We start from the raw sequence: 54,321 nt of genomic DNA, 5'->3' as shown, positions 1-54,321 counted from the left end.
GCAGTGACTGTATCTTGAACTGTGACTGTAATTACTGGAGAATATACTGTACCAAATATTCCGTAATTTATTACTGCTCTGAAATAAGTTGTAGTTGTAAGGCTTCCAATAGTAATTCCAGATAATGTAGTAGTTGCAGCCATAATATCAGTAATGCCACTAGCAAATGTTGGACTTTCTGATTTCTGCCATTTCTCTACACTTCCTCCAACTACACCAAAAACACTAATATCAGCAGGTAAGTCTCCATCACATATTATTTGATTAGAGCTTACACTTACTCCACATAAAAAATCTATCTGAACCTCTATAGGTGCAGATGTTACAGTTCCACAAAGTTGAGAATCTTGAACTTCAACTTTATAGAAACCTGGTTGCAAACCTGTATAACTTCCATCTGTATCTCCATCTGTTTGAGGCGAGTTAATATATGTTCCTCCAGCCGTAGTTGAATACAATAAATTATATGTATATGGAGCTACTCCTGCAGAAGCTACAGTTGTTAATGTTCCATTGTTAAGTCCAAAACAACTATTGGTCGTTATTAAAGGTGATAAAACAGTTGCTGTAGCTGCATTAACTTCTATATTCACCGTATCGGTAGCATTACATGTAGATGCTACTCCATTTATATCTGGAAAATTTAACACCCATTGCAGCGTTATTACATCATTATCTAAAACATTTGAACTAAAAGTTATATTTGATTTTGGGTTTTTATTATTAGAAAAAGTCACATCACTTGCGTTTAAAGCAGCATTAGTACTACTTACAAAACTCCAAGTTCCTGTTCCTGATGTAGGAGTTTCAGCATCTAAAGTTCCTCCTACAATACACATTGAAGTATCTGTACCAGCATTAGATTCTGGTCTTACAATAATCACCATATCATCAGATTTCCTACAAGTATTAGTACCATTATCTGTTTCCCATCTAAAGTAATAGGTTCCTGGCTGTGTTAATCCATTTACTTGTGTTGTTGCTAATTGGTTATTATCAAATGTTGGTGTAGGTACTCCAGACGTACTTAATGATGAAATGAAACGCCATCTACCTCTATTTGGAGAAGTAACTGACGTTGCTGCCATATTAGGAGTAGTTGTTAAATTACACACCTCAATATCAGAACCAGCAATAGCATCTGGAGCTTCAAAATTTCTTACAGTCACTGTATCGTCAACATCTAAACTAGGACAAGCTGGGTCTGAGGGTAATCTATATTCAAAAATATACTCATAATTTGGTTCTATTACAGCAGAAGCTATATTACCAGATGTACCTCCATTTGGATAAGTTATTGTTGGAGTTGTAGCTCCAGCAGGTGAAGAGCTAATGTAATGCCATGTTCCATTTGAACCTAAAGTTCCTTCCAGTAATACTTGTGTTACTCCACATAAGTTAATTACCCCACTATTATTACCTCCTGCGTTTGCGGGAGCAACTACAGTGATAGTTACCAAATCTGAATTCACCAAATTATTACAATTCGGTTTACTTGGATCTCTAGGTGGTTCATTAGGTGATGTTGTCCATTTAAAAACATAAGTACCCGTTACTAATCCTCTAATTTCTGTTGTAGGATCTGAAATGTCAGTTATTGATGGATTATTAGGTCCCGATTCAAAAGACCAAACTCCCATTCCTTGAACTACTGGAGTAGCCTCTAAATTTCCACTATTAGCACAAATCGTTTTATCTGCCCCTGCATTTGGAGCAGTAGGTTGATTAGCTATGGAAAAACTCATTTTGTCATTGGTAGCACAACTGGCTGTTGAAACCCTCCATTCAAACTCATAAATCCCATCACTTAAATTTTGTATTGTTGCATTAGGATTATTGACATCTGAAACCATAGCAAAATTCCATCCTCCTGAGCCATAAGTTTGCACCCATTCTCCTTGGCTAACCGGTGTAGCAGCAGATAACGTTATTGTATTTGACCCACAAATATCTTGATCAGCTCCAGCGTTATAAGGTGTATTTGGTACTATAGAAACAATTACAGTATCAGAAGTTGTGTTATTAGGACAAGCTGCTCCTCCATCTACCGACCATCTATATACATAATTTCCTTCTTGTAAACTAGTTATCGAAGTAGTTGGATCGTTAATATTAGTTATATTTCCTCCTATAGGACCACTAACTTTCACCCATTCTCCAGTACCGCCTGTAACTATAGTAGCTGCTAAATTTACAGTACTTGCAGTTGTACAGATATCATCTCCCGCATTTGCTGCTGAGGGACCATCATTATTATTAACAGTTAGCGTAACTGTATCTGTTAAATTAGTACATCCATTGGTTAATTCGTATTGAAAAGTGTATTGTATATTTTTTTGTAATCCATTTACAATTGCTTTAGGGTCTGTTTCTGAAGAGAAAGTCACTCCAGCTTCATTTCCTGCTGGATTGGTAGAAATTAATGACCATTTTCCTCTTTCATTTTCTAATAAATCTCTTCCATCTAACTGGTAAGCACCTGCACAAATAGTTACATCACTACCAGCTATATTAGTATATGTTAATGTTGAATTAGAAACAACTACTTTAACCTCATCTGAATTTGAAGAAAGCAACTCACCTTGAGGACCCGAAGAAATTGACCATCTGAAATAATAAACTCCATTAGATAAATTAGTAACTTTAGTAGAAGCACTATTAGGATTCTCTATAATTTCTGATGATCCAGTTGGACCACTAACTTTAGACCAAGTACCAACTCCTTGAATTACCGTATTACCAGCTAAACTTACTTCATTTGGTGGAAAAGAACTAGAACAAATAAATTGGTCTGTTCCTGCATTTGCACCCTCGGCAGTTCCTGAAATTTTAACCATAATATCATCAGACGCTGTGGTACAACCTATATCAGTTGATCCTCTAGGTTCTCTATATGCTCTTACAACATAGGTTCCTATTCTTGTAAATTTTCTCGTAAAACTATTTCTAGTTCCTAAATTTATAATACCAGTTGTAATTGGTCCTGAAACTATTTGATATCTTGTTGGGACATTAATTCTAGGATTTTCTTTGGTTATTCCAAAAGTCACATCTACTTCATTTTGAGCATTTAAAGTAGCAAAAATGCATTCAGATGGAGTTCCATCATCAGTTAACTCGACAGATAATGTATTTTTTACAAATCTAACTCTAACTATATCAGAATCTGTGCAAAGCCCGTTAGCACTTGTTACTGTATATCTAAACCTATATGTTGCATTATTTCCTCCTGCAGTATTACTTAACCCATAAACAGTTGGAGTAAACAATGTACTTGTAGTTACAGTAGAAGAACTACTAAAACTAGCTGTATTTCCTGGGTTATTTACTATTTCCCATTGCACTGTTTCACCTGGCTTTAGAGGAGGTTCACCATCTAAATTTAATTGAGTTACAGAAGGATCACATATTCTAATATTTCTATTTGGTAATAATGTAGTTGCATTAGTTACGCTTCCTGCTGGATCGGGTACTGTTATTGTTACTGTATCTTCTCCATTTACACAAGGACCACTAACTTTCCATTTAAATTCATACACTCCTTCTATTAAACCACTTACTGTTGCCTGATTATTATTAACATTATTAAACGTTGGTGTACTAGGCCCACTTACCAATTCCCATTGCCCTAACTGTCCTCCTATATTAATTCCTCCAAAAGATGCATTAAATGTATGAGATGTATTTACATCAAAACAAGAAGATTTAGTAACATCAGGACCCGCTTCTACAGGATCTACTCCTCCTATATTTGTAACTGTAATTCTTGAAACACCGTCACAAGTTGATGAATCACCATCACTAACTCTCCATTCTAAAGTTGTTTGCCCTGCATTTCCTTCTCCTAAATTTATCGTAGTAGAGGCAGAAGAAGGATCAGTGATTGACACTCCTGCATTATTGTTTCCTATAATACTCCAAGTACCTGTAAAAGTAGGAGGACCAGTAGGAATTGTTCCTGAAATTGGATAATTTCCTGGACAGCCTAAAATATCAACTCCAGCAGAAGCAGTAGGAGCATTTCTTACTGTTATAGAAACATCTTGAGAAGTTGGTAATCCATTATTACAAGTAACAGTTAGCCTAAAAACATACGTATTTCCTCCAGTAGCTCCAATTATTAAAGGTTTATATATAGTAGAGTCACTAAAATTGATGGGAGGCCCAGATACTTGAGTCCATTGAATTGTAGATTCATTAACTCTATTATTTCCAGATCCATTTAATTCAATTTCTTCACCTTCACAATAAGTTGTAGCTGCTCCAGCGTTTACACTACAATTTGGGCTCGTTTGCCCAAATAATTTGTTAGGAACACTATAGAGTATTAGTGCAATTAAAATTAACAGGTATTTTTTTTTCATGGGAGATTAGTTGGTTGATTTCATATTTAAATACACTTCAAAAAAGAAAATATCCTAAAAACCCTTTAGCTATATGCTAATCAGTGATAACTAGATATAGTTATCCACCTATTTAAGTTTATATATTTAGAAACAGTTCCTTTTAAAAAGTCACTTTTCTTTATTTTTTTCTCAAAAAAATTATCGATTCCTCAATAAACCTTAACTTCGAGATACTTTTCAATAAACTTAATTCAATAATAATTTTACGTTTCATAAATTTCGGGGGGGGTGCTTTTTTCTTTAAAAATATGTTTTTTTTTTGAAGTACCTTCTGATTTTCAGGAGTTTTTTTCCTAAAAATAGAAAAGACCTTAAACTTATGTCTAAGGCCTTTTCGTCTAACCAAACTTAGTATAAAAACTAACTACTACTATTTTTAAAAACTATTCTTTTATAAGAGGAGTTCTCCTTTGGGAAAAAATCTGTTCAGATTTAAGGGGTAAAACCTACTCAGAGAACTTTTAAGGGAAAATATTATAAGGGGTATAATATTTCTTTATTTACACAATGAACTTTTAAACTCAACTAATTACTTATTGTTTTGTTTACACTATTATGACACTCTCTTTTTTAAAAAGTCACTTCAAAACAAAAAAAAACTCAAAAAAAATATTTTTTTGAGTTTTCTAGTATAAATATTGCCTTAAAACTACTCTATGTTCGGGAATTGATTTATCGTACTCTTCTATCAACATCTCCAGTATTTCTGGGGGATTAACTCCTATTTCTTTTTTTGAATTAAATTTAGAAACATATAAATTATACGTTTCAGAATTACTGTTTATTTTTTTTTCAAAAATTAAAAAATGTTGCGAATTTAACTCTGAAAAACATATTTGGTTACCCGAAAAAGCTTCAGATTTATCTTCTATGAAATCTGAAAACTCATAATACTTAAAAACATTTTCCATTTTAAACGATTTCTGCTGAGAGTCCTAATTGTAGTAATTTAGAACAACGTGGTTCTAAATCTTTATACTCACCAGTTTTGACTGTACATTTTCCTTTATAATGTACCAAAATTGTGCATTGTTCTGCTTGCTCTAAAGTATGATCGCAAACACTTACTAAACTATCTATTACAAAATCGAATGTATTTACATCATCGTTATGTAATACAATTTCGTGTTTTTTTGTTTCTTGTATTAAGACGTCTAACTCTTCTTGTATCTTTTCTATCGTACTCATTGTCTTTATTTTTTATAACGTAAAGCTACCCAATTATTACGTTCGATAGTTTTTTGCAAAGATAATCCATATTTTTCAACCTCTTCGTTTATAATAGGGATATCTTCTGTGTAGAAACCACTTAGCAACAATACTCCATTTGAATTTAAACACGAAGTATACGTTTTCATATCATTCAATAAAATATTACGGTTTATATTGGCTATAATAATATCGTATTTTCTTCCTTCTAACAATGAAGCTTCTCCTTTATATGCTGTAATATGTTTACAGTTATTTCTTTCTACATTTTCTTTAGTATTCTCATAGCACCATTCATCTATATCAATAGCGTCTAAAGGTTGTGCTCCTTTCATCTCAGCAAAAATGGCTAAGATACCTGTACCGCAACCCATATCTAGAACTTTTTTCCCATCAACATCTAAATCTATTAAATGTTGTACCATCATGTGTGTAGTTTCATGATGTCCAGTTCCAAAGCTCATTTTTGGTTCTATAACAATATCGTATGGTAAGTTTGGATTTTCATGAAAAGGTGCTCTTATGCTTACCGTTTCATCTACTTGAATTGGATTAAAATTCTTTTCCCACTCTGCATTCCAATTGGTTTGTTCTATTTCAGAAAATTCGAATTTAATATCAAATTCTTCTGATTTTAAAATAAAAACATCATCTAGAATACTATCATTCCATTCATTTTTTTGAATATATGCTACTACTCCATTTTCATTTTCTACAAAACTTTCAAAACCAACACCACCTAACTCAGCAATTAAAATCTCAGTAGCAGGTTCTTTAGGTGCTACAGTAAAGTTATATTCAATATATATGTTATCCATTTTTGCTCTCTAACTAACTTAAATTGCTTTAATGATTTGGGTAAAATCGTCTACTTTTAATGAAGCTCCTCCTATTAAACCTCCATCTACATCTGGTTTAGAAAAAATTTCTTTGGCATTATTTGGTTTTACGCTTCCTCCATAAAGTATAGAAATAGAATTTGCTACATCTTCTCCATATTCTTTTACAAAAAGATTACGGATAAACGCATGCATTTCTTGAGCTTGCTCTGGACTTGCAGTTTCTCCTGTACCAATTGCCCATACTGGTTCATAAGCCAAAACTACATTAGTAAAACTTGTTTTATCTAAATGAAAAAGTGCTTTTTTAATTTGATCTTCAACAACTTTAAAATGACTATTACTTTTTCTATCTTCTAACAATTCACCAAAACAAAAGATAGCTTCTAATCCTTTACCTAAAACTGTGTTTACTTTTTCGGCTAGTAACTCATCAGTTTCTCCAAAATAGGTTCTTCTTTCTGAATGCCCTAAAATTGCAGTTTTTACTCCTACACTTTCTAACATATCTACAGAAACTTCTCCTGTAAAAGCACCTCTCTTTTCTTGATGTACATTTTGAGCAGCAACTTCTATTTTAGATTTTTTAGTTCGATTTACAGCTGCTCTTAAGTTGATAAAACTCGGAGCTATAATTACTCGAGTGTCGTCTTTTAACTTAAGCTTTTTTACTTCTTTTTTTAATCCTTTGATTAGCTCTTTAGCTTCATCAAGATTTTTATTCATCTTCCAGTTACCTGCAACTATCTTTTTTCTCACTAAATTTAAGTTTTAAGTTTTTATTTATCAAGGTTATAAACTCACTATTAACCTTCTTTTATTGAAAAGCTAAAATACGTTATTTTTCTAAGCTTTGTTTAATTAATTTATCGGTTGGTCTCGTAGCTTTAAAGAGTACTATTTTCCCTTTTTCATTTATTACCATGTATCTAGGAATCCATCCTAAATTTAAGAAATTTCCAAAAGCACCTTTCCACCCCGATTGTATTAAATAATGCTCGCCTTTTACCTCTAATCTTTTTATTCCTTTCAACCAAGAATCGAAACTTCTGTCTAAAGACAAATGAAGATAAATTACATCTTTAAATTCTTGTTGAAGTTTCTCTTCTTCAGGTAAAGCTTCTATACAATCTGGACACCAAGACGCCCAAACACTTATTAAGATTTTCTTCCCTTTATATTTTGATAAGATTTCTTTAAACTCAATATTCTTTTTTTGAGTAGTAATAAAAACATCGTGAAGTGCTTCTTTTGAAAACTGATTTGGCACTTCTCTTGAACACGCTAAAAAAAGAAATGGTAATAGTAAAAACAGAACTCGGTTCATTAATCTATTTTTTTCTGAATAGTTTCTGAAACCTTAGACGTTTTATATACCAAAATATTACCACTTTCATCAACTACTAAAAACCTAGGAATTGTCTTTAACTTTAAAAACTTCCCCAAAGCTCCTTTTCCTTTCTTAGGAATGTAGTAATGTTTTCCTTTCACTTTTAGGTCTTTCAAGCCTCTTTTCCAATCATGATAAGAATGATCTACCGACAAGAAAATATATTCTACATTTTTATTTTTTTGCTGAAATTTTATAACATCATCAAAACTATCTTGACTCACTGGACAGTAGCTAGCATAGACCTGAATAAACTTTTTCTGTTTTTTGTTTTGATTAATTACATCCTCAAATGAAATTTCTTTTCTATCTTCAGTTAACAAAATTTCATTATTCGCATTTACATCAAAATTTTTAGGTTGAAAAATTGCACAACTTGTAAATAACAAGAGGCTTGCTATAATTATAATTACTCTCATTTTATTCTAATCTTATTCTAGGGTCTAACCAACTATACAGAACATCAACAATAATATTTATCAAAATAAATAATGTTGCCACTACCAATACGCTTCCCATAATAACTGGTAAATCGAGTGTATTTAACGAGTTTACGATTTCTTTTCCTAATCCGTTCCAGTTAAAAATATACTCTACAAAAACTGCTCCTGCCAACATTGATGCAAACCAACCCGAAATTGCTGTTATTACAGGATTCAATGCATTTTTTAGCGCATGTATTTTTATTATTTGAAATGTAGACAGTCCTTTGGCTTTTGCTGTTCGTATATAATCTTGATTAAAAACTTCTAACAACGAGTTTCTCATTAATTGAATTACTACTGCCAACGGACGAATTCCCAACACCAATGCTGGTAAAATTAAATTCTTCCATTTTATATAGGTTCCTTTTCCAAAATCATCTACTTCATATAAGCTTCCTGTCATTTCTAACCCTGTATAGTTATGCAATACAAATCCGAAAAACCATGCGAATAGTATTGCTGAAAAAAACGATGGAACACTCATACCAAACGTACTGAGAACAGCGATAATCCTATCGAAAAAAGTGTCTTTAAAAACTGCTGAAATAATTCCCAAAACAATTCCTAATGCCAACGCAATACTAATAGCTGCTATCGCTAAAACTGCTGTGTTGGGTAAGGTTTCTTTAATTACTTCTGACACACTTTTTCCGTTCTTTTGAAAAGACTGTCTTAAATATGGATATTTAAACACCATATCATAATTACCCACTGTAAAAAGTTTAGTTCCGCTATATTTTTCTAACGAGAAAAAAGTGTAATTATTAGCATCAGTACTATGAAAAGATATTGGAGAGACATCATTTACATAATACGCATACTGGGTTAGTAAAGGTTTATCGAAACCATATTTCTTACGAATATTTTGAAGTTGCTCTGTATCTTCTCGTTGATCTAGCATCATTCGAGCAGGATCTCCTGGTAAAATATTGAACAATAAAAAAATTACGGTTACTACCCCGAACAAGGTTAAAAATCCGTAAAATATTTTGCTAAGTATATACTGAAACATATCTAACAAAGATAACAGAAAGTGTTAAAAAAGTGTACTTTTGTACAACTTTTACAACAACACATGACAACACAACAACTCGTTACTCAAATCAAAAAAAAGAAATCTTTTTTATGCATTGGTTTAGATGTAGATTTAGATAAAATTCCTCAACATTTATTACAAGAAGAAGATCCTATTTTTGCATTTAACAAAGCTATTATAGATGCCACACATCATTTATGTATTGCTTACAAACCCAACACTGCTTTTTACGAAGCCTACGGAATTAAAGGTTGGAAAGCTTTAGAAAAAACGATTAATTATTTAAACGAAAAGCATCCAGAAATTTTTACAATTGCTGATGCAAAACGTGGTGATATTGGGAACACCTCAACTATGTACGCCAAAGCTTTTTTTGAAGATTTAGCATTCGATTCGGTTACTGTAGCTCCTTATATGGGGAAAGATTCTGTAGAACCTTTTTTAGCTTTTGAAAACAAACATACTATTATGCTAGCTCTAACTTCTAATCAAGGAGCTTTCGATTTTCAAACACTAAGTGTAAATAATCAAGAATTGTATAAACAAGTTCTAGAAACTTCAAAAACTTGGAACAATGCTCAGAATTTAATGTATGTAGTAGGTGCTACTAAAGCAGAATACTTAGCAGATATAAGAAAAATTATTCCTGAAAGTTTTTTATTAGTTCCTGGTGTAGGTGCTCAAGGTGGAAACTTACAAGATGTTTGTAAATACGGAATGACAGACACTGTTGGTTTATTAATCAATTCATCTCGTGGAATTATTTACGCTTCAAAAGAGAATAATTTTGCTGAAGCTGCTGCTAAAAAAGCTAGCGAGCTTCAACAGCAAATGGAAGCAATTTTATCCGCTTAATGATATTTAAAGATCAAATAAATAGAGTTTTTGAACTTCATAAAACTCCCAAAAGAATCATCTCTCTAGTTCCAAGTCAAACAGAATTATTAGTTGACTTGGGATTGGAAGAACAACTTGTAGGAATTACGAAGTTTTGTGTTCATCCTATTCATTTACGAAAAACTAAAACCATTGTTGGAGGAACAAAAAACATTAAAATTGATACAATAAAAGAGCTTCAACCCGATATTATTCTTTGTAACAAAGAAGAAAACACCAAAGAAATTGTTGACGCTTGCGAACAAATAGCTCCTGTGCATGTTGCAGACATTTATACTTTAAATGATGCCAAAGAATTAATATCTCAATATGGAGAGTTATTTTCACGTAGAACAGAAGCTTCAAAAATCAACATAAAGCTAGATTTTAAACTCAACGATTTTAAAAACTTCATTAAAGATAAAGAAGAAAAAAAAGTGGCATACTTTATTTGGAGAAAACCATGGATGGTTGCTGCGAACAATACCTTTATCAATCATATTTTAGAATTGAACAAATTCAAAAATATTTACGCAAATAAAGAGCGTTACCCAGAAGTTGAGTTGAAAAAAATTAGTTTAGAAGGCGACCCAGATTTGGTATTCCTTTCTTCTGAACCTTATCCTTTTAAAGATGAACATGCTTTCGAAATAGACAGGCACAGTCACCACGCCAAAACAGTATATGTTGACGGGGAACTCTTTTCTTGGTACGGAAGTAGATTGTTAAAGTCTTTTGATTATTTTAAACAGCTACGCAATAGAATTTGATGTAATGTCTTTATCAAGATATTTTAATCTGTTCAGTTTTTCTAAAACTTTCATTGCTTTAAAAGCCGAACGATCGCTCTTGCATTCGTCTTCATACTTATAATCATTAGCTCTTTCAATCAATTTCCTGTATCTCTCTTCAAGATGCTTACGGTATTTAAATAATTGACTGACTCTTGACATTTTTACTTTGGTTAAACGACAACATAAATATACATAATTATTTGATTTTCAGTAAAATATTTAACTCATTATTTATAATTGGGGATTTTTCCTATAAAAAAAGCTTCCTACTAATAGAAAGCTCTTGTAATATTTTAAAATAAAAATAAATTATCTGTTATCCTGTAATGCAAATACTTTACGTAAAAGAGCTGTATTTCTTAGTCCTACTTTTTCACGTATTCCTTTTTCTTCAACAGCAATCATAGTAAACACTCCTTTTAAAGCTTCGGTAGTTACATAATCTGTTAAATCTGGATTCACTTTTTTTACAAATGGAATACTATTGTATTTTGTAATTAAATCTCCCCAAATCTTATCAGCTCCAACTTTAGCAAATGAATTCTTAATCACAGGATTAAACTGATTGTATAACGCTGTATTTGTTTTTCCTTCTAAATACATTGTAGCTGCATTTTGTTCTCCTAATAAAATGTTTTTAGCATCGTTAAAAGTAATTTCTTTTACTGCATTAACAAAAATAGGAGTTGCCGTCTTTACAGCATCCTCTGCAGTTCTGTTAATAGCTCTTAGCCCTTCATCTGCTAATGAACTTAAACCTATTTTACGTAATCCTTCATCTACAACACGTAACTCTTTTGGTAATAAAATTTTCACCAAATTGTTTTTATAAAATCCGTCTTTAGCTGTTAACTTAGATACTTGGTTTTGAATACCATTATCTAATGCTTGTCGTAAACCACTACCTATTTGTTCTTGGGTTAAAACTCCTCCTTGATTTGGTAATTGATTTACTACTTTTTGTAATTCTGCACAACCAATAAATTGTAATGCTACTATAAAAATTAATACTCTTTTTATCATTGTTGTTTTATTTACTTCTTTAGATACAATAACGTTATAATAGTCACTTATTTTTTAAAACTATCTGTTTTTTTATCATAACCATATGGACAGTGTTTACATCCACTCTTACAGCAATACCCTCTTCTTAAATGAAATTGTTCTGTAAACACTTTATAACCTTGCTCATTAAGATAATAATCTCCTTCTTCTAATTCTATACGTTGCCTATACATAACTGCAAAAGTAATAGTTTTTATACACAAAAAAAGACTGCCTTTACAGACAGTCTTTTAAAATCAAAATACTAAATAAACTAATTTATAACTTTCTTCTATTATCGTCGGATTGAGTATCTATTAATTTGTTGTAAGGATCTACACCAACTTCAATAGGTTTTTCATCAACAATAATTGAAATCTTGTTATGAATTTGAGTAATCTTATGTTTCTTTAAATACAGTTCTTTTTCTTTTTTCTTACCATCTACTTCGGTTTCTCCAAAAATTCCTATATCTATATAATCAGCTAATGGAACCGAAAGAATAGGTTTTTTCATTTTTTCAGTTTTATACGAAATTGTATCTCCTACTTTTTCTCCGTAAAAGCGTTTTCCTTTATCATCATTACGATATTTAGATACGTCGAACTCAATATCTACCTGATATTTTCCGTTGTCTAACTTTTTAGAATCTACCTTAGTGATACGGTTTCTGTACAATGTAATTGTTTCAAACATGTCTTTAATTACGTATTGTAAACTATCGGGAGTAACTTCACGTATTTTATCTACCATTTCGATAGAAGTTGTATACGGAGCGTTTTGAAACTTTACTTTTTCTACATACTCTTTTAAAGCATTATTCAATTTTTCTTCACCGATATAATCACTTAATGCATAAAAAACTAACGATCCTTTTTGGTAATGAATATATCCTTGTCCATCATTATACATTAATGGCTTTTCACGTTTACGCTCGAAAGTACGTTGTGTTAAATATCCATCTAAAGCTTTCTTTAAAAACTTACGCATTTCCGATTTTCCTTCTGCATGTTCTAAGACTTTTAAAGAAACGTATTCTGACATACTTTCAGACATCATTGTTGCTCCTAAAACATCAGCACCAATTACCTGATGTGCAAACCATTGATGCGCTAGTTCGTGTACAGTAATTGCAAACGGATAATCTACTCCTGTATCTTCTTTATTCACCTCAGCAATAAACCCAACACTTTCTGAATATGGAATAGTATTCGGGAACGATTGTGCAAAACTTCCTCCTGTTTTAGGGAACTCAATAATACGAACTTGTTTGTGCTGATATGGACTAAAGTTTTTAGAGTTATAATCTAAAGAAGCTTTAATTCCTTTCATCATTCGATCTAAGTTATATTCGTGTCCTTTTTGATAGTAGATTTCTAAATTTACATCATTCCACTTATCTTTCTTAACTTGGTACTTTGCTGAATTAAATGCATAGAAATTTAAGATCTTACTATCCATTTTATAATGGAAATAACGACGTCCATCTTTAATCCATTCCTTTTGCAAATACCCTGGAGCAATAGCTATTTGATCTTCTGAAGTAGATACTGTTGCTTCAAAATCTATCCAATCTGCATCTTTAGAAATATAGGTATTTCCTAAAGCTGTACTATCTGACGGATGTGGTTTTAAATCGTTCTTTGGTAATCCGTATTTCTTACGAGTTTTATTATCGGTAAGTTCGCTTCCGTCTTGATATCCAAATCTTGGAAATAATTGGAAGTTATTAATAAACGTACCATTGTAACGCACTGGTGAATTCTTTCTAAAGAAGGTATTCTCTTTGTTTTTAACCGTAAAATTTAGTTCTAAACTATCACCAGGTTGTAACGATTTTTCTAACTGATAAATATCAAAGTTTTGAATCGTATCTTCATGAACTAAGGTTACTGGTTTATTAAATTCAAAAGTACTTGGATATGAGTTATGATCTAAGAATAAACTATCAATAGCTTCATTCGTTTTATTAATCATTTTATACGTTCCTGAAGCATTAAAATCTAATTTCTTCGGAAAAATATTCACATCTACGTTTACAGCAACAATTCTTGGTTGTGCTTTTCCTTCGTACTTTTTATAATCCTTTTCCCATTGTACTCTTTGCTCTTCTCGTTCTTTTCTTGAAGTACGTTTGTTTTTAATATTATTTTCATAGTAAAGATTTCCTCCTATTCCTAAGAAACCAATTAATAAAACAGCTATTACCCCTCCTGTTTTTACATTAAAACGTTCCTTAAATATTGATAATCTTTCTTTGAATGAATGTGGAATTCCACGTACCCAAAACAAACTTGTAAATACTAATAATATTAATCCACCTAGTAACCAATATGTTTTATAGATTAAATAGCTTCTTAAAGAAGAACCATAACCATTCATGTCTGAATATCTGAAAGATGGTCCTTGGTTATATTTAAAAATAGATTGTTCTACTCCAGCTAAAGTTAACAATGGTAAACCAATGTTTAATACTAATAAGATGAACAATCCTAAATAAGCATTTCCTACTAAAGTTTGAATAAACAATGCCATTAACGCCCAAATAGCAAAATGTAAAAACTGTAGTACAAACAATTCGTACATATAGTGCGTAATTTCAAAATTATAAAACCCTTTATAAGTTTGATAAATTACCCCTGACAACATTACTACTGCTAATAAAATTAATTGTACTTTTAATAAAGCGATTAATTTAGATAACCATAAAACCCAGTTTGGTGTTGGTGTAACATCTACTAAATGATTCGCTTTTGCCATTTTTCCCCTATGCACCAACATACCTGCATATAAAAAAGTAATTAAGTTAATTGGTAACACAAATGCACCTGTTGCACTTTGTAATGTTTTCCAAGTTACAGGTAATGTTTTAGTTCCTAAAATATTACCTACTTCAGACAAGGTTATTAACGCTAAAATTAAACCTACTAAAACAATAGCTATAAACGGTAAAGCTTTAACTATATATTTAAAATCTACTTTTGCTAATTTCCAAGCAGCTTTTAAATTTTCAACAAAAGAAAAATTATAATTTACCTTTGGTAATTGAACTCTAGTAATTCCTCCAAAATTTTTCTTTGTTACTCTTTCTCCTTTTTCCTTTTTAAAGAATGATAATGAAATTGCACTTTGACTAAATGAAAAATACTTGTAAACTAAACCAAAAACTACACCTGCAACTCCCAACCAAAGTAATCTGTTGTAAATAATTAAGCCTTTAAATGGTAGTGATAAATCATTTTGTTCAGCCAGCGTCCAATATCTTGTATAATATTGAAGTGATGCATTTCCGTAAGGGTCAATTAAACCTGCTAAAAATCGGTTTTCTTCTTCTGACAATAGTCCTTGCGTTAATCCTTGAATAAACATTAATGCAATTACAGTAATAAATCCTGCTGCAATATTTCTTGTAAAAGTTACTACTGCAAAAACAATAGCTCCAAATAAGATTAAATTCGGAATTATATATACTAAATACGAGTGTAAATATGATCCGAAATTAAAAGCTCCAACAATTTCAGAATTGGTTCCTGGTAATCTAAAACCAATCATTACTGCTAACCCAATTACAAAAACAAGTAAGGTAACAATTATCAATCCGCTTAAAAATTTTGCGAATAAATAACTTGCTTTCGTAAATGGATAAGAATATAATATCGAGTGCATTTCACTCTTATAATCTCTAAAAATAGTTACCCCAATAATTGATGGTAATAAAAAGAAAATAAGCTGCGACATTCCGTTAAACATTCCATAAATTCCCATAGGTGAATTTACAATCTTGTTACCTCCAACAGAAACTGTAATACTATCAAAAATTCCTGCAGAAGCTGCAGAGAAAAATATAGAAATTATAAAAAGTATGGCTGCATAAATATAAAACGCTGGTTTCTTAAACCAGTATTTAAGTTCGTGTGTAAATATTGTAGAAAACATAATTTTATCTTTTTAAATTCAACGTTACCTTTTACTTACGCAGTAACAGGTTCATCTTGTTTTAAAGCAATAAAATACACATCATCTAACTGAGGTTTTGTAGCTATAAAATCTTCAGAAGGTTGTGTTTCAGAAAACACTCGAATGTTTAATGAATTATCTTCATTATAGTTTGAAGAAAGCACATTATACTCGGCTTCGTGTTTTTCTAAATCGTCTCGATCAATACTTTTTGTCCAGATTTGTCCTTCAATTTCTTTGGTTGATTCTAACGGAGTTGTATGTTTTAAAATTCTACCTCCGTTTAAAATTGCCATTTCATTACACAATTCCTTTACATCTTCTACTATATGTGTAGAAAATATTACTGTTGAATTGGTTCCTACTTCTCTAAGAACATTTAAGAACCGTCTTCTTTCTGCTGGGTCTAATCCTGCAGTTGGCTCATCTACAATAATTAATTTCGGATTATTTAATAATAACTGAGCAATTCCAAAACGTTGTTTCATTCCTCCAGAATAACCAGCTACATACTTTTTTCTTACTTCATATAAGTTAGTTATTTCTAAAACTTCTTTGATAATTTTTTGACGATCGGCTTTTGAAGAAATTCCTTTTAAAGTAGCAAAGTAGTCTAATAAATCTTCTGCTGACATTTTTGGGTACACTCCAAACGATTGTGGTAAATACCCTAATGTTTTTCTAAATTCCATCGGATTTTTTAATACGTTGATTCCATCAAAAGTAATAGATCCTCCATCTGGACTTTGTAAAGTTGCAATGGTACGCATTAAAGACGATTTACCTGCTCCATTAGGTCCTAATAACCCAAACATTCCTGTACCAATTTCTAAATTTAAATTATCAATAGCTTTTACACCATTTTTGTAAGTTTTAGTTAAATTCTCTATAACTAATCTCATAGTATTTTGGTTTTGTTGATTTTATTAATTTCCTATCAGAAGAAAAAAAAGTTGATTTGTTACATTTTCTTTAACATTTTTTTATAAAAAAACGTCAAGCTAAAATTTAGCTTGACGTTTTTAAAGTTTTAAAACTTCTTTATGTTTACTTCTTTTCGCTACCTGGAGGGTATTTTGCCATAATTTCTTTAACAAATTCTTTGATACGAGCTTCTCTTTTTTCCATATTACTCATTTTCAAAGCTCCACTACCAATTCCTTGCCATACCAATTCTTTCTTTTTAGCATCAATAATATCTAAAAATAAAGTACCCTCAGTATACTGATTTACATTGATACGGTTTGGACCTCCCCACATCCATGGATGCCAACCCCAGCCGTAACCGAAGTTATTTTCATTTATATTAATTCGTTCTCTTGATTTTGTAAATAAACTAACCAGCACATCTGGATTAGATGATTTTGTCATTCCTTTGGCTATTAATTCAGCCTCAACAGCACGCATAATTCTCTTTTTATCTAAATCAGAAATTGGTGCTTTATCAATACCTGTTTTGTAAAAAGCAAAGGTTTTATATTCATTGAAATTTACTTTGGTATCGTAATCAGTTGCTACTTTAACTGAACTACATGCAGTAAATAAACTAAGTGTAAGAAATAAGAGTAGTGGTTTTACTAATTTCATTTTAAAAGGCTTTAAATTAAACATTTAAAATGTACAACAACCACTACTCTTAAGGTATTTAAGGGTAAAGATTATTCTACATTATTTAACAAAGCATCATCTACTATATTAGGAAGTGTAACTTTTAAATTAGGTTCTACTTCCATAGCACGTTTTATTGCAAAAACAGCTTCTTCATTTCGTGCCCAACTTCTTCGTGCAATTCCGTTATTAACATCCCAGAAAAGCATTGATTTTAAGCGTCTTGATGCATCTAAAGAACCATCAAGAAGCATGCCAAATCCTCCGTTCATAACTTCACCCCATCCTACTCCACCTCCATTGTGGATTGAGACCCAAGTTGCACCTCTAAAACTATCTCCAATTACATTATGAATAGCCATATCTGCTGTAAAACGAGAACCGTCGTAAATATTCGAAGTTTCTCTATAAGGTGAATCAGTTCCAGATACATCATGATGATCACGACCTAATACTACTGGACCAATTTCTCCCCTTTCGATAGCTTCATTAAATGCTTGCGCTATTTTCATACGTCCTTCAGCATCTGCATATAAAATACGTGCTTGAGACCCTACTACTAATTTATTCTCTTGAGCTCCTTTAATCCACTGAATATTATCGGCCATTTGTTGCTGAATTTCTTCTGGTGAATTTTTCATGATTTCTTCTAAAACTTCGCAAGCAATTGCATCTGTTTTAGCTAAATCTTCTGGCTTACCTGAAGCACATACCCAACGGAATGGTCCAAAACCATAATCAAAACACATTGGTCCCATAATATCTTGTACGTAACTTGGGTATTTAAATTCTCTTCCTAAAGTTGGATTTGGATTCATTACATCTGCTCCTGCTCTACTTGCTTCTAATAAGAAGGCATTTCCATAATCGAAGAAGTAGGTTCCTTTTGCTGTATGCTTATTAATTGCTTTTGCATGACGACGTAAAGTTTCTTGCACTTTCTCCTTAAATAACTCAGGATTATTCGCCATCATTTCATTTGATTCTTCAAACGAAATATCCGCTGGATAATATCCTCCTGCCCAAGGATTGTGTAACGAAGTTTGATCTGACCCTAAATCAATATGAATATCTTCTTCTGCAAACTTCTCCCAAACGTCTACAACATTTCCTAAGTATGCTAAAGAAACAACTTCTTTGCTTTCTTTTGCCTTGCGAACACGCGCTACTAATTCATCTAAATCAGTAATCTTTTCATCGATCCATTTTTGATCTAAACGCACTTGTGTAATCTTCGGATTCACCTCAGCACAAACGGTAATACATCCTGCAATGTTTCCAGCTTTCGGTTGTGCTCCACTCATTCCTCCTAAACCAGCAGTCACAAATAAGTTTCCTTTTGGAGACTTCCCTATTTTTCTAAATCCGTTTAATACGGTAATAGTTGTTCCATGAACAATCCCTTGTGGACCAATATACATATAACTACCAGCTGTCATTTGACCGTACTGAGTTACTCCCAATGCATTGAATTTTTCCCAATCGTCTGGCTTAGAATAATTAGGAATCATCATTCCATTAGTTACAACTACTCTCGGTGCATCTTTATGTGAAGGGAATAATCCCATTGGGTGTCCTGAATACATTACCAAAGTTTGCTCATCTGTCATTTCAGATAAGTACTTCATGGTTAATAAATACTGTGCCCAGTTAGAAAATACAGCTCCATTACCTCCATACGTAATTAGTTCATGTGGGTGTTGTGCAACGGCATAGTCTAAGTTATTTTGAATCATTACCATGATAGATCTTGCTTGTAAAGAATTCCCAGGATATTCTTCAATTGGACGGGCATACATTCTGTAATCTGGTCTAAAACGATACATGTAAATACGTCCGTATTTTTCTAATTCCTCTTTAAACTCAGGTAATAATTCTGCATGATCCTTTTTATCAAAATAACGTAAAGCATTTCTTAATGCTAACTTCTTTTCTTCATCTGTTAGTATTTCTTTACGTTTTGGAGCATGATTTATAGTGGTATCATATTCCTTTTTTGGAGGTAATATATTCGGTATTCCTTGTTGAATTTGTTCTTTAAATGTCATACTACTTTCTTTTTAAAACTATAAATTATGCTACCTTAAAATCTTGATTTTTAACCATTGTTACCAATATGTTGATATCGTCTTTTAACACACGATCTTCTTCTAACTTAGCTACTTTACTTCTAACTATTGAGAAGTTTTCTTCAATAATTTCTGAAAATGTATTAGGTCTTCTAAATTCCATGGCTTGTGCAGCATACATCAACTCAATGGCAAAAATTTTGTCTAAGTTTCCTAAAATCTGATTGAATTTTCTTCCTGAAATACTTCCCATAGACACATGATCTTCTTGTCCTAATGAAGTTGGAACACTATCTGCTGATGGAGGAAAACATAATGATTTGTTTTCAGTAACCAAAGCTGCTGTGGTATACTGTGGAATCATAAACCCAGAGTTTAACCCTCCTGCAGTAGTTAACAATCTTGGTAATCCGTATTTTCCTTCTAATAATAAATAACAACGCCTGTCAGAAATATTTCCTAATTCGGCTGCTGCTATAGAAGCATAATCTAAAGCCATGGCTAAAGGTTGTCCGTGGAAATTCCCTCCTGAAATTGCTTCTGTTTCACTTAATACAATCGGGTTGTCTGTTACAGAGTTCATCTCTATCTCTGCCAATTCATTCAAATGATTAAAAGCATTTCTCGAAGCTCCATGAACTTGAGGCATACAACGAATTGAATATGGGTCTTGCACCCTTGGGAAACTCGTATCTTCTACATTTTGTGAACCTTTTAGTAATATACGCATACGTTCTGCTACTTTTAAATTTCCTTTAAACGGACGAATTTTATGCAATTCTTCTTTAAATGGTGAAACATTTCCTGAATACCCCTCTAAAGTCATCGCTCCTGCAACATCTGCTAGGTCTAATAAATACTCCATCTTTTTCAATCCTACGATTGCATGTGATAAAATAAACTGAGTACCATTAATTAAACCTAACCCTTCTTTTGCCATTAAAGTTAATGGTTCTAAACCATGGTTTGCCAATACTTCTTTTGCAGGTAATATCTCATCCTTTACCCAAAATTCACCTTCACCTAGCAACGGTAAAAATAAATGTGATAACGGAGCTAAATCACCTGAGGCACCGACCGAACCTTGCTCTGGAACTACTGGTAAAATATTGTTTTCAATAAAATAAACAATACGTTCTATCATTTCTAAACGAACTCCTGAAAATCCTTGACATAAAGCATGTACTTTACAAATCATCATAATTTTAGACAAGGTTTTATCAATTGGATTCCCAACTCCAACGGCATGGGTTATCAATAAGTTCTCTTGTAATTTACTCGTTTCTTCTGGAGTAATTTGTACATCACACAAAGGTCCAAACCCTGTATTAATTCCGTATACCGCAGCATCAGAATTTGCCATGGTTTCTACCTTTGCTCTACAAACATTTACTTTTTCTTTAACAGCTTCTGTAATAACTGCTTTTAACTCACCCTTAGCAATTGCAATTACTTTATCTACTGTTAAATGATCTATTCCGTATTTAAACATATTCTTTACTTCGTTTTTTACAAAATTACTTGTATTTTTGATGCTTAACAAGACTAATTTTGTCGTCAATTAATAATTATGAGTTATCAGATAGAATTAAGACATTTACGTTATTTTTTAGCAGTTGCTGAAGATTTGCATTTTAGAAAAGCTGCCGAACGTTTGTTTATTTCACAACCTGGTTTGAGTAGACAGATCAAGCAAATGGAAGATGATTTGGGTATTCAATTATTTGAAAGACACAATAGAAAAGTCTTATTAACAACTGCTGGAACTTTCTTAAAAAATGAATTAACTCAAAACTTAAAAAAACTTGACAACATCTTAGATTACGCAAAACTATTACATGAAGGAAAGCATGGTAAATTAGATTTTGGTTATGTGGGTTCTGCAATGCAAGAAATTATACCTAATCTACTGCTTCACTTTAAAAAAGAACATCCTGATGTACAATTTGGTTTTCAAGAAATGGATAATCAACAACAAATAGACAATTTATTATCTTATCATATTGACATAGGTTTTATTCGTTTAGATCGTATCCCCAGAGGACTTAGGTTACAACCTATTTTAGAAGAAACTTTTTGTCTTGTTCTTCCTAAAAATCATCCGATTGATGAACATAATTTTAAAAATTTACAACAGTTAAAAGATGAGTCTTTTATTCTATTCGACCCTTCTTATAGTCCTTCTTATTACGAAAAAGTAATGCAAATTTTTACTGATAGCGGGTTTACCCCCATTGTATCTCATAATACCATTCACGCTGCATCTATTTACAAATTAGTAGAAAATAATTTCGGACTATCAATCGTTCCAAAATCATTACAATATGGTTATAATATGAATGTAAAATTTATTGAACTCACAAAGATTAAACAACGTACTACTTTATCTGTTGTTTGGAACGAACAGAATCGAAATCCGATGGTAAAGTCTTTGATAGAAAAATTAGGATAATCAAAAGTATCCATTTAATTTAACTATCTTTACCACAACCAAATAGACTACTATTTAACTATGATATTAATCTCAAAACATATCATCCCTAAAGGTTTTGTTGGCTTAACTTTATATCCTTTCATTTTTTTAAAAAGAAAAGATTTAAAACTTAATTATGAACTTGTAAATCACGAAAAAATCCATTTAAAGCAGCAACAAGAGTTACTCATTATTTTCTTCTATCTGTTTTATGGCTTAGAATGGTTTATTAAGCTTTTAAAGTATAAAAACGGATTCTTAGCTTATAAAAATTTAAGTTTTGAACGTGAAGCCTATTTAAATGAATCTAATTTATATTATTTAGAGAAAAGAAAATTATTCTCTTTTTTAAAGTATCTATAAGTAGAATCGTTAAAAAAAGAGAATTTACTACTGTAAATTCTCTTTTTTAAATTCAAATAATCTTTAAAATTATTGCTTAGGTGAGAAACCATCTTTGTCATAAAATAATCTTCCAGTATTGTTATCAATATATACATTATCTGGATCTCCTTTATCATCTAACATAACTGAAATAGATATTAAGTTTTTTATCCCTGTATCTGTATACTCTCCTGATAAAGCTTCAACAGTAATAGCTTCTACTGAATTATTAATTCGAGTTTTAGTTTTTAAATAAATAGAAAATTTATTTCCTTCACCTGAAATAAATGAACCTTTTCCTTCTGATATTTGACTTCCTTGTTTCGATTTAAAATCTAAATTAACACCATTTTGGTTAGAAAAAGTATAAAGAATATTTGTGAATCTAAACCCTGGAATATAATCAGGAACTACAGTTGTTTTTTTCAAAATATTCTCACTCATGAGATAACTACCTTCAATATTAGGAGGTGTGTTACCTGTATTGAAAACAAACCCTAAATTTTTCATAGCGTTAACTGTTTCTGGTGATATAAAACTCTCAATTGATTCTATTGAACCATCAAACTCCTTTAAATCTTCTGAACTATCTGAACAACCGATAAAGGCTAAAAAAAATAAAATAAAACAAAAATGTAAAATTCTTTTCATCTGTAAAGTTTTTAATTTGTCAAATATCACTACATTCTACAGACTATAACATACCTAAAATTAGGTATTTTTGATTTTCAAAAACTACATATTCTTTATTATTTCCGTAAATTGCGTACCCGAAAATCAAGACAATTTACGAATGGAACAAATAGCTCCTTATAAACCAAAACATAAAGTAAGAATTGTTACTGCAGCCTCATTATTCGACGGGCATGATGCAGCAATCAATATTATGCGTAGAATTATTCAATCTACTGGGGTTGAAGTAATTCACTTAGGACACGACAGAAGTGTAGAAGAAGTTGTAAACTGTGCTATACAGGAAGATGCCAATGCTATTGCAATGACCTCTTACCAAGGAGGACACAATGAATATTTTAAATATATGTACGACCTTCTTCAAGAAAAAGGTGCTGGACATATTAAAATATTTGGTGGCGGTGGTGGAGTAATACTTCCTGAAGAAATTAAGGAATTAATGGATTATGGAATTACTCGTATTTATTCTCCAGATGATGGTCGTGAATTAGGGTTGCAAGGAATGATCAATGATTTAGTTGAAAAATCAGATTTTGCAATTGGTGATACCCTAAATGGTGAAGTAAATAATTTAGCAGACAAAGAAATTGGAAGTATTGCTCGTGTTATTTCTTCAGCAGAAAACTTCCCAGAAGTTGCTAAAGAAAGTTTAGATATTATCCATGAAAAAAATAAAGATTCTAAAACTCCTGTTTTAGGAATTACAGGTACTGGAGGTGCTGGTAAATCGAGTTTAGTTGACGAATTAGTACGTCGTTTTTTAATTGATTTCCCAAATAAAACTATCGGATTAATTTCTGTAGATCCCTCTAAAAGAAAAACGGGAGGAGCTTTATTAGGAGACCGTATTCGTATGAATGCAATTAACAATGAACGAGTATATATGCGTTCGTTGGCAACTCGTCAATCTAATTTAGCGTTATCAAAATATGTAAACGAAGCTGTTGAAGTATTAAAAGCTGCTGAATTTGATTTAATCATCTTAGAAACTTCTGGTATTGGACAATCAGATACCGAAATTATTGAACACTCAGATACGTCATTGTATGTAATGACTCCTGAATTTGGTGCTGCAACTCAGTTAGAAAAAATTGACATGCTAGATTTTGCCGATTTGGTAGCAATTAACAAATTTGATAAAAGAGGTGCATTAGATGCTTTACGTGATGTAAAAAAACAATACATGCGTAATAACAATTTATGGGATGTTCATATGGATGACATGCCTGTATTTGGTACGATTGCATCTCAATTTAACGATCCAGGAATGAACTCGCTTTACAAAGCGATTATGGACAAACTGGTTGAAAAAACTGGATCTGATTTACAGTCGACTTTTGAAATTACAAAAGAAATGTCTGAAAAGATATTTGTAATTCCACCAGCAAGAACTCGTTATTTATCTGAAATTTCAGAAAATAATAGAGCCTACGACAAAAAAGTAGATGCTCAGGAAAAAGTAGCTCAAAAATTATATGGGATTTATAAAACAATCGAAAGTGTTTCTGAAGCTACTATTAGTTTAGATAAATCAGGAATTGACGAAAATTCTATTAATACTACTGAAGAAAACAAAGACTTTTTAAAGCTATTAGTAGCCGAGTTTGACAGAGTTAAAATGGATTTAGACCCGCATAACTGGGAAATCATTTTAAACTGGGATACTAAAGTTAAGAAATATAAAGATCCTATTTATACGTTTAAAGTACGTGATAAGGAAATTAAAATTGAAACACATACAAAATCATTATCTCACTCAGATATTCCTAAAGTAGCTTTACCAAAGTATCAAGCTTGGGGTGATTTGCTACGTTGGAACTTACAGGAAAATGTTCCTGGAGAATTCCCGTATGCTTCAGGATTATACCCTTTCAAACGTACAGGTGAAGATCCTACAAGAATGTTTGCAGGTGAAGGAGGTCCAGAAAGAACCAACAGACGTTTTCACTATGTAAGTTTAGGAATGCCTGCAAAACGTTTATCTACGGCATTTGATTCGGTTACTTTATATGGTAATGACCCTGGACATAGACCAGATATTTATGGAAAAATTGGTAATGCTGGAGTTTCTATTTGTTGTTTAGATGATGCTAAGAAACTATACTCTGGTTTTGATTTAAGTCATGCCATGACTTCTGTTTCGATGACTATTAATGGTCCCGCCCCAATGTTACTTGGATTCTTTATGAATGCCGCAATTGATCAGAATTGTGAGAAGTACATCAAAGAACACGGTTTAGAAAGCAAAGTAGAAGCTAAGTTAAAAGAACTATATGATGATAAAGGAATTGATCGTCCAAAATATAATGGAGATTTACCTGAAGGAAACGATGGTTTAGGTTTATTACTATTAGGAGTTACTGGTGATCAAATTTTACCAGCTGATGTATACGCAGAAATTAAAGCAACTACTTTAGCACAGGTTCGTGGTACGGTTCAGGCAGATATTTTAAAGGAAGATCAAGCACAAAATACTTGTATTTTCTCTACAGAATTTGCTTTACGCTTAATGGGAGATGTTCAAGAATATTTTATTGAGAAAAATGTTAGAAACTTCTATTCGGTTTCTATCTCTGGATATCATATTGCTGAAGCAGGTGCAAATCCTATCACACAGTTAGCTTTAACATTGGCAAATGGTTTTACTTATGTGGAGTATTATTTATCTCGTGGAATGGATATTAATAAGTTTGGTCCAAACTTATCATTCTTCTTCTCTAATGGTATTGACCCTGAATATGCAGTTATTGGTCGTGTTGCTCGTAAAATTTGGGCTAAAGCATTAAAATATAAATATGCTGCAAACCCTAGAGCTCAAATGTTAAAGTATCATATTCAGACTTCAGGACGTTCATTACATGCTCAGGAGATTGATTTTAATGATATCCGCACAACCTTACAAGCGTTATATGCTATTTACGATAACTGTAATTCTTTACATACAAATGCTTATGATGAAGCTATTACGACTCCTACAGAAGAAAGTGTACGTAGAGCCATGGCAATTCAGTTAATCATTAATAAGGAATTAGGATTAGCGAAAAACGAAAACCCAATACAAGGTTCATTTATTATTGAAGAATTAACAGATTTAGTAGAAGAGGCAGTACTAACAGAATTTGATAGAATTACAGAGCGTGGTGGAGTTTTAGGAGCAATGGAAACAATGTATCAGCGTTCTAAAATTCAAGAAGAAAGTTTATACTATGAAACCTTAAAGCATACGGGTGAATTCCCAATTATTGGAGTTAACACCTTCTTAAGTTCTAAAGGGTCTCCAACGGTTACTCCACAGGAGGTAATTAGAGCAACTGAAGAAGAAAAACAATTCCAAATAAAAACTAAAGAAAACTTAAATCAAGCTAACGAAGCTAAAGTTGCTGAGGAATTAGCAAAAATTCAAACAGCAGCTATTCAGAATGAAAATATTTTTGAAAAGTTAATGGAAGCTTCTAAAGTATGTTCTTTAGGTCAAATTACGGCTGCTTTATTTGAAGTAGGTGGTCAGTACAGACGCAATATGTAAAAGGTTTAGCCTTTTGATAAATATTTATAAACCCTCACTCTTACGTGAGGGTTTTCTTATTTTATAATTGTTTTATTTTCTACACTAATTTCTGAACCTTCTAATAAAAATACTGAACTTGGTTTTAGAGTTTCTAAAAAAGAAAAAACGTTTCCGTAAGTACTTTTAAAGTCTATGTCAATCATAAAACTTCTAACGGGATAATAGTTCCAAGTAGGATGTTTTACCTCATACTCGGTTGTTCTATTTTTATTCTTTGCATATCCCCAATAATGTTCTGCAATAAACTCAATTTCAGTATTTTGTTGAATCGGTTTTATGTTTACTCCACTTTCAACAGAAATTGTATTCCATTTTTTATTTGTTTTCCATTGATATGAAGCTGAAAATGTATCATTTTCCTCTGTCCAACTATGCTTCATAGGAAATGTTTGATAATTTTCATTATATACTGTATTAGCTACAAATGTAATTGCCGATTTTGGAACAATTTCTTTGATAAACACAACTCCCCTTTTATAAGTATCTACTTCTTTTCTTTTTACATAAAATCTTAGATTTACCTCTTCAAAATTAATATGAAATGGAACCTTAACTCCTAATAGTTTTGTATTCAAAAACATAAACCCAACGACACTAACATAACAGGTGTCTTTATAAAAATCGAGTTCTGTCCCTTTTGGTACAAAGGGCATTAACTCTTTAGGGGCTACTTTATAGTTTATCATGATTAGCTTTCGCCATTCTGCTTTTAAAAAACTCATATCATTCTATTTTAAAATAATTCACAAACCTCATAGGTAATATACTTATGAGGTTTACTTTCTCTTTTTCTATTATATTAAGCAATCTTCCCTAACTACTTTTTTTCAATTTTAAGTTTGCTTCTTTACTCGCTTTTCTTCCTTTTAAGAAGAATATGATAAAAAATATCATAATTACTCCAAGATAAATTGAAAATCCCCCAATTTTAGCACTTAAAGCTTCTACCAAATCTTTATAATTTGATAAGGTATATACCTGAATAATCCTCAAAGCAAAACCTATATTCAATAAGTAAAAACCTATTTTGAATAGTTTGTTCGTAGCAAATGCTATTTCTTCTTTTTGATGAAAAATATCTAACATAAAAATCTTACTGTTTTTAAATAGATGTTGTGACACAAAAGTTGTTAAGCCAATACTTATTGGTAAATAAATCAGATACGCGATTAACTCTAAATTTCCATTCATAATATTACTTTTTAAAATGTTTGTGAATTAAATGAACTATATAAATATTACTAAAATGTAGTATTCCAATAATCAATAATATGGTGCTGAACTTTGAACTGAGTTCAACTAGTACTTCTGATAAACTGTGAATTCTTTTAATCGAATGTAAACTCCATATAGCCAAACCGATATTTAAACAGTAGTAAGCTACCAATAGTGAATTGTTTAATGCATTGCCAATAGATAAATTATTCGGAAAATAATTTTGGATATACACTTTTCCGTTTTGAAAACAGAAATTTCCTACATATAAAACAACCGTAACAGAAAAAACTAAATACAATATATAAGTGGCTTGAATCATTTTAATCTATCTTTTATTTTTTCTAATATAAATGTTAAGTAAAAAGCCAATGACATTGGGATTAATACCATCCAAAATAACACTTCGTATATTTCATTTAAATTGTCTAGAAATCCGATAATTCCCCAAAAAATAAAATAAGCTACAGTCATTAAACTGTATATACCAATTCTTTTCTTTTCAATTTTATTCAAATGATTCCAAAATGTAAATAGAATTAATACTGTTATGATATGAAACCCTCCTAACAAAATTTCTGCAAGCACTGCGATATAGCACAAAACGATTGTAACAAAAAATAAACTAATGAGAACCATTAAGATTCTATTTATAGAAACTAATAAATTAATTGTTTTTTTCATATTTTCAGAAATTATTGAAAGTTTGTGTTTAAATTTTTTTACTTTTTTATCATTTTGGTAAAATTAGATAACAACCAATGCTCATCGGCTTTAATTGCTTTATCTAAAATACCATTAACTGTATTGGTTACCGAAGATAAATCGCCCATTAACTTTTTAAAATTCTTCACATCTTCTCCTTCTCCTTCAACATTTTCTTGCAATTCATCTAAAACCTTTAACACAGGTTCTACTTCTCTTTTCTTACGCTCTTTGGTAACTTGTTTAAACAATTCCCAAATATCTTTATCAGCCACAAAAAACTCTTTACGCTCCCCTACTACAAATTCCTTACGAACAATTCCCCAATCAATCAACGCACGTACATTCATATTTACATTGCCTCTTGAAATTTTCAAAGCTTCCATAATTTCATCCGCAGACATTGGTTTAGTCGTAACTAATAACAAGGCATGTACTTGTGCCATGGTTTTATTAATTCCCCAACTTGTAGCCAAACTACCCCAAGTATGAATATATTTTATTTTTGCGTCTTCTAATTGCATGGGTCAAATATACAACTATTTTTAATACTTTCAATAATTATTGAAAATAAAATATTTTAAAATTATTCTATTATCTTGTAATAATTTTAATTCTAAGATTACTTACCAAGAAAATACAATTTTGAGTAACGATTTTTATACGTCATCTATTTTACCACATTCTGGAATTATCATCAAAATATGTAGAGCCTATACAGATTCTCAAGAAGATTTTGAAGATTTTTATCAAGAGGTTTGTTTACAAATTTGGAAAAGTAGAAATGCTTTTCAGAATAAATCAAAATGGTCTACTTGGATTTATAGGATTACCTTGAATGTTTGTTTAACCTTATCTAAAAAGAATAACAGAAAGGGCTATACTATGGAAAAGTTACCAGAAATTCCAGAAGAAAGCAAAGCTTTTGAAAATGAAAATTTGAATTTATTATACGATGCTATTAAGAAATTATCTGAAGTCGACAGAGCGATAATCTTACTGCATTTAGAAGAAAATCCTTACAAAGAAATTGCTACAATTATTGGAACTAGCGCTAACAATATTGCAGTACGTATTAACAGAATTAAAAAACAATTAAAAATATTATTAGATGGAAAAATCAATTGAGAAAATATGGAATGATGCTTTTATCGATGAACAATCTCTTATTGCTCCAAAAGTTATTGATATATATAATCAAAAGTCAAAATCAATTATCAATAAAATTAAAAGAACTTACGAGTTTGACAACAAAGGATTGCTTCCTATAGCAGGAATTACTGTAATTGGTGGTATACTTTTATCTGAAACCATTATTGGAGCCTATGGAGCCTTTTTAATCTTATGCTTATACGTTTTCAATACAAGATTATTAAATAGATTTAATACTATCGATGTTAAATCTGACAACTTAACTTATCTAAAAAGCTATAGAAATATTATAACTAGCGTAACAAATGCTACAAAAAAGCTATTTCTGTTTGCGATTCCTTTAGCTGTATTATCAATTTTTATACTGGCTTATACTATTAAAGAAACTAGTTTTCTTTCAAAGTTTATTTCTGAAGAGACAACCTTAGTTCAAATGACAGGTATTGGGTTTTTAGTTGCTGTTGCTGTAGGAGTTATTGGTATGATTGTTTTTAAAATCTCTACCAAACTTTTATACGGAACATTAATATCAAAACTTGATGATATCATTAACGAACTAGAAACACTAAAAGAGTAAAACAAAAATCCCGAGTTAATAACTCGGGATTTTCTTATTAATAAAAAACTTCTAGTTTATTTCTTGTAACAATACCTCAACTGCTTTCTTCAATTGAGCATCTTCTCCTCTTTCTTTCCATCCTGGAGCATTCTTCACTAAATAATCTGGTACAGCTGGAGCATCATTTTCCATATTCTCACCAGTCTTTTTTACAAACCATGCTCTAAATGGCATACGAATATATCCGTTTTGCAATCTTTTCCCTCCTGTAGAAATAACCGCTCCGAAAGTAGGTTGACCAACTAACTTCCCTAATCCTAAATTCTTAAAGGCATGTGAGAAAATCTCAGCATTCGAATAACTATTTTCATTACATAAAGCCACAACTGGTTTTGTATTAACTGATAAAATTGCACGCTCGTTAAACGGATAGTTCTTGCTATACTTCTTATGATTTTTCAAGCTTTTAGTAGCTCCCCTTGGAACAGTATACGCATGTTGATCTACATTTAAAACTGCCATTAAACGATCGGTAGTCCAACCACCACCGTTATAACGTACGTCGATTACAATTCCTTTTTTACCATAACCACTCGCTTTTAATTCGCGTTCGAAACGCTCAAAACTTGGCATACTCATACCTTGAATATGAATATAGCCTAATTGACCGTTTGAATACTCATCTACCAGCTTTTTACGAGAAGTAACCCAAGCTTCATATTGTGCTGTTCTTAATGAATTTTGCGGACGAATAATTACATCTTTTCCATTCTTTAAACTTAACAATACCTCATTTTCTCTAGTATTTTTAAGTAAACTATAAAAGTTTGTATTCTTATTAATTTCTTGTCCGTTTACTGAAGTAATTACATCTCCAACTTTTAATTTACTCTTCGATTTATCTGCTACAGTATTTTCTAATACATACACTACTTTAGCTCCATCTGAAGTGTTTTCAACCTCTAATCCTAATAAACCTACTTTATCACTCGTATTTCTTGGAGCAGTTCCTCTATATCCCATGTGACTAGCATTTAATTGCCCTAGTAACAGGTTATACATATATGAATAATCTTGATGCGTAGTTGCAGATAATACCCAAGGCTTGTATTTCTTTACTAATCCGTCCCAATCATATCCATGGAACTCTGGATCATAGAAACCAGCTGTTAATGCTCTAATTCCTTCATCAAATATTTGAGCGTATTCCTTTTCTTTATTCTTTGTGTACGTTGCTGAATGTGGCAATCCAGTAATTTTATCAGACTTTGTATCTAGTTGTTTTAACCTTCCACCAGAAACAAAATAAACTTTCCCTTTATTTACATCAAAACCTCCTGCTCTTGATACTCCTTTTATAGCTTTTGACTTTGTTCCATCCCACTTTATTTTATATAAACCTCTTTTCTTAGTTGCAGGATTGGTAGCCGAAAAATAGATAAATTTACTATCTGCACTAAATGTTGGACTGTACTCATTGTCTTGTAATGAAGTTACTTGTACTAAGCGATCATAAATTTTATCTGAATCTATTTTTACCTTCACTTTCTTTTTCTTGCTTGATTTCTTCTTATCCTTTTTATCAGATTTCTTTTCATCTTTTTTCTCAGGATAATAAGAACCTTCACTATGATCTAATTTAGATTTTTCCCAATCTTCTTTTTGTAACCAAACCATCCACACATCATAATTGATTCCGTTTCTATTTGAAATAAATGCTAACTTTTTTCCATCGGCACTCCAAACCGGACTTCTATCACTTCTTGGATGCATCGAAACATTCATTTTCTTAGATTTATAGGCTACAGATTGGATAAATATTTCACTATCAAAATTTAAATCTTCTTGAGAATACGCAATATACTTACTATCTGGGCTCCAAGAAAAATCTTCAGCAGCAGCCCAAGAATCTGAATATACTTTTGGTTTTACAATTTTTCCATCCTTAATATCAGCAATCATTAATGTTCCTCTTCCTACTTGGTAAGCAATCTTCTTTCCGTCAGGTGATACTATAGGATTCTCAACATCTTCTTTACTATTGGTTAATTTAGAAACCTTAGTTTTTAAGCTTCTATGTAACCCTACCAAAGTATCTGTTGAAACTGCACTGTATAATTCAAAATGTCCATCTCTATCAGAAGTAAAAACCACTGTTTTATTATCTAACCACTGTGGACTACGATCTCTATACGGATGCTTACTTACATTGTTTGAACGTTTTTTCTCTTTGTTGTTTTCTTTTACAAAGATTTCTCCGTTAATTTCTAAAGCCACTTTCTTTCCATCAGGAGAAACTGCATATCCTTGTACTCCATTAGAAACTGTTTTTGTTTCTTCGGTTTCAAAACGATTATCAGAAGGAATGTTTAACTTAATCTTCTTAGCAGTTCCGTTTTCTACTTTGTACGTATCAACTCCACTTAAATAAACGATCGTTCCATTATTACTTACAGAATATGTACGAACTCCATCTTTTTTATGTGATGTTAATTGAGAAGCAGTTCCGTTAGCGGTTCCGTTTGCAGAAATTGATTGTTTATAAATGTTATAGCGTCCACTTTTTGCTCCGATATAATATAAATTCCCCGATGCATCCCATCTTGGAGAATGGTCATTCTTATTACTTGTTGTTATTTGATTATACTTTTTTGTGGTAGTATTATAAATCCAAATATCACGTTGTGCAGAACCTGAATAATCTTCACGAGCAATTCTACATGCTCCTTTTGTAAAAGCAATAAATTTACCATTTGGAGATAACTGAGCATCTTCTCCATAAGCTGTAAGTAAACGTTTTGGAGTTCCTCCGTTTTGATTTACTGAGTACATTTGACGGTCCCATTCTGGACCTCTATACACCCTTCCTGTAGAGAATAAAATTTCTCCTTTAGACGTCCAATCAGAAGGAATGTTTGCTGTAGGGTAATAAGTTAATTGTTTTGGAACTCCTCCATTTAATCCAGTAGTAAAAATATTGTCATTTCCTTTTCTGTTAGAAGAAAAAGCAATTTCTGTTCCTTTTGTGTTCCAAACCGGATTACTTTCATATCCTTTATGAATTGTTAGTCGGTTGGCTTGTTGGGTTCTAAAATTATAAGTCCAAATATCTCCATGATAACTAAACGCCATTTGAGATGCATCTGGGCTTATTGCTGGTTTTCGAATTAAAGTGTGTTGTGCTAATAATACATTACTTATAGTAAAAGCAAACAATAATAATATTTTATTTACCATCCTTATATTGTAGTTTTTGACATTAAAAATACTTAATTATATAAATTATAAAAGAACTTATATGTTCATTAACATAATTATAACTTTATTTTTTTTACTTTTATACAATATTTTCTCCTATGAAATCAGATTTTCTTTTTAAAATAATTTTCTTTTTATGTCTTTCATTTTCTAATTTTTCTTTTTCACAAACTGAAAAAGAAATCTTTATAATAGTTAAAGATGATAATAATAGACCTATTGAAGGAGCTGTAATTTTATTAGATGATATAAAACAGGATAAAAAAACGAACTATAAAGGAATTTTTTCTATTAAAACATTTTCCTTACCTCAAAAAATAAGTGCCTTCTCTCCTTATCATGGAATAAATATAATTAAATATAATGGTAAAAAATTTAATCGTATTATTATAAAAAAGAAGAAAGACATTACCCCTCAATTGATAACTAAATTAAAAAATAAAAAATTCGGTATTGAAAATGCTGAACAATATAGGAATATCTACCATTATCTTAGAGGACAAGTTCCTGGAGTACAAATATCCAGAGATAACAACATAAAAATCAGAGGCATTGGTTCTGTTAATGGTTCAACAACACCCTTATTTATTCTTAATGGTGTTCAAATTGGAAAAACAACATTTGAAAATATAATACCTACAAATGTTAAACACATAAATATTTTAAAAGGCCCTGAAACTGCTATTTATGGCGCTAGAGGAGCTAATGGAGTTATAAAAATAACTACCTATTAATCTAAAGACATAAAGGATGTTTATTTTAGAATTAATTATTCCCTACAAAGACAGCAATATTCAAAGTTGATAACTTTGAACCTTATTTATAGATAATTATAAAAATTAGTAATTATGAAGCCCCAAAAATAGAGCTTAAAAAATCACCTACTCCTTCCACACTGTTTTTATCCAATTCCATAATAAACGCAGATCCCATAATAGCTCCATTCATATATTCACAAGCAGTTGCAAATGTTTTATAATCAGAAATTCCAAAACCAACAATCAATTTACTTTGTAAATTCATTCCTTTTATTCGATTAAAATAATCGATTTGTTGTTGAGAGATTTCTCCTTTTGCTCCAGTAATAGAAGCTGAAGCTACTACATAAATAAAAGCATCTGTTAAGTTATCTATTTTACGAATACGTTCATCTGAAGTATGAGGTGTGATTAAAAACACATTGGTAATTCCATATTTTTCAAACAATTGTTGATAATGAGTTTCATACTCAACCATCGGTAAATCAGGAATAATCACAGTATCAATGCCACAATCTTTTACTTTTTGACAAAAAGCATCTTCCCCATATTTTATAATCTGATTCAAATACCCCATTAGAACTAAAGGTGTTTTATTCGTTTCTTTAATGGAAGCTAACTGTTCAAAAACCACATCTAAATTCATCCCATTACGGAGGGCTACAGAACTACTATATTGAATGGTAGGACCATCCGCTAACGGATCTGAATATGGCAACCCTACTTCTATAAAATCTACTCCATTCGAACTTAATTCTGAAATAATTGTAGTGGTATCTTCTAATTTTGGGAAACCCGCTGTAAAGAAAATAGACAATAAATCTTTATCCTTTTTTTTAAATATTTGTTGAACTGAATTCATTTTAGTCTTCTAAATGTTTGATATACGTTTCTAAGTCTTTATCTCCTCTACCAGATAAGTTGATGATAATTGTTTGATCTTTTTGCAAATCCATTTTTGGTAAAACTGCCAGTGCATGTGCACTTTCTAGCGCTGGAATAATTCCTTCTATTTTTGTTAGTTCATAGGCTGCTTCTAGAGCTTCTTTATCTGTTGCATTCATAAATGTCGCTCGTTTTTCATTAAACAAAAATGCGTGTAACGGTCCCACTCCTGGATAATCTAACCCTGCTGAGATTGAATAAGGTTCTACGATTTGTCCATATTCGTCTTGCATTAAAATAGTTTTGCTCCCGTGAATTACACCTACCTCTCCTAATTGTGATGTTGCAGCACTTTCTCCAGAATGAACACCTAAACCAGCAGCTTCAACAGCAATTAGCTCTACATCTTCATCATCTAAATAATGATAAAAAGCACCTGCTGCATTACTTCCTCCACCAACACAAGCGATTACTGCATCTGGATTTTCTTTTCCTGTATGCTCTTTTAATTGCCATTTCATTTCTTCAGATATAATTGCTTGCAATCTCGCCACCATATCTGGATAAGGGTGTGGTCCCACAACAGATCCTATGAGATAATAAGTATCTGGATGTTGAATCCAATACCTAATCGCTTCATTCGTTGCATCTTTTAAGGTCTTACTACCACTGGTAGCTGCTATTACCTTAGCTCCTAACATTTTCATACGAGCTACATTGGGTGCTTGACGTTCAATATCAACTTCTCCCATAAACACAATACATTCCAATCCCATTAATGCACAAACTGTAGCTGTAGCTACTCCATGTTGTCCTGCTCCTGTTTCCGCTATAATTTTAGTTTTCCCTAATTGTTTTGCAATTAAAATTTGTCCAATTGTATTGTTTACTTTATGTGCTCCTGTATGATTTAAATCTTCTCGTTTTAAATAAATAGTAGCTCCGTATTTTTCAGACAATCGTTTTGCTAAATATAATGGACTTGGACGTCCAACATAATCTTTTAACAAACTCTTATACTCTTTCTGAAATGCTTCGGATTCAATAATCTGAATATAATTATCTTCTAATTCTTTTACATTAGGATATAACAACTCTGGAATAAATGCTCCTCCAAATTGTCCGTAATATCCATTATGATCTGGTTGAAATTTCATTTGTTTTTGTTGTGTGTTTTATACTGTTTTTTCTGAGATTTCTCGCTTCGTTCGAAATGACTACTTGGTTTTTTTATCTACATGTCATTCTGAACTTGTTTTAGAATGAATCTCTTTATCAAAAAATAAATCCTACTTCACAAATAACTATTTATTTTCCTCTATTACTCTTTTAAATTTCTTTAACTCTCCTACCGATTTTAATCCTGCTTTCGTTTCAAATTTGCTATTTACATCCAATGCATGAATCGGTAATTTTGTTTTTAAAACATCTTTTACTTTTTCTAGTTCTTCTAAACCTATTCCACCACTAAGAAAAAAAGGTTTCTTTGAAGGGTATTCTTTTAATACCTCCCAATTAAAGGTTACTCCATTACCTCCTCTTTCCTTTCCTTTTGTATCAAATAAGAAATAATCTACGACCTCCTCATAAGATTCTAAAATTGTAAAATTGAACGTATCTTTAATTCCAAATACCTTAACAATTTCCAACTTAGGCACGTGTGTTTTTAATTCTTTGATATAAGCTACAGATTCGTCTCCATGCAATTGTACAACGTCTAATTTATACTCTTCCATCATGGAAACTACTATCTCCATGTACTCATTTACAAAGACCCCAACTTTTTGTATTCCTTTAGGTAATTGAGGAATGATTCCTTCAAAATTTCTTGGTGATTTTTCATAGAAAATAAACCCTAAGTAATCTGGATTTAATTCAGCTACTTGCTGAATATTTTCTATGTATTTCATTCCACAAACTTTTAGTTTCATTTTTACCGAATTTGTGCAATAAACTCTTTACAAGCCTCCCCTGGATTTTCTGTTTTCATAAAATTTTCCCCAATTAAAAAACCTTGAAAACCATACTCCTTTAAACCTGTAATAATTCTTGGATCTGAAATTCCACTCTCTGAAACTTTCAATGCTGAATCTGGAATTTGATTTGCTAATTTTATGGAATGCTCTAAATCTACTTCGAAAGTCTTTAAATTACGATTATTGATTCCAATGATCTTATTATCTAAATCTCCTATTTTATCTAAATCTTCTTGAGAATGTACTTCATACAATACCTCTAAACCAAGATCATTTGCTAACTGTCCATATTTTTTTAATTGCTCAGCAGTTAAACAAGTAGCAATTAACAATATTACATCAGCTCCAATAGCTTTTGCTTCCACAATTTGAAAGCCATCTACAATAAAATCTTTTCTAAGAATCGGTTTTATTTCATTAATACTTCTAGCCTCCATTAGATCAGCCATCGTTCCTCCAAAAAATGACGTATCTGTTAATATGGACTGTGCCGCTACATTTGCATCTAAATAGCCATTGGTTACCTCGGTAATTGTTGCTTTTTCGTTAATAATTCCTTTAGAAGGTGATTGTCTTTTAAACTCCGCAATAATCCCTGTTGAATAAGGTTCTAATAATGATTTTTTTAACGATAATGCTTCTCTTTTAAAATTAGGACTCTCTACTAACTTCTTAACCGCTACTTCTGCCTTAATCTTTGCTACCTCTTGCTTTTTAAAAGCTATTATTTTATCTAAAATTGTCATGTTTTATTCTTTCTGTCACTTCGAGTAATTTTCGACTCTGGAAGAAAATTGTATCGAGAAGTATTTTATTCTCAACAACAATTCATTCCTCACAAATTCACTCAAACTGACATTTATTTTACTAATTTTTCTAACGATTTCTTTGCCTTTAATCCTAACAACGAATCTTTTGCTTCTTCAAAAGCAGTTTCAAAAGATTTGTTCTCATCAAAAGTTTTTAAAGCAAACGCTGCATTGGTTAATACTACATTATTTTGCGCTTCTGTTCCTTTTCCATTAATAATATCCACAAATATTTTTGCTGCTTCAGCCACGGTATCTCCTCCAAATATATCGGATTGTAACAATTGCTTTTGTCCTAAATCTGATGGAGAAATTTGTTGCTCCGATTCTTTAGTAAATAATTTAAAATCGCCTGTCAAAGATATTTCATCATAACCATCTAAAGCATGAACAACTCCATAATTTACATTCGATTGTTGCAACATATAGTTGTATACTCTTGCTACTTCCAAATTAAACACCCCTACTAACTGGTTTTGCGGTGAACTTGGATTTACCAATGGACCTAACATATTGAAAAATGTTTTCACTCCTAATTCCCTACGAATAGGTGCTACTACTTTCATTGCTGGGTGGAATAAAGGTGCGTGTAAAAAACAAATATTAGCTTCTTCCAATTGTCTTTTTAAAGTACTTTCATCATTGGTAAATTGGTATCCTAAAAACTCCAACATATTTGAAGATCCAGAGGCTGAAGAAACCCCATAATTACCATGTTTTGCCACTTTGTTTCCAGTTCCTGCTACAATAAAAGACGTTAATGTAGAAATGTTAAAAGTATTTTTTCCATCTCCTCCCGTTCCACATAAATCAATTGTATTAAAATCTGATAAGTCTACTTTAATAGCCAACTCTAACAAAGCCTCTCTAAACCCAGACAATTCATCTACAGACACTGGGCGCATTAAAAATACTGTGATAAATGCCGCTATTTGAGAAGCATTGTATTTTTCTTGAGCGATATTGATTAAGACTTCTTTTGATTGTTCCTTCGTCAATCGCTTCTGCTCAAATAAAGTGTTTAATATTTTTTTCATTGCAAAGACTTTAGGCTTTAATTTTGAGATTTTCTACTGAATTGATAAAGTTTTCGATCATCTTTTTTCCTTCAGGTGTTAAGATACTTTCTGGGTGAAATTGTACAGCTTCAACCAAATATTCTTTATGACGTAACGCCATAATACTTCCCACATCATCAATTGCAGTAATCTCTAATTCAGAAGGAAAATTAGTATGAGAAGCAATCCAAGAATGATAACGAGCAGCTTCAAACGTTTCTGGAATATCTTTAAATGTGATGGTGTTTTCTTTGGTGACTTTCATTTCTGTAGCTACTCCATGAAATACATCGTGTAAATTTTCCAACTCCCCACCGAACACTTCAGTAATTGCTTGTAACCCTAAACACACCCCAAAAATTGGAATTCTTCCAGCATAGGTTTTAATTGTTTCTTTTAAAACACCTGCTTCATCAGGAATTCCAGGTCCTGGTGAAAGAATGATTGCATCGTAATTTTGAATTTCCTCTATAGAAATTTCATCGTTACGATACACATCTGGCAAGGTACCCGTAATATCTTCTACATAATGCACCAAATTATAGGTGAATGAATCGTAATTATCTAGTATTAATATTTTCATCTGTTATGCTTTTGACTTTTAGCTATTAGCTACGGCTAATTACTAAAAGCAGTTTTATATTTCTTCTGCCAACACTAATGCTTTTTTTAATGCTGCTAATTTGTTATTAACTTCCTGTAACTCGTTCTCTTCTTTAGAATTGATAACTATTCCTGCTCCCGCTTGATAGTAAAGTATATTGTTTTTACTTACAAAAGAGCGAATAGCAATTGCCTGATTTACATTACCGTTCAATCCAATAAACCCTACACATCCTCCATAAAATCCACGAGTCTGATTTTCATATCTATCTATTAACTCCATGGCTTTGTATTTTGGTGCACCACTTAACGTTCCTGCGGGAAAAGTATCCCCTACAATTTCAATCGGATTTCCAGTAATCTCACCTATCACGGTAGATACCAAATGAATAACATGACTAAAGTACTGTACTTCTTTATAGGTTTCTACGGTTACATTAGTAGCATGCTTGCTCAAATCATTACGCGCCAAATCTACTAACATAACATGCTCTGCATTTTCTTTAGGGTCATTTGCTAGTTCTTTTGCTAACTCTCTGTCCTTTTCATCATCTCCTGTCCTTCTAAAAGTCCCTGCAATTGGATTGATGATAGCTTGCTTATCTTCTATTTTAATTTGTGCTTCTGGTGAAGATCCCATTAACTTAAAACTACCATAATCGAAATAAAACAAATACGGTGATGGGTTTATTGAACGTAAAGCTCTATAAACATTAAACTCATCTCCTTTAAATTTTTGTTGAAATTGACGAGACAACACCAATTGAAAAACATCTCCTCTTTTACAATGTTCTTTTGCCTTAGCTACATTTTCCTTAAACTCTGTATCGGTAACATTGGAGGTTTCTTCACCTTCAAAATGAAACTGATATTTCGCAAAGGATTGTGAGTTGACTAAATTTTCAATTTCAGATAATCTTGAAGTTTCTCCTTCTGGAATGTTTTCAATTAAAATTAATTCATTCTTAAAATGGTTAATCGCAACTATAAATCTAAAAAAACTGTATTGCAACATAGGAATTGCAGATGGTGCTTTTTGCGAATTGAATTGTATCGTTTCAAAATATTGAACCGCATCAAAAGTGGTATACCCATACAATCCATTAAATGATTTAATTTCATCAGAGCAATCAACTTTTATTAACTTGCTATATTTCTCAAACTTTTGATAAAAATCTCTTTCTATCTGTTCAGTTTCAAGAAGTTCTTTTTGATACGACACCGATATATTATTCTCTTCTGCTTTTATAGTAACCATTGGCTCTATACATAAAAAAGAATAACTATTTTCTTTACTATGATAATCTGAACTTTCCAACAATAAACTACTCGCATACTTATCGCGAGTACGTAAATACAAACTTACTGGAGTAATGGTATCTGCTAATTGTTGTTTAGAAATTGTTGTAAACTTTATTTTATTCATTCTTAAGTTTATTATAACAAAAAAGGCTTATCATGAGATAAGCCTTTTCGTTGTATTATAGATATAACAGTACGGTCTCACTAACGTAAGTTACGAGATTTCCACCACCAGTTATTTAATAATTGTTTCATCATTGAGCTACAAATGTATAAAGTGTTTTTGATTTTGCAAACTTTTTCTTTTGAATTATTTCTTCAAACTAAAAATCATTAAGTTATTTAACCAATTACACTACAAACACATTACAATTTACAATAAAAACAAATAAATTAGTTTGATTTTTAAATCAAAAACAAAAAATAAGTTAAAATTAAAACACAATAATCGGTTATTTGTAACAGAAATAAACAATTAGATAAGTATAGACTTTAAAATATAAAATTATGTGTGGAATTGTATGTGCATTTGACTTAAAACAAACTTCAGATAAGTTAAGACCTCAAATACTAGAAATGGCAAAAAAGATTCGTCATCGTGGTCCAGACTGGAGTGGTATTTATAGTGACGACAAAGCTATTATGGCTCATGAACGTTTAGCTATTGTAGATCCTGCTTCAGGACAACAACCTCTATTTAGTCATGATAAAAGATTTGTATTAGCTGCAAATGGAGAAATATACAATCACAAAGAAATTAGAGATAAATACGAAAGTTCGCATCCTTTTTTAACAAAATCAGATTGTGAAGTTATCATAGCTTTATACAAAGAAAAAGGAGTAGAATTTTTAGACGATTTAAACGGTATCTTCGGTTTTGCAATATATGATGCAAAAACAGATGAATATTTAATTGCTCGAGATCATATGGGAATTATTCCTTTATATATGGGATGGGATAAATTCGGAACATTCTATGTTGCTTCAGAATTAAAAGCCTTAGAAGGTCACTGTAATAAAATAGAAGTATTTCCTCCAGGTCACTATTATACTCGTGAAGATGGATTACAAAAATGGTATCAGAGAGATTGGATGGAATATGAAGCTGTGAAAGAGAATCAAACTTCAATAGATGAAATTAAAGATGCATTAGAAGCTGCTGTTCATAGACAATTAATGAGTGATGTTCCTTATGGAGTATTATTATCGGGTGGTTTAGATTCTTCTATTACATCGGCAATTGCAAAAAAATATGCAGCAAAACGTGTAGAATCAGATGATAAAGACGAAGCCTGGTACCCTCAACTTCATTCTTTTTCTATTGGTTTAGAAGGTTCTCCAGATTTAGCTGCAGCAAAAAAAGTATCAGATCATATTGGTACAATTCATCATGAAATAACATTTACAATACAAGAAGGGTTAGATGCAATTCGTGATGTAATTTACAACTTAGAAACCTACGACATCACAACGGTACGTGCTTCTACACCTATGTATTTAATGGCACGTGTTATTAAGTCAATGGGAATTAAGATGGTGTTATCGGGAGAAGGAGCAGATGAAATATTTGGAGGGTACCTTTATTTCCACAAAGCTCCTAATGCAGAGGAATTCCACAAAGAAACCGTTCGTAAATTAGATAAATTGTACCAATATGATTGTTTAAGAGCTAACAAAAGTTTAATGGCTTGGGGAATTGAAGGAAGAGTTCCTTTCTTAGACAAAGAGTTTATGGATGTAGCAATGCGTATTAACCCAGAAGACAAAATGATTAACGGTGAACGTATGGAGAAATGGGTATTACGTAAAGCTTTTGAAAGCTATTTACCAAAAGAAGTAGCTTGGAGACAAAAAGAACAATTCTCAGACGGTGTTGGTTATAGTTGGATTGATACTTTAAAAGAATTAGTTGAGAAAGAAGTTAGTGATGAAATGATGACTAATGCGGCTCACCGTTTCCCGATTCAAACACCAAGAGCTAAAGAAGAGTATTATTACCGCTCTATTTTCGAAGAGCATTTCCCAAGTGAAACTGCTGCGTTAACTGTACCTTCAGTTCCATCAATTGCATGTAGCACACCTACAGCTTTAGCATGGGACGCTAGTTTCCAAAACCAAAACGAACCTAGTGGTAGAGCTATTAAAATGGTACATGAAGATGCTTATTAAGAATATTTTTAGTTATTTCTAAATATTAGTTGTGTTAAAAAATCTCGCTTTTGCGAGGTTTTTTGTTTAATAAAACGCTAAACAAATACATTTTAACATTTCCTTTTGTTAATCAATTATTAAAAAGAACCCTATGAACTAATTTTAACAAAAGTTGGATTATTTTTAATACTAACCTTATTCTTTTGAATCTAATTTTGAGCAACTAAGAACAACTAATCACCTCATTTTATTAACCACTAAACTCAGTATTATGAAAAATTTAGTAATTGGTTTTCTTTTTTTAGGTCTAACCAGCCTTAGCTTCTCTCAAAACGGAGGTAATCAAAATATTACTTTAGAAGCAGTAACTATTAAGCCCTTAAACTTAACCTATTTAAAAAAAGTCCATACAAAAGAAACCCCCGAAGTTGCTCTTGCTCTAGAAAATGAAGCCGCTCGCTATGACATTACAGAAGACCCTATTTTTGACAAAGAATTTGAAGCCTATGAAGTTGTTTTTAGAGCAAAAACTGAAGGAGGAAGTACAGGTAGAATAACTGCAACTTATGACTCTGATGGCAAAATACTTAAATCAGTAGAGAGATATAAAAACATTTTACTTCCCAAAAAACTTATTAACTTACTTTATAAAAAATATCCTGGATGGAGAATTCATAAAGATGTTTACTTAGTAAATTACAGAGACAATAAAGAAACTAGAAAGGTTTTTAGAGTACAAATTAGAAAAGATGGTAAAAGGAAAAACCTAAAACTTGATTATAACGGATTTGTTGATTAATAAATCATTTTCCAATTAAAAAAATAGCTGTTTGGTTATACTAAACGGCTATTTTACACAAAAACAGTAAAAACAAGAGTTTTCCCTATTAACAAGCTCTTAACATCTATTCAAAAATCAAATTATTAAATTTAGAGGTGTCTGTTTATTTAGTTCAACATATAACCAATAACTCAACAACAGCTAATCAAATCTTATCATTTTACTTTACCCTTCAAAACAAGTATTATAGTAAGTGTATTAATTGCTGGGTAGATTCAAATAAGAATAGTGTCTTCTTTCTCCTTAAGGCACTTAACAAAAAAACAATTAAAAAACTCTATCATTCTTCTTTAAATATTACCCCATACAAAGTAACCTTAGTCAATAATAATCTAGCTTACGCACTTATAAACAGTCAAAGAAAAAACACTAATACTATAAATCATAAGAATGAAAACATTACTGTTATTATAAAAAAACAAAATAATCTTATACCTGAGTTTAATAACGATATCTACTCTATAATAAAGAATCGAATTATATGCTATAACGCTCAAGTTTTAGTGGAAGAGAAAAAATATATGCTTCTAGATTTTCCTTCATTAAAAAATGCCGAAAACTTTTTAAACTCTATTTACTTCCAAATAAACGAGGAAGATTTAATCAAAAAAAATCATTTAATAACTGTAATAGTAAAAAAAGCTAAAAACGATTGCAAGAGTTTACTAAAACTAATACCATTCATTCATGATAATAAACCAATTTATCTTTCCCAAAAACAAGAAAAATTTTTACAACTCCTATTTATAACACTAGAAAAATCATATGATAATACTGATTTAAACTTAACGCAACTTTGCAAAATGATGATGATGAGTAAGACCAAACTCTATAGAAACTGTAAAGCATACACTGGCAAATCTTTAAATGAATTATTAAAAAACTTTAGGCTTAATAAAGCTTTGAAAAAAATAAAAGAAAATAATAACAGTATTTCTCAAATATCTATCGAAACTGGTTTTAGTAGCAACTCCTATTTTTCAAATTGCTTCAAGAAAAAATTTGGAGTTTCTCCAAGCACACTACTTAAAACGAACGGAATAATGCTTAAAAATTAAATACCATATTATTTTTCAAGTTGAATAAATCCTTTTTAAGCTACTTTACCTCACTCTTTACTTATCAATCATTAAAATAGAAAACACTTTCTCATTTAAACACGTTTTTAAGCGATTTAAGACATTTTTACAAAATCAATAATTGTTGATAATTTTATAATTACTTTGCTTAAAAACTTTATTTTAAGGTTAAAAAATCGTAAATTTGTAAGACAACAAAAGTCGCTTTCGAGCGATTTTTTTATGAAATGATTTTAATTTAATTCACTTTTTATGAGCGAAGAAAAAAAACATAATTATTCCGCCGATAGTATTCAGGCACTAGAAGGAATGGAGCACGTACGTATGCGTCCTTCCATGTATATTGGTGATGTTGGTGTTCGTGGTTTACACCACTTAGTGTATGAGGTTGTAGATAACTCGATTGATGAAGCTTTAGCAGGTCATTGTGATGTTATTTCGGTAGACATTAATGAAAATAACTCTATTACCGTTCGTGATAACGGACGTGGTATCCCTGTAGGTTTACACAAAAAAGAAGGAGTTTCTGCTCTTGAAGTAGTAATGACTAAGATTGGTGCTGGTGGTAAATTCGACAAAGATTCTTATAAAGTTTCTGGAGGGTTACACGGTGTTGGTGTTTCTTGTGTGAATGCACTTTCAGATCACTTAATAGCTACTGTACATAGAGACGGAAAAATTTGGCAACAAGAATACGAAAGAGGTAAAACTTTATATCCTGTAAAAACAGTTGGAGAAACTGATATTACTGGTACTGAAGTTACTTTTTTACCAGATACTTCTATCTTTCAACAAACTACAGAATATAACTACGATACTTTAGCTACTCGTATGCGTGAATTGGCATACTTAAATAAAGGTATTACAGTTACATTAACTGATAAAAGGAATAAAGACGACGAAGGAAACTTCATTTCTGAAACTTTCCATTCAACTGAAGGACTATCAGAATTCGTTAAATACTTAGATTCTACTCGTGAGCAGTTAACTGCTGGAGTAATTTCTATGGAAGGTGAGAAAAACGGAATTCCTGTTGAAGTTGCCATGGTATATAACACGTCATATGCTGAAAACTTACATTCGTATGTAAACAATATCAATACACACGAAGGAGGTACACACCTATCTGGTTTTCGTAGAGGATTAACCCATACTTTAAAGAAATATGCTGACGAGTCTGGATTATTAAAAAACGTTAAGTTCGATATTTCAGGTGATGATTTCCGTGAAGGATTAACAGCAATCGTTTCGGTAAAAGTTGCAGAACCACAATTCGAAGGACAAACAAAAACTAAATTAGGAAACCGTGAAGTAACCTCAGCAGTATCACAAGCAGTTGCTGAAATGCTTACAGATTACTTAGAGGAAAATCCTAATGATGCTAAGACGATTGTTCAAAAGGTAATTTTAGCAGCACAAGCACGTCACGCAGCTCGTAAAGCTCGTGAAATGGTACAACGTAAAACTGTCATGAGTATTGGTGGTTTACCTGGTAAATTATCAGACTGTTCTGAGACTGATCCAGCAGCTTGTGAAATATTCTTAGTCGAGGGAGACTCGGCAGGTGGAACTGCAAAACAAGGTCGTGATCGTAACTTCCAAGCTATTCTTCCTTTAAGAGGTAAAATCTTAAACGTTGAAAAAGCAATGCAGCACAAAGTTTTTGAAAACGAAGAAATCAAAAACATGTTTACCGCATTAGGTGTTACTATTGGTACCGAAGAAGATCCAAGAGCCTTAAACTTATCAAAATTACGTTACCATAAGGTAGTTATTATGTGTGATGCCGATGTAGATGGGTCTCACATTGCAACACTAATCTTAACATTCTTCTTCCGTTATATGAAAGAAATGGTAGAACAAGGATATGTTTATATTGCTACTCCTCCTTTGTATTTAGTTAAAAAAGGACAAAAGCGTGAGTATGCTTGGGATGATAACCAACGTGATTTAATTGCTCAAAAAATGGGTGGCTCAGTAACTATACAACGTTATAAGGGTCTTGGAGAGATGAACGCAGAACAGTTATGGGACACAACTATGAACCCTGAATTCAGAACATTACGTCAAGTAACTATTGATAATGGTACTGAAGCAGATAGAGTATTCTCTATGTTAATGGGAGATGAAGTTCCTCCTCGTAGAGAGTTCATTGAAAAGAATGCTAAATACGCAAATATTGATGCATAACTTAATTTTTACTTCATAAAAAATCACTACCTAAAAGTAGTGATTTTTTAGTTTTTACACCCTAAAAGCACATTATATTACTTTCATTTACATATCTTTACTTAAAGAAAACTTACTATTAAATTATGAAAAAAATTACACTACTAGCTGCTACTTTTTTTGCTTTTTCAACTAGTATGAAAGCACAAGATGGTTTTGAACAAGCTTTATTAGGTACAACCCAAGATGCAGGAAAATTAGTTCAAGGTTATTTTAATCCAGGTATAGAAGGATTGATTAATAGTATGAATAACGGTTGGTATCATACAGCTAAAGTTCACAAAAAATTTGGATTCGATTTATCTATTGCTTTAAATGGGGCTTTTATTCCTTCATCAAAAGAAACATTTAACATTCAAGAGACTTTAGGGCCTAACTCTTCAATTACTTCAAACTCCACCATTGCCTCTACTTTTGCAGGCCCAGACACACCTACAACTTTTACTGTTACAAGGCAATTAAATGTTCCTGGTGCAGGAACACAAACTGTTACTGCTAATTTTGAATTACCAGGTGGTATTACTGATGATTTACCTATTAAAGCCGTACCTGCTCCAGCAGTACAATTAACTTTAGGACTCCCGTTTAAAATGGAAGTAATGGGACGTTTTTTTCCTGAAACAAAAATTGGAGATGATGGTGGTAAAATTAGCATGTATGGTATTGGTTTAAAGAAAGAAATTACAAGCTGGTTCGGACCTTTGGATAAAACTCCATTACATGTATCATTATTAGCTGCTTACACTTCTCTAGATTTAAGCTATGGTTTAGGATCTACTACTTCTGGAGCTTTACAAGTTCAAGATGGAGCTGCAGAATTTGGTTTATCCGCTTTTACAATTCAAGCAATTGCCTCTTTAAACTTTCCAATTATTAACTTTTATGGTGGTGTAGGTTTTAATACTGGTAGTGCAGATTTAAAGATGACTGGTAATTACACAGGTACTTATCAATACACTCCAGCTGGCGGGGGAACATCTATTCCAGTAACTGAAAACTTATCCCCCCCAAGTTTGAGTTTTAACTCTAGTGGGCTTAAAGCTACAATAGGAACAAGATTAAGCTTAGGCTTCTTTAAAATTTTTGCTGATTATTCTTTACAAGAATATAACACTGTAAATGCTGGTATCGCTTTTAGTTTTAGATAAAACATATTTTATAAATAACAAATAATAAGCACGTTGAAATTCAGCGTGCTTTTGTTTTTTTATCCTTAGGCAAATCGCTATTTTTGTGCATCTTAAAATTAATCATCACAATTAAAATATAATAAAATGAAAGTAACAGTTGTAGGAGCAGGTGCTGTAGGTGCAAGTTGTGCAGAGTACATTGCTATTAAAAACTTCGCTTCTGAAGTAGTATTAGTAGACATTAAAGAAGGTTTTGCAGAAGGTAAAGCAATGGATTTAATGCAAACCGCTTCTTTAAACGGATTTGATACTAAAATCGTAGGAACTACTGGAGATTATAGCAAAACTGCAGGATCTGATATTTGTGTTATTACTTCTGGTATTGCTCGTAAACCTGGTATGTCTCGTGACGAATTATTAGGCATTAATGCAGGAATCGTAAAGTCTGTTTCTGCTAGCTTAATTGAGCATTCTCCAAACACAATTATCATCGTGGTATCTAACCCAATGGATACTATGACATACTTAGTTCACAAAGCAACTGGTTTACCTAAGAATAGAATTATTGGTATGGGTGGAGCTTTAGATTCCGCTCGTTTCAAATACAGATTAGCAGAAGCTTTAGAAGCTCCAATTTCTGATGTAGACGGAATGGTTATCGGTGGACACTCTGATAAAGGAATGGTTCCTTTAACTCGTTTAGCTACTCGTAACTCTGTACCAGTTTCTGAATTCTTATCAGAAGAAAGATTAGAACAAGTGAAGCAAGATACTAAAGTTGGTGGAGCTACTTTAACTGGTTTATTAGGAACTTCTGCTTGGTATGCTCCAGGTGCTGCTGTTTCAGGATTAGTCCAAGCTATTGCTTGTGACCAAAAGAAAATTTACCCATGTTCTGCTTTATTAGAAGGAGAATACGGATTAAACGATTTATGTATCGGTGTACCAGTAGTATTAGGTAAAAATGGTATCGAAAAGATTGTTGAAATTAACTTAAGCGAAGATGAAAAAACTCAATTAACTTCATCTGCTGAAGCTGTTAAGAAAAATAACGAATCGTTATCTTTCTAAGTTTCCTTAACAAATAATTCACAAAAAGGCTGAAAAACTTAGTTTTTCAGCCTTTTTTATGTAAAATAGTGTTAAATAGTTTATAGAATGTAAGATTTCGAGAAATCATACGTCTATATATATGAAGAAACATAGTAGAGTTTCTTTTTCATAGTTTTTCATAGCAATTTTCCCACTTCATCTTTGAAGTGGGTTTTCTTTTTTATCTTCGTTTTAAATCCTTGTTTTTTTGAAGAGAATAATTCTTTCTGTAACTAATGATTTAACAAACGACCAACGAGTAGAAAAAGTTTGTAATACACTTTTACAACAAAACTATACTATTCTTTTAGTTGGTCGTTTATTAAAAAATAGCCCCCCTATTCAAAGAGAATATGAAACAAAAAGATTTCGACTTTTTTTCAACAAAGGAATTTTATTTTATGTGGAATATAACATTAGGCTATTCTTCTTTTTACTTTTCTCAAAAAAAGACATTGTATTAGCTAATGATTTAGACACTTTATTACCCAACTACTTAATCAGTAAACTCCAAAAAACTCCTCTTGTTTTTGATAGTCATGAACTATTTTCTGAAATACCAGAATTAGTAAACAAACCTTTCAAAAAAAGAGTTTGGAAGTCTTTAGAAAATTATATAATTCCAAAATTAAAAAACACGTACACTGTTTGTAATAGTATTGCAAAACATTATGACTCATTGTACCACACAAACTTTAGAGTACTACGAAATGTACCTCATCAAAAAAGGGGAATTGTAAAATCTGATATTACATCAATTACAAAAGGAAAGAAAATAATTCTATATCAAGGTGCGGTAAACATTGGTCGTGGTATTGAATTAATGATGGAGACAGTTAAACTTTTAGACGATTATATTTTATTAATCGTTGGAAGCGGAGATATCATCAAAACTTTACAAGAAAAAACGATGATTGAAAACCTACAAAACAAAGTGGTGTTTTTAGGTAAAATTACTCCTAACGAATTGCAAAAAATAACACCAAACGCAACCGTAGGTTTAAGCTTGGAAGAAGATTTAGGTCTTAACTATAGATACGCTTTACCTAACAAACTCTTTGATTATATTCAAGCAGAAGTGCCTGTAATTACTTCGAACTTGCCTGAGATGAAGCAAATTGTTACTAAATATAATGTTGGAGAGATTTTAACAGAAAGAACTCCAGAAAAGCTATCTTCATTAATAGAAAAAGTAGCCAATACAGATTATTCTAAAAACTTAGAAAAAGCTAAATCAGAATTGATTTGGAAAAATGAAGAAAAGGTTTTAATTGATATTTTTAAAAACCTTGTGTAAATATCCTAATCGAAACAAGTTAAAGAAAAACAACGACGAATGTTGAGTTGCAAACTTCTCAAACTGTTTTGTAAACAACGATAAAAAACTTCTCAAACCAAACTTCTTTAATCGCTTATACATTTTTAATAAACCAATATTTCCTGTTAGGTTTTTATCTTTATTTTCCAACGAAACCAAATTAACAATGGCTTGCTTTGTTTTATTTACAAAAGATTGGTTGGTGTCAATTCCTAAATGAAATACTTCGTTTTGTATCTGATGAATTTCTATTCCTTTATGCTCTAATTCTCTTCCAAAAACTACATCTTCATATCCGTATTTTGTAAAATTTTCATCAAACTGAATAGAAGAAAACAATTTCTTTTCAATTAAAAAATTCGCTGTAAAAAAATACTTAGACGGATTCTTTTCTCGTATCTCTAAACTTACTTGCTCATATTTCTTTCCATATTTCCAACGAAGTAATTTAGTAGAAGTTTCATTTTTATAAGCAATTCCTCCAACTATTACTTTGTTAGAATCAGAAATTCTTTTTGCATAATCATCAACAAAGTTTTTATGAGTAGGAATTACATCAGCATCTAAAAAAAGTAAGTATTTATATTTTGCTTTCGAAGCTAATAAATTTCTGATAGCACTTCTACCAATATTTTCTTCTAATTCAACAAAAGAACAGTTTCCTAAGGTATTAATTTTCTCGTTTTCAGAATTCAATTCCGATTGAGAAGCATCATCAACAACTAAAATTTCAAATGGAATGTTTGTACTATTAAATTGAGATTGTAACTCAGCAACAAGCGAATAGGCATTCCAATTATATGTTGGAATTAAAACAGAAATCATTACACGGCTTGTTGTACAACTTCAAACAACTCTCCTCCTTCACATTTAATGGTTTTTTGTTTGAACTTAACAATTAACTGATAATCGTGAGTTGCCATTAAAATTGTTTTTCCGCTTTGGTGAATTTCATTCAATAATTCCATTACCTCTAATGACGTTTTCGGATCTAAATTCCCTGTAGGCTCATCAGCAAGAATTAATTCAGGATCGTTCAATAAAGCTCTAGCTATAGCTACACGTTGCTGTTCTCCTCCTGAAAGTTCAAAGGTTTTCTTGTAGTACTTTTCCTTCATCCCCACTTTATCTAAAACTTCATGAATTTTATTTTTCATGTCGTTTTTATTCTTCCAACCTGTTGCTTTTAAAACAAACTCTAAGTTTTCGAAGACATTTCTATCGTTAAGCAATTTAAAATCTTGAAAAACAATTCCCAATTTTCTTCTTAAATACGGAATTTCTTTCTCTTTCATCTTCTTTAAATCGAATCCAACTATAGAACCTAAACCACGTTGCAAACGCAAATCTCCGTACAATGTTTTTAACAAACTACTTTTTCCACTACCTGTTTTACCAATTAGGTAATAAAAGTCTCCTTTTTCTAAAGTGAAGTTAACCTTTTTTAAAACCAAAGTATCTCTTTGATAAATATCAGCATTTTCAAGGTGTAAAACAGATTGACTCATAAATAAAATAGTTTTTACAAAGCTAAAATTTTATTACGAATTTATACAACATTTCTTACTTTTGGCATTAAAGTCCCCAACAATTTAAAAAAATAAACGTTATAGTTTGTAGCTAAATAAAAAACATGCATATGATTCAGCTAAAACAGCACCTAATTTTCTTTTTATTTTTCTCTTTAACCCTTTCTTTATCAGCACAACAATCTGTTATAAACACAACTACAATTGCTGATTTTGAAAACGCAAAACGCTTATACAACAACAAAGCCTACGCTGCTGCCCAACAACTTTTTGCTAAAGTTTCTAAAGAAAATAAACAGTATAAAAATGTTAAAGTTGATGCAGATTATTACGATGCTATTTGTGCGATTAAACTGAATCAAGAAAATGCAAATAATAAGGTGTTAGATTTTGCTAAGAACTATCCGTACAACAATAAAAAAGATCGCATATTTTTAAAAGTTGGTAATCATTATTTTGCAAACAGAAAAGCGGCACATTCTTTACGTTGGTACAAAAAAGTAAATGACAAACTATTAACCCAAGACGAAAAGAATGAGTTAAATTATAAAATGGGATATGCTTTATTGGCTTCAAATTATTTAAAAGATGCTAAAGCAAAATTTCAAACATTATTAGGAAATCCTGTCTATGGTAACGATGCTCGTTACTACTACGGATATGTTGCTTACAAACAAGAAAACTTTGGTGAGGCTGAAGATAATTTGAGTCAGTTAGCAGATGATGCAACTTATCAAGCAAAAGCAAATTATTACATTTTAGACATTAGTTTTAAAGCTGGAAGATTTGATAAATCGGTTCAAATTGGAGAAAAATTATTAGCGACTACCAAAGACAAAAAAGAAAGATCTGAAATATCAAAAATCATTGGTGAAAGTTATTTCAATCTTAAAAAATATAAAGAAGCAATTCCGTATTTAAAAGCATATAAAGGTAAACGAGGGAGATGGACGAATACCGATTATTACTACTTAGGATATGCGTACTATAAGCAAAATGATTACGAAAATGCTGTAAATTACTTCAATAAAATTATTGGTTCAACAAATAAAGTCGCTCAAAACGCATACTATCATTTAGGAGAATGTTATTTAAAACTTGATAAAAAATTAGAAGCCTTAAACGCTTTTAAAAATGCAAGTGAAATGGATTTTGATGCTAAAATCTCAGAAAACGCAGCATTACATTATGCTAAATTAAGTTATGAAGAAGGGAACCCGTATAAAAGTGTTCCTGAAGTTTTACAAGCTTTTTTACAAAAATATCCTACGTCACCGAACAAAAAAGAAGTTAGCGATTTATTAATTACTTCTTACTTACACCAAGGAGATTATCAAGGAGCTTTAGAGTATTTAAATGCTAACAAAACTCCAGAAAATGAAGATATAAATAATGAAGTTTCTTTGTATAGAGGAATTCAATTATTTAACGAGCAAAAACTTGAAGAAGCTGTACCTTATTTTTTCACTGCAACTAAAGCTAACGATGAAAAAGTGAGCAATAAAGCTACTTTTTGGTTAGCGGAAACCAACTATTTATTAGGAAAATATGACGATGCTTTGTCTTCTTTCTTATTAATTACGAACAAAGATTTTCCTGAAGCAAAAACATTAGATTATCAAATTGCCTACAGCTATTTTAAACAGAAAAAATACGATCTAGCTGCTAATCACTTTCAAAAATTCTTAGACAGTAAGATTGATAATGTTGACTTAAACGATGATGCTGCCAACAGGTTAGGAGATTCATACTATGCAACAAAACAATACGACAAAGCCATAAAAGCCTTTGATAAAGTAATTCAAGAAGGTGGTGTTGGCTCTGATTATGCCACTTATCAA

At 31.5% G+C, this 54,321-nt stretch carries 47 protein-coding genes (1 of these 47 cut by a window edge); 16 read left to right on the top strand and 31 right to left on the bottom strand.

Features of this window, described 5'->3' with window-relative positions; all coding sequences use genetic code 11:
- The 8 genes from WH52_RS12645 to WH52_RS12605 form a co-directional block, all read right to left on the bottom strand.
- A partial coding sequence (locus tag WH52_RS12645) for a PKD domain-containing protein (protein WP_449451377.1) occupies window positions 1-4,364 on the bottom strand: 4,364 nt, incomplete at its 3' end.
- A 668-nt stretch (window positions 4,365-5,032) separates the two neighbouring features.
- Window positions 5,033-5,317: a hypothetical protein gene (locus WH52_RS12635; protein WP_086031321.1), complete on the bottom strand. Its 285-nt coding sequence runs from the start codon at window positions 5,315-5,317 to the stop codon at window positions 5,033-5,035.
- Between the two features lies 1 nt (window position 5,318).
- Window positions 5,319-5,594, bottom strand: a complete 276-nt coding sequence (locus tag WH52_RS12630; RefSeq protein WP_086031320.1) for an ATP-dependent Clp protease adaptor ClpS — start codon at window positions 5,592-5,594, stop codon at window positions 5,319-5,321.
- Between the two features lie 5 nt (window positions 5,595-5,599).
- On the bottom strand, window positions 5,600-6,433 hold the full coding sequence (gene prmA, locus WH52_RS12625; RefSeq protein WP_086031319.1) for a 50S ribosomal protein L11 methyltransferase: 834 nt from the start codon (window positions 6,431-6,433) through the stop codon (window positions 5,600-5,602).
- Between the two features lie 18 nt (window positions 6,434-6,451).
- Window positions 6,452-7,213: a triose-phosphate isomerase gene (tpiA, locus tag WH52_RS12620; protein ID WP_086031318.1), complete on the bottom strand. Its 762-nt coding sequence runs from the start codon at window positions 7,211-7,213 to the stop codon at window positions 6,452-6,454.
- A gap of 79 nt (window positions 7,214-7,292) precedes the next feature.
- Entirely contained in the window at window positions 7,293-7,781 is a 489-nt protein-coding gene (locus WH52_RS12615; protein ID WP_086031317.1) for a TlpA family protein disulfide reductase, read from the bottom strand.
- Window positions 7,781-8,263 (bottom strand): TlpA family protein disulfide reductase, encoded by a 483-nt coding sequence (locus WH52_RS12610; RefSeq protein ID WP_086031316.1) that lies wholly within the window; start codon window positions 8,261-8,263, stop codon window positions 7,781-7,783. Before WH52_RS12610 ends, WH52_RS12615 begins: the two co-directional genes overlap by 1 nt.
- A 1-nt stretch (window position 8,264) precedes the next feature.
- The gene (locus WH52_RS12605; protein ID WP_086031315.1) at window positions 8,265-9,341 is read right to left on the bottom strand and encodes an ABC transporter permease; all 1,077 of its coding nucleotides are present in this window, start codon (window positions 9,339-9,341) and stop codon (window positions 8,265-8,267) included.
- A 63-nt stretch (window positions 9,342-9,404) separates the two neighbouring features.
- Between WH52_RS12605 and pyrF the strand changes: the two genes are divergently transcribed.
- Together pyrF and WH52_RS12595 are read left to right on the top strand one after the other, a co-directional pair.
- A complete protein-coding gene (gene pyrF, locus WH52_RS12600; protein WP_086031314.1) occupies window positions 9,405-10,220 on the top strand; it encodes an orotidine-5'-phosphate decarboxylase in 816 nt (271 codons plus the stop codon).
- Window positions 10,220-11,011: an ABC transporter substrate-binding protein gene (locus WH52_RS12595; RefSeq protein WP_086031313.1), complete on the top strand. Its 792-nt coding sequence runs from the start codon at window positions 10,220-10,222 to the stop codon at window positions 11,009-11,011. The genes pyrF and WH52_RS12595 overlap by 1 nt, the downstream gene beginning before the upstream one ends.
- Here WH52_RS12595 and WH52_RS12590 read toward each other — a convergent pair.
- The 8 genes from WH52_RS12590 to hutH form a co-directional block, all read right to left on the bottom strand.
- Entirely contained in the window at window positions 10,994-11,194 is a 201-nt protein-coding gene (locus WH52_RS12590; protein ID WP_086031312.1) for a Lacal_2735 family protein, read from the bottom strand. The genes WH52_RS12595 and WH52_RS12590 overlap by 18 nt on opposite strands.
- A gap of 150 nt (window positions 11,195-11,344) precedes the next feature.
- Window positions 11,345-12,058 carry a DUF4197 domain-containing protein gene (locus WH52_RS12585; protein WP_086031311.1) on the bottom strand — a complete coding sequence of 238 codons (714 nt, stop codon included), beginning with the start codon at window positions 12,056-12,058 and terminating at the stop codon, window positions 11,345-11,347.
- Window positions 12,059-12,105: 47 nt separating this feature from the next.
- Window positions 12,106-12,273, bottom strand: a complete 168-nt coding sequence (locus tag WH52_RS14905; protein ID WP_158091378.1) for a DUF5522 domain-containing protein — start codon at window positions 12,271-12,273, stop codon at window positions 12,106-12,108.
- Window positions 12,274-12,358: 85 nt separating this feature from the next.
- Window positions 12,359-16,015 (bottom strand): ABC transporter permease/M1 family aminopeptidase, encoded by a 3,657-nt coding sequence (locus tag WH52_RS12580; RefSeq protein ID WP_086031310.1) that lies wholly within the window; start codon window positions 16,013-16,015, stop codon window positions 12,359-12,361.
- A 35-nt stretch (window positions 16,016-16,050) separates the two neighbouring features.
- Window positions 16,051-16,938 carry an ABC transporter ATP-binding protein gene (locus WH52_RS12575; protein WP_086031309.1) on the bottom strand — a complete coding sequence of 296 codons (888 nt, stop codon included), beginning with the start codon at window positions 16,936-16,938 and terminating at the stop codon, window positions 16,051-16,053.
- A 145-nt stretch (window positions 16,939-17,083) separates the two neighbouring features.
- Window positions 17,084-17,623, bottom strand: a complete 540-nt coding sequence (locus WH52_RS12570) for a DUF4136 domain-containing protein (RefSeq protein WP_086031326.1) — start codon at window positions 17,621-17,623, stop codon at window positions 17,084-17,086.
- Between the two features lie 71 nt (window positions 17,624-17,694).
- Window positions 17,695-19,692 carry a urocanate hydratase gene (locus WH52_RS12565; protein ID WP_086031308.1) on the bottom strand — a complete coding sequence of 666 codons (1,998 nt, stop codon included), beginning with the start codon at window positions 19,690-19,692 and terminating at the stop codon, window positions 17,695-17,697.
- A gap of 25 nt (window positions 19,693-19,717) precedes the next feature.
- The gene (gene hutH, locus WH52_RS12560; protein WP_086031307.1) at window positions 19,718-21,205 is read right to left on the bottom strand and encodes a histidine ammonia-lyase; all 1,488 of its coding nucleotides are present in this window, start codon (window positions 21,203-21,205) and stop codon (window positions 19,718-19,720) included.
- A 78-nt stretch (window positions 21,206-21,283) separates the two neighbouring features.
- Between hutH and WH52_RS12555 the strand changes: the two genes are divergently transcribed.
- A complete protein-coding gene (locus WH52_RS12555) occupies window positions 21,284-22,165 on the top strand; it encodes a LysR family transcriptional regulator (RefSeq protein ID WP_086031306.1) in 882 nt (293 codons plus the stop codon).
- Between the two features lie 60 nt (window positions 22,166-22,225).
- Window positions 22,226-22,549, top strand: coding sequence for a hypothetical protein (locus tag WH52_RS12550; protein ID WP_086031305.1), 324 nt, complete (start codon window positions 22,226-22,228; stop codon window positions 22,547-22,549).
- Window positions 22,550-22,618: 69 nt separating this feature from the next.
- Here the strand turns inward: WH52_RS12550 and WH52_RS12545 are convergent, their stop codons facing one another.
- Window positions 22,619-23,221 (bottom strand): hypothetical protein, encoded by a 603-nt coding sequence (locus WH52_RS12545; protein ID WP_086031304.1) that lies wholly within the window; start codon window positions 23,219-23,221, stop codon window positions 22,619-22,621.
- 142 nt (window positions 23,222-23,363) lie between these two features.
- Between WH52_RS12545 and WH52_RS12540 the strand changes: the two genes are divergently transcribed.
- On the top strand, window positions 23,364-26,789 hold the full coding sequence (locus WH52_RS12540; protein WP_086031303.1) for a methylmalonyl-CoA mutase family protein: 3,426 nt from the start codon (window positions 23,364-23,366) through the stop codon (window positions 26,787-26,789).
- Between the two features lie 56 nt (window positions 26,790-26,845).
- On the opposite strand, the gene WH52_RS12535 is transcribed toward WH52_RS12540, so the two are convergent.
- The 4 genes from WH52_RS12535 to WH52_RS12515 all read right to left on the bottom strand — a co-directional run bounded on the left by WH52_RS12535 (window position 26,846) and on the right by WH52_RS12515 (window position 29,275).
- A complete protein-coding gene (locus WH52_RS12535) occupies window positions 26,846-27,553 on the bottom strand; it encodes a YqjF family protein (RefSeq protein WP_086031302.1) in 708 nt (235 codons plus the stop codon).
- 91 nt (window positions 27,554-27,644) lie between these two features.
- Window positions 27,645-28,022, bottom strand: coding sequence for a hypothetical protein (locus tag WH52_RS12530; RefSeq protein ID WP_086031301.1), 378 nt, complete (start codon window positions 28,020-28,022; stop codon window positions 27,645-27,647).
- A 342-nt stretch (window positions 28,023-28,364) separates the two neighbouring features.
- Window positions 28,365-28,730, bottom strand: a complete 366-nt coding sequence (locus WH52_RS12520) for a hypothetical protein (protein ID WP_086031299.1) — start codon at window positions 28,728-28,730, stop codon at window positions 28,365-28,367.
- Between the two features lie 38 nt (window positions 28,731-28,768).
- Window positions 28,769-29,275 (bottom strand): GbsR/MarR family transcriptional regulator, encoded by a 507-nt coding sequence (locus WH52_RS12515; RefSeq protein WP_086031298.1) that lies wholly within the window; start codon window positions 29,273-29,275, stop codon window positions 28,769-28,771.
- A 121-nt stretch (window positions 29,276-29,396) separates the two neighbouring features.
- On the opposite strand from WH52_RS12515, the gene WH52_RS12510 reads away from it, so the two are divergent.
- A complete protein-coding gene (locus WH52_RS12510; RefSeq protein ID WP_086031325.1) occupies window positions 29,397-29,879 on the top strand; it encodes an RNA polymerase sigma factor in 483 nt (160 codons plus the stop codon).
- Window positions 29,863-30,480 (top strand): hypothetical protein, encoded by a 618-nt coding sequence (locus WH52_RS12505; protein ID WP_086031297.1) that lies wholly within the window; start codon window positions 29,863-29,865, stop codon window positions 30,478-30,480. The genes WH52_RS12510 and WH52_RS12505 overlap by 17 nt, the downstream gene beginning before the upstream one ends.
- Window positions 30,481-30,531: 51 nt before the next feature.
- On the opposite strand, the gene WH52_RS12500 is transcribed toward WH52_RS12505, so the two are convergent.
- Window positions 30,532-33,699: a S41 family peptidase gene (locus WH52_RS12500; RefSeq protein ID WP_086031296.1), complete on the bottom strand. Its 3,168-nt coding sequence runs from the start codon at window positions 33,697-33,699 to the stop codon at window positions 30,532-30,534.
- Window positions 33,700-33,818: 119 nt separating this feature from the next.
- Here WH52_RS12500 and WH52_RS12495 point away from each other — a divergent pair, with 119 nt between their 5' ends.
- Window positions 33,819-34,454 (top strand): TonB-dependent receptor plug domain-containing protein, encoded by a 636-nt coding sequence (locus WH52_RS12495; RefSeq protein ID WP_086031295.1) that lies wholly within the window; start codon window positions 33,819-33,821, stop codon window positions 34,452-34,454.
- A 112-nt stretch (window positions 34,455-34,566) separates the two neighbouring features.
- Here WH52_RS12495 and trpA read toward each other — a convergent pair whose 3' ends face one another.
- The 7 genes from trpA to WH52_RS12460 form a co-directional block, all read right to left on the bottom strand.
- Window positions 34,567-35,340, bottom strand: coding sequence for a tryptophan synthase subunit alpha (gene trpA / locus WH52_RS12490; RefSeq protein WP_086031294.1), 774 nt, complete (start codon window positions 35,338-35,340; stop codon window positions 34,567-34,569).
- 1 nt (window position 35,341) lies between these two features.
- Window positions 35,342-36,520, bottom strand: a complete 1,179-nt coding sequence (trpB, locus tag WH52_RS12485; protein WP_086031293.1) for a tryptophan synthase subunit beta — start codon at window positions 36,518-36,520, stop codon at window positions 35,342-35,344.
- A gap of 147 nt (window positions 36,521-36,667) precedes the next feature.
- Window positions 36,668-37,294, bottom strand: coding sequence for a phosphoribosylanthranilate isomerase (locus WH52_RS12480; RefSeq protein ID WP_449451376.1), 627 nt, complete (start codon window positions 37,292-37,294; stop codon window positions 36,668-36,670).
- Window positions 37,295-37,296: 2 nt separating this feature from the next.
- A complete protein-coding gene (trpC, locus tag WH52_RS12475) occupies window positions 37,297-38,085 on the bottom strand; it encodes an indole-3-glycerol phosphate synthase TrpC (RefSeq protein ID WP_086031292.1) in 789 nt (262 codons plus the stop codon).
- Between the two features lie 113 nt (window positions 38,086-38,198).
- The gene (trpD, locus tag WH52_RS12470; protein WP_086031291.1) at window positions 38,199-39,185 is read right to left on the bottom strand and encodes an anthranilate phosphoribosyltransferase; all 987 of its coding nucleotides are present in this window, start codon (window positions 39,183-39,185) and stop codon (window positions 38,199-38,201) included.
- A 10-nt stretch (window positions 39,186-39,195) separates the two neighbouring features.
- Window positions 39,196-39,789, bottom strand: coding sequence for an anthranilate synthase component II (locus WH52_RS12465; RefSeq protein ID WP_086031290.1), 594 nt, complete (start codon window positions 39,787-39,789; stop codon window positions 39,196-39,198).
- A 54-nt stretch (window positions 39,790-39,843) separates the two neighbouring features.
- Window positions 39,844-41,235 (bottom strand): anthranilate synthase component I family protein, encoded by a 1,392-nt coding sequence (locus tag WH52_RS12460; protein ID WP_086031289.1) that lies wholly within the window; start codon window positions 41,233-41,235, stop codon window positions 39,844-39,846.
- Window positions 41,236-41,618: 383 nt separating this feature from the next.
- On the opposite strand from WH52_RS12460, the gene asnB reads away from it, so the two are divergent.
- The 7 genes from asnB to WH52_RS12425 all read left to right on the top strand — a co-directional run bounded on the left by asnB (window position 41,619) and on the right by WH52_RS12425 (window position 50,930).
- Window positions 41,619-43,280, top strand: a complete 1,662-nt coding sequence (gene asnB, locus WH52_RS12455; RefSeq protein ID WP_086031288.1) for an asparagine synthase B — start codon at window positions 41,619-41,621, stop codon at window positions 43,278-43,280.
- Window positions 43,281-43,533: 253 nt separating this feature from the next.
- Window positions 43,534-44,061, top strand: coding sequence for a hypothetical protein (locus WH52_RS12450; RefSeq protein ID WP_086031287.1), 528 nt, complete (start codon window positions 43,534-43,536; stop codon window positions 44,059-44,061).
- A gap of 137 nt (window positions 44,062-44,198) precedes the next feature.
- Window positions 44,199-45,161: a helix-turn-helix domain-containing protein gene (locus tag WH52_RS12445; protein WP_086031286.1), complete on the top strand. Its 963-nt coding sequence runs from the start codon at window positions 44,199-44,201 to the stop codon at window positions 45,159-45,161.
- Between the two features lie 273 nt (window positions 45,162-45,434).
- A complete protein-coding gene (gyrB, locus tag WH52_RS12440; protein WP_086031285.1) occupies window positions 45,435-47,372 on the top strand; it encodes a DNA topoisomerase (ATP-hydrolyzing) subunit B in 1,938 nt (645 codons plus the stop codon).
- A gap of 125 nt (window positions 47,373-47,497) precedes the next feature.
- The gene (locus tag WH52_RS12435) at window positions 47,498-48,559 is read left to right on the top strand and encodes a DUF6588 family protein (RefSeq protein WP_086031284.1); all 1,062 of its coding nucleotides are present in this window, start codon (window positions 47,498-47,500) and stop codon (window positions 48,557-48,559) included.
- A 126-nt stretch (window positions 48,560-48,685) separates the two neighbouring features.
- Window positions 48,686-49,612: a malate dehydrogenase gene (gene mdh / locus WH52_RS12430; RefSeq protein ID WP_086031283.1), complete on the top strand. Its 927-nt coding sequence runs from the start codon at window positions 48,686-48,688 to the stop codon at window positions 49,610-49,612.
- 229 nt (window positions 49,613-49,841) lie between these two features.
- Window positions 49,842-50,930, top strand: coding sequence for a glycosyltransferase (locus tag WH52_RS12425; protein ID WP_158091377.1), 1,089 nt, complete (start codon window positions 49,842-49,844; stop codon window positions 50,928-50,930).
- Here the strand turns inward: WH52_RS12425 and WH52_RS12420 are convergent.
- Window positions 50,901-51,776 carry a glycosyltransferase family 2 protein gene (locus WH52_RS12420; RefSeq protein ID WP_086031281.1) on the bottom strand — a complete coding sequence of 292 codons (876 nt, stop codon included), beginning with the start codon at window positions 51,774-51,776 and terminating at the stop codon, window positions 50,901-50,903. The two genes, WH52_RS12425 and WH52_RS12420, sit on opposite strands and share 30 nt — an antisense overlap.
- Window positions 51,776-52,459, bottom strand: a complete 684-nt coding sequence (locus tag WH52_RS12415) for a cell division ATP-binding protein FtsE (protein WP_086031280.1) — start codon at window positions 52,457-52,459, stop codon at window positions 51,776-51,778. The genes WH52_RS12420 and WH52_RS12415 overlap by 1 nt, the downstream gene beginning before the upstream one ends.
- Before the next feature lie 131 nt (window positions 52,460-52,590).
- Here WH52_RS12415 and WH52_RS12410 point away from each other — a divergent pair, with 131 nt between their 5' ends.
- Window positions 52,591-54,321, top strand: the 5' portion of a protein-coding gene (locus WH52_RS12410) for a tetratricopeptide repeat protein (protein ID WP_086031279.1). The gene runs 1,287 nt beyond the window's last position; the window shows 1,731 of its 3,018 coding nt (coding positions 1-1,731); its start codon is at window positions 52,591-52,593; its stop codon lies beyond the right edge, outside the window.

The organism is Tenacibaculum holothuriorum (assembly GCF_002120225.1).
Taxonomy (GTDB): Bacteria; Bacteroidota; Bacteroidia; order Flavobacteriales; family Flavobacteriaceae; genus Polaribacter; species Polaribacter holothuriorum.
Note: the sequence above shows the minus strand (reverse complement) of the source record. Positions and strands in the feature narration are given on the sequence as shown.

Bases quoted from the DNA above. Each gene is read 5' to 3' on its own strand.
- WH52_RS12635 (WP_086031321.1), bottom strand. From the start codon at position 5,317: ATGGAAAATGTTTTTAAGTATTATGAGTTTTCAGATTTCATAGAAGAT.
- WH52_RS12630 (WP_086031320.1), bottom strand. From the start codon at position 5,594: ATGAGTACGATAGAAAAGATACAAGAAGAGTTAGACGTCTTAATACAA.
- prmA (WP_086031319.1), bottom strand. From the start codon at position 6,433: ATGGATAACATATATATTGAATATAACTTTACTGTAGCACCTAAAGAA.
- WH52_RS12615 (WP_086031317.1), bottom strand. From the start codon at position 7,781: ATGAACCGAGTTCTGTTTTTACTATTACCATTTCTTTTTTTAGCGTGT.
- WH52_RS12610 (WP_086031316.1), bottom strand. From the start codon at position 8,263: ATGAGAGTAATTATAATTATAGCAAGCCTCTTGTTATTTACAAGTTGT.
- WH52_RS12605 (WP_086031315.1), bottom strand. From the start codon at position 9,341: ATGTTTCAGTATATACTTAGCAAAATATTTTACGGATTTTTAACCTTG.
- pyrF (WP_086031314.1), top strand. From the start codon at position 9,405: ATGACAACACAACAACTCGTTACTCAAATCAAAAAAAAGAAATCTTTT.
- WH52_RS12595 (WP_086031313.1), top strand. From the start codon at position 10,220: ATGATATTTAAAGATCAAATAAATAGAGTTTTTGAACTTCATAAAACT.
- WH52_RS12590 (WP_086031312.1), bottom strand. From the start codon at position 11,194: ATGTCAAGAGTCAGTCAATTATTTAAATACCGTAAGCATCTTGAAGAG.
- WH52_RS12585 (WP_086031311.1), bottom strand. From the start codon at position 12,058: ATGATAAAAAGAGTATTAATTTTTATAGTAGCATTACAATTTATTGGT.
- WH52_RS14905 (WP_158091378.1), bottom strand. From the start codon at position 12,273: ATGTATAGGCAACGTATAGAATTAGAAGAAGGAGATTATTATCTTAAT.
- WH52_RS12580 (WP_086031310.1), bottom strand. From the start codon at position 16,015: ATGTTTTCTACAATATTTACACACGAACTTAAATACTGGTTTAAGAAA.
- WH52_RS12575 (WP_086031309.1), bottom strand. From the start codon at position 16,938: ATGAGATTAGTTATAGAGAATTTAACTAAAACTTACAAAAATGGTGTA.
- WH52_RS12570 (WP_086031326.1), bottom strand. From the start codon at position 17,623: ATGAAATTAGTAAAACCACTACTCTTATTTCTTACACTTAGTTTATTT.
- WH52_RS12565 (WP_086031308.1), bottom strand. From the start codon at position 19,692: ATGACATTTAAAGAACAAATTCAACAAGGAATACCGAATATATTACCT.
- hutH (WP_086031307.1), bottom strand. From the start codon at position 21,205: ATGTTTAAATACGGAATAGATCATTTAACAGTAGATAAAGTAATTGCA.
- WH52_RS12555 (WP_086031306.1), top strand. From the start codon at position 21,284: ATGAGTTATCAGATAGAATTAAGACATTTACGTTATTTTTTAGCAGTT.
- WH52_RS12550 (WP_086031305.1), top strand. From the start codon at position 22,226: ATGATATTAATCTCAAAACATATCATCCCTAAAGGTTTTGTTGGCTTA.
- WH52_RS12545 (WP_086031304.1), bottom strand. From the start codon at position 23,221: ATGAAAAGAATTTTACATTTTTGTTTTATTTTATTTTTTTTAGCCTTT.
- WH52_RS12540 (WP_086031303.1), top strand. From the start codon at position 23,364: ATGGAACAAATAGCTCCTTATAAACCAAAACATAAAGTAAGAATTGTT.
- WH52_RS12535 (WP_086031302.1), bottom strand. From the start codon at position 27,553: ATGAGTTTTTTAAAAGCAGAATGGCGAAAGCTAATCATGATAAACTAT.
- WH52_RS12530 (WP_086031301.1), bottom strand. From the start codon at position 28,022: ATGAATGGAAATTTAGAGTTAATCGCGTATCTGATTTATTTACCAATA.
- WH52_RS12520 (WP_086031299.1), bottom strand. From the start codon at position 28,730: ATGAAAAAAACAATTAATTTATTAGTTTCTATAAATAGAATCTTAATG.
- WH52_RS12515 (WP_086031298.1), bottom strand. From the start codon at position 29,275: ATGCAATTAGAAGACGCAAAAATAAAATATATTCATACTTGGGGTAGT.
- WH52_RS12505 (WP_086031297.1), top strand. From the start codon at position 29,863: ATGGAAAAATCAATTGAGAAAATATGGAATGATGCTTTTATCGATGAA.
- WH52_RS12500 (WP_086031296.1), bottom strand. From the start codon at position 33,699: ATGGTAAATAAAATATTATTATTGTTTGCTTTTACTATAAGTAATGTA.
- WH52_RS12495 (WP_086031295.1), top strand. From the start codon at position 33,819: ATGAAATCAGATTTTCTTTTTAAAATAATTTTCTTTTTATGTCTTTCA.
- trpA (WP_086031294.1), bottom strand. From the start codon at position 35,340: ATGAATTCAGTTCAACAAATATTTAAAAAAAAGGATAAAGATTTATTG.
- trpB (WP_086031293.1), bottom strand. From the start codon at position 36,520: ATGAAATTTCAACCAGATCATAATGGATATTACGGACAATTTGGAGGA.
- WH52_RS12480 (WP_449451376.1), bottom strand. From the start codon at position 37,294: ATGAAACTAAAAGTTTGTGGAATGAAATACATAGAAAATATTCAGCAA.
- trpC (WP_086031292.1), bottom strand. From the start codon at position 38,085: ATGACAATTTTAGATAAAATAATAGCTTTTAAAAAGCAAGAGGTAGCA.
- trpD (WP_086031291.1), bottom strand. From the start codon at position 39,185: ATGAAAAAAATATTAAACACTTTATTTGAGCAGAAGCGATTGACGAAG.
- WH52_RS12465 (WP_086031290.1), bottom strand. From the start codon at position 39,789: ATGAAAATATTAATACTAGATAATTACGATTCATTCACCTATAATTTG.
- WH52_RS12460 (WP_086031289.1), bottom strand. From the start codon at position 41,235: ATGAATAAAATAAAGTTTACAACAATTTCTAAACAACAATTAGCAGAT.
- asnB (WP_086031288.1), top strand. From the start codon at position 41,619: ATGTGTGGAATTGTATGTGCATTTGACTTAAAACAAACTTCAGATAAG.
- WH52_RS12450 (WP_086031287.1), top strand. From the start codon at position 43,534: ATGAAAAATTTAGTAATTGGTTTTCTTTTTTTAGGTCTAACCAGCCTT.
- gyrB (WP_086031285.1), top strand. From the start codon at position 45,435: ATGAGCGAAGAAAAAAAACATAATTATTCCGCCGATAGTATTCAGGCA.
- WH52_RS12435 (WP_086031284.1), top strand. From the start codon at position 47,498: ATGAAAAAAATTACACTACTAGCTGCTACTTTTTTTGCTTTTTCAACT.
- mdh (WP_086031283.1), top strand. From the start codon at position 48,686: ATGAAAGTAACAGTTGTAGGAGCAGGTGCTGTAGGTGCAAGTTGTGCA.
- WH52_RS12420 (WP_086031281.1), bottom strand. From the start codon at position 51,776: ATGATTTCTGTTTTAATTCCAACATATAATTGGAATGCCTATTCGCTT.
- WH52_RS12415 (WP_086031280.1), bottom strand. From the start codon at position 52,459: ATGAGTCAATCTGTTTTACACCTTGAAAATGCTGATATTTATCAAAGA.